46 protein-coding genes and 4 pseudogenes (2 of these 50 only partly in view) are annotated in these 57,671 nt (G+C 70.7%); 21 read left to right on the top strand and 29 right to left on the bottom strand.

Annotated features, from left to right (window positions below):
* The 6 genes and pseudogenes from OH735_RS12875 to OH735_RS12850 form a co-directional block, all read right to left on the bottom strand.
* Positions 1-781, bottom strand: a pseudogene (locus OH735_RS12875) (SpoIIE family protein phosphatase); its annotated part reaches 404 nt to the left of the window's first position; the annotation flags it as partial.
* Between the two features lie 94 nt (positions 782-875).
* Positions 876-1,226: pseudogene (locus OH735_RS12870) on the bottom strand (GAF domain-containing protein); the annotation flags it as partial.
* Positions 1,227-1,455: 229 nt separating this feature from the next.
* Positions 1,456-2,622 (bottom strand): acyl-CoA dehydrogenase family protein, encoded by a 1,167-nt coding sequence (locus OH735_RS12865; protein ID WP_406381604.1) that lies wholly within the window; start codon positions 2,620-2,622, stop codon positions 1,456-1,458.
* A 28-nt stretch (positions 2,623-2,650) separates the two neighbouring features.
* Positions 2,651-3,592, bottom strand: a complete 942-nt coding sequence (locus OH735_RS12860) for a hydroxymethylglutaryl-CoA lyase (RefSeq protein WP_406381602.1) — start codon at positions 3,590-3,592, stop codon at positions 2,651-2,653.
* Positions 3,589-5,682, bottom strand: coding sequence for an acetyl/propionyl/methylcrotonyl-CoA carboxylase subunit alpha (locus tag OH735_RS12855; protein ID WP_406381600.1), 2,094 nt, complete (start codon positions 5,680-5,682; stop codon positions 3,589-3,591). Before OH735_RS12855 ends, OH735_RS12860 begins: the two co-directional genes overlap by 4 nt.
* A 7-nt stretch (positions 5,683-5,689) precedes the next feature.
* Positions 5,690-7,297, bottom strand: coding sequence for a carboxyl transferase domain-containing protein (locus OH735_RS12850; protein ID WP_406381598.1), 1,608 nt, complete (start codon positions 7,295-7,297; stop codon positions 5,690-5,692).
* A gap of 97 nt (positions 7,298-7,394) precedes the next feature.
* Between OH735_RS12850 and OH735_RS12845 the strand changes: the two genes are divergently transcribed.
* The 4 genes from OH735_RS12845 to OH735_RS12830 all read left to right on the top strand — a co-directional run bounded on the left by OH735_RS12845 (position 7,395) and on the right by OH735_RS12830 (position 12,175).
* On the top strand, positions 7,395-8,003 hold the full coding sequence (locus OH735_RS12845) for a TetR/AcrR family transcriptional regulator (RefSeq protein ID WP_406381596.1): 609 nt from the start codon (positions 7,395-7,397) through the stop codon (positions 8,001-8,003).
* 193 nt (positions 8,004-8,196) lie between these two features.
* A complete protein-coding gene (locus tag OH735_RS12840) occupies positions 8,197-9,666 on the top strand; it encodes a glycosyltransferase (protein WP_406381594.1) in 1,470 nt (489 codons plus the stop codon).
* A gap of 77 nt (positions 9,667-9,743) precedes the next feature.
* The gene (locus OH735_RS12835) at positions 9,744-11,303 is read left to right on the top strand and encodes a DUF6056 family protein (protein WP_406381593.1); all 1,560 of its coding nucleotides are present in this window, start codon (positions 9,744-9,746) and stop codon (positions 11,301-11,303) included.
* Between the two features lie 92 nt (positions 11,304-11,395).
* On the top strand, positions 11,396-12,175 hold the full coding sequence (locus tag OH735_RS12830; RefSeq protein ID WP_189274199.1) for a phosphatase: 780 nt from the start codon (positions 11,396-11,398) through the stop codon (positions 12,173-12,175).
* A gap of 42 nt (positions 12,176-12,217) precedes the next feature.
* Here OH735_RS12830 and OH735_RS12825 read toward each other — a convergent pair whose 3' ends face one another.
* The 5 genes from OH735_RS12825 to OH735_RS12805 all read right to left on the bottom strand — a co-directional run bounded on the left by OH735_RS12825 (position 12,218) and on the right by OH735_RS12805 (position 16,522).
* Entirely contained in the window at positions 12,218-13,132 is a 915-nt protein-coding gene (locus OH735_RS12825) for an acyl-CoA thioesterase (RefSeq protein ID WP_406381592.1), read from the bottom strand.
* Positions 13,133-13,151: 19 nt separating this feature from the next.
* Positions 13,152-14,309: an acyl-CoA dehydrogenase family protein gene (locus tag OH735_RS12820; RefSeq protein WP_406381591.1), complete on the bottom strand. Its 1,158-nt coding sequence runs from the start codon at positions 14,307-14,309 to the stop codon at positions 13,152-13,154.
* Positions 14,310-14,605: 296 nt separating this feature from the next.
* Entirely contained in the window at positions 14,606-15,442 is an 837-nt protein-coding gene (locus OH735_RS12815; protein ID WP_406381589.1) for an alpha/beta fold hydrolase, read from the bottom strand.
* Positions 15,443-15,525: 83 nt separating this feature from the next.
* The gene (locus tag OH735_RS12810; RefSeq protein ID WP_406381587.1) at positions 15,526-16,062 is read right to left on the bottom strand and encodes a YncE family protein; all 537 of its coding nucleotides are present in this window, start codon (positions 16,060-16,062) and stop codon (positions 15,526-15,528) included.
* Positions 16,063-16,105: 43 nt separating this feature from the next.
* A complete protein-coding gene (locus OH735_RS12805; protein ID WP_406381585.1) occupies positions 16,106-16,522 on the bottom strand; it encodes a peptidase inhibitor family I36 protein in 417 nt (138 codons plus the stop codon).
* 201 nt (positions 16,523-16,723) lie between these two features.
* Here OH735_RS12805 and OH735_RS12800 point away from each other — a divergent pair, with 201 nt between their 5' ends.
* A complete protein-coding gene (locus OH735_RS12800; RefSeq protein WP_406381583.1) occupies positions 16,724-16,873 on the top strand; it encodes a hypothetical protein in 150 nt (49 codons plus the stop codon).
* 17 nt (positions 16,874-16,890) lie between these two features.
* On the opposite strand, the gene OH735_RS12795 is transcribed toward OH735_RS12800, so the two are convergent.
* Positions 16,891-18,378, bottom strand: coding sequence for a PucR family transcriptional regulator ligand-binding domain-containing protein (locus OH735_RS12795; RefSeq protein WP_406381582.1), 1,488 nt, complete (start codon positions 18,376-18,378; stop codon positions 16,891-16,893).
* 186 nt (positions 18,379-18,564) lie between these two features.
* On the opposite strand from OH735_RS12795, the gene speB reads away from it, so the two are divergent.
* From speB to OH735_RS12780, 3 genes are all read left to right on the top strand, one after another.
* Positions 18,565-19,533, top strand: a complete 969-nt coding sequence (gene speB / locus OH735_RS12790) for an agmatinase (RefSeq protein WP_406381580.1) — start codon at positions 18,565-18,567, stop codon at positions 19,531-19,533.
* A 377-nt stretch (positions 19,534-19,910) separates the two neighbouring features.
* Entirely contained in the window at positions 19,911-20,864 is a 954-nt protein-coding gene (locus OH735_RS12785) for a serine hydrolase (RefSeq protein ID WP_406381579.1), read from the top strand.
* A gap of 299 nt (positions 20,865-21,163) precedes the next feature.
* On the top strand, positions 21,164-24,937 hold the full coding sequence (locus OH735_RS12780) for an ABC transporter ATP-binding protein (RefSeq protein ID WP_406381577.1): 3,774 nt from the start codon (positions 21,164-21,166) through the stop codon (positions 24,935-24,937).
* 23 nt (positions 24,938-24,960) lie between these two features.
* On the opposite strand, the gene OH735_RS12775 is transcribed toward OH735_RS12780, so the two are convergent.
* The gene (locus OH735_RS12775; RefSeq protein ID WP_406381575.1) at positions 24,961-25,467 is read right to left on the bottom strand and encodes a hypothetical protein; all 507 of its coding nucleotides are present in this window, start codon (positions 25,465-25,467) and stop codon (positions 24,961-24,963) included.
* 311 nt (positions 25,468-25,778) lie between these two features.
* On the opposite strand from OH735_RS12775, the gene OH735_RS12770 reads away from it, so the two are divergent.
* Positions 25,779-26,150 (top strand): hypothetical protein, encoded by a 372-nt coding sequence (locus OH735_RS12770; RefSeq protein WP_406381573.1) that lies wholly within the window; start codon positions 25,779-25,781, stop codon positions 26,148-26,150.
* 100 nt (positions 26,151-26,250) lie between these two features.
* A complete protein-coding gene (locus OH735_RS12765) occupies positions 26,251-27,720 on the top strand; it encodes a S28 family serine protease (RefSeq protein ID WP_406381571.1) in 1,470 nt (489 codons plus the stop codon).
* Between the two features lie 72 nt (positions 27,721-27,792).
* On the opposite strand, the gene OH735_RS12760 is transcribed toward OH735_RS12765, so the two are convergent.
* Both OH735_RS12760 and OH735_RS12755 read right to left on the bottom strand, forming a co-directional pair.
* Positions 27,793-29,658 carry a glycoside hydrolase family 3 protein gene (locus tag OH735_RS12760; RefSeq protein WP_406381570.1) on the bottom strand — a complete coding sequence of 622 codons (1,866 nt, stop codon included), beginning with the start codon at positions 29,656-29,658 and terminating at the stop codon, positions 27,793-27,795.
* Between the two features lie 243 nt (positions 29,659-29,901).
* Positions 29,902-30,813: a LysR family transcriptional regulator gene (locus OH735_RS12755; protein ID WP_406381568.1), complete on the bottom strand. Its 912-nt coding sequence runs from the start codon at positions 30,811-30,813 to the stop codon at positions 29,902-29,904.
* 99 nt (positions 30,814-30,912) lie between these two features.
* Here OH735_RS12755 and OH735_RS12750 point away from each other — a divergent pair, with 99 nt between their 5' ends.
* Positions 30,913-31,869, top strand: a complete 957-nt coding sequence (locus OH735_RS12750; protein WP_406381566.1) for an EamA family transporter — start codon at positions 30,913-30,915, stop codon at positions 31,867-31,869.
* Between the two features lie 91 nt (positions 31,870-31,960).
* Here OH735_RS12750 and OH735_RS12745 read toward each other — a convergent pair whose 3' ends face one another.
* Positions 31,961-32,749 (bottom strand): sugar phosphate isomerase/epimerase family protein, encoded by a 789-nt coding sequence (locus tag OH735_RS12745; RefSeq protein WP_406381564.1) that lies wholly within the window; start codon positions 32,747-32,749, stop codon positions 31,961-31,963.
* Between the two features lie 160 nt (positions 32,750-32,909).
* Positions 32,910-33,989, bottom strand: a complete 1,080-nt coding sequence (locus OH735_RS12740) for a LacI family DNA-binding transcriptional regulator (RefSeq protein WP_406381562.1) — start codon at positions 33,987-33,989, stop codon at positions 32,910-32,912.
* 130 nt (positions 33,990-34,119) lie between these two features.
* Here OH735_RS12740 and OH735_RS12735 point away from each other — a divergent pair, with 130 nt between their 5' ends.
* The 3 genes from OH735_RS12735 (at position 34,120) to OH735_RS12725 (ending at position 37,322) form a co-directional block, all read left to right on the top strand.
* Positions 34,120-35,271, top strand: a complete 1,152-nt coding sequence (locus tag OH735_RS12735; RefSeq protein WP_406381560.1) for a Gfo/Idh/MocA family protein — start codon at positions 34,120-34,122, stop codon at positions 35,269-35,271.
* A 78-nt stretch (positions 35,272-35,349) separates the two neighbouring features.
* Positions 35,350-36,498: a dihydrodipicolinate synthase family protein gene (locus tag OH735_RS12730; protein WP_406381558.1), complete on the top strand. Its 1,149-nt coding sequence runs from the start codon at positions 35,350-35,352 to the stop codon at positions 36,496-36,498.
* Positions 36,495-37,322 carry a sugar phosphate isomerase/epimerase family protein gene (locus tag OH735_RS12725; protein WP_406381556.1) on the top strand — a complete coding sequence of 276 codons (828 nt, stop codon included), beginning with the start codon at positions 36,495-36,497 and terminating at the stop codon, positions 37,320-37,322. Before OH735_RS12730 ends, OH735_RS12725 begins: the two co-directional genes overlap by 4 nt.
* Before the next feature lie 363 nt (positions 37,323-37,685).
* On the opposite strand, the gene OH735_RS12720 is transcribed toward OH735_RS12725, so the two are convergent.
* A complete protein-coding gene (locus OH735_RS12720; protein WP_406381554.1) occupies positions 37,686-38,768 on the bottom strand; it encodes a PLP-dependent cysteine synthase family protein in 1,083 nt (360 codons plus the stop codon).
* A 591-nt stretch (positions 38,769-39,359) separates the two neighbouring features.
* On the opposite strand from OH735_RS12720, the gene OH735_RS12715 reads away from it, so the two are divergent.
* Entirely contained in the window at positions 39,360-40,031 is a 672-nt protein-coding gene (locus OH735_RS12715; protein WP_406381552.1) for an MBL fold metallo-hydrolase, read from the top strand.
* Between the two features lie 246 nt (positions 40,032-40,277).
* On the opposite strand, the gene OH735_RS12710 is transcribed toward OH735_RS12715, so the two are convergent.
* A complete protein-coding gene (locus tag OH735_RS12710; protein ID WP_406381550.1) occupies positions 40,278-41,141 on the bottom strand; it encodes an alpha/beta fold hydrolase in 864 nt (287 codons plus the stop codon).
* A gap of 162 nt (positions 41,142-41,303) precedes the next feature.
* Here OH735_RS12710 and OH735_RS12705 point away from each other — a divergent pair, with 162 nt between their 5' ends.
* On the top strand, positions 41,304-42,068 hold the full coding sequence (locus OH735_RS12705) for a helix-turn-helix domain-containing protein (protein ID WP_406386540.1): 765 nt from the start codon (positions 41,304-41,306) through the stop codon (positions 42,066-42,068).
* A gap of 611 nt (positions 42,069-42,679) precedes the next feature.
* Here OH735_RS12705 and OH735_RS12700 read toward each other — a convergent pair.
* The 5 genes and pseudogenes from OH735_RS12700 to OH735_RS12680 form a co-directional block, all read right to left on the bottom strand.
* Entirely contained in the window at positions 42,680-43,150 is a 471-nt protein-coding gene (locus OH735_RS12700) for a hypothetical protein (protein ID WP_406381549.1), read from the bottom strand.
* Positions 43,147-43,446 (bottom strand): hypothetical protein, encoded by a 300-nt coding sequence (locus OH735_RS12695; RefSeq protein WP_351784582.1) that lies wholly within the window; start codon positions 43,444-43,446, stop codon positions 43,147-43,149. Before OH735_RS12695 ends, OH735_RS12700 begins: the two co-directional genes overlap by 4 nt.
* Positions 43,447-43,536: 90 nt before the next feature.
* Positions 43,537-43,632 (bottom strand): annotated as a pseudogene (locus tag OH735_RS12690) (DUF397 domain-containing protein); the annotation flags it as partial.
* Positions 43,633-43,729: 97 nt separating this feature from the next.
* On the bottom strand, positions 43,730-45,805 hold the full coding sequence (locus OH735_RS12685; protein ID WP_406381547.1) for a PhoX family protein: 2,076 nt from the start codon (positions 45,803-45,805) through the stop codon (positions 43,730-43,732).
* 213 nt (positions 45,806-46,018) lie between these two features.
* A complete protein-coding gene (locus OH735_RS12680; RefSeq protein WP_406381545.1) occupies positions 46,019-46,525 on the bottom strand; it encodes a DUF6584 family protein in 507 nt (168 codons plus the stop codon).
* Positions 46,526-46,723: 198 nt separating this feature from the next.
* On the opposite strand from OH735_RS12680, the gene OH735_RS12675 reads away from it, so the two are divergent.
* The 5 genes and pseudogenes from OH735_RS12675 (at position 46,724) to OH735_RS12655 (ending at position 52,304) form a co-directional block, all read left to right on the top strand.
* Complete coding sequence (locus tag OH735_RS12675) at positions 46,724-47,236, top strand: DinB family protein (protein ID WP_406381543.1); 513 nt, start codon at positions 46,724-46,726, stop codon at positions 47,234-47,236.
* Positions 47,237-47,297: 61 nt separating this feature from the next.
* Entirely contained in the window at positions 47,298-47,498 is a 201-nt protein-coding gene (locus tag OH735_RS12670) for a hypothetical protein (RefSeq protein ID WP_406381541.1), read from the top strand.
* A gap of 60 nt (positions 47,499-47,558) precedes the next feature.
* Positions 47,559-48,446 (top strand): annotated as a pseudogene (locus OH735_RS12665) (RNA repair domain-containing protein); the annotation flags it as partial.
* Positions 48,447-48,584: 138 nt separating this feature from the next.
* A complete protein-coding gene (locus OH735_RS12660; protein ID WP_406381539.1) occupies positions 48,585-50,885 on the top strand; it encodes an ATP-dependent RecD-like DNA helicase in 2,301 nt (766 codons plus the stop codon).
* 129 nt (positions 50,886-51,014) lie between these two features.
* Positions 51,015-52,304 (top strand): citrate synthase, encoded by a 1,290-nt coding sequence (locus OH735_RS12655; RefSeq protein ID WP_283851652.1) that lies wholly within the window; start codon positions 51,015-51,017, stop codon positions 52,302-52,304.
* A 480-nt stretch (positions 52,305-52,784) separates the two neighbouring features.
* On the opposite strand, the gene OH735_RS12650 is transcribed toward OH735_RS12655, so the two are convergent.
* The 5 genes from OH735_RS12650 to OH735_RS12630 form a co-directional block, all read right to left on the bottom strand.
* Positions 52,785-55,193 (bottom strand): heavy metal translocating P-type ATPase, encoded by a 2,409-nt coding sequence (locus OH735_RS12650; protein ID WP_406381537.1) that lies wholly within the window; start codon positions 55,191-55,193, stop codon positions 52,785-52,787.
* Positions 55,194-55,324: 131 nt separating this feature from the next.
* On the bottom strand, positions 55,325-55,633 hold the full coding sequence (locus tag OH735_RS12645) for a heavy-metal-associated domain-containing protein (protein WP_266746274.1): 309 nt from the start codon (positions 55,631-55,633) through the stop codon (positions 55,325-55,327).
* A 281-nt stretch (positions 55,634-55,914) separates the two neighbouring features.
* A complete protein-coding gene (locus tag OH735_RS12640; RefSeq protein WP_406381536.1) occupies positions 55,915-56,112 on the bottom strand; it encodes a helix-turn-helix transcriptional regulator in 198 nt (65 codons plus the stop codon).
* 218 nt (positions 56,113-56,330) lie between these two features.
* Positions 56,331-56,753, bottom strand: coding sequence for a peptidoglycan-binding protein (locus OH735_RS12635; RefSeq protein ID WP_406381534.1), 423 nt, complete (start codon positions 56,751-56,753; stop codon positions 56,331-56,333).
* Between the two features lie 92 nt (positions 56,754-56,845).
* Positions 56,846-57,671: the 3' portion of a sugar phosphate isomerase/epimerase family protein gene (locus tag OH735_RS12630; RefSeq protein WP_406381533.1), read on the bottom strand. Its footprint extends 125 nt past the window's final position; only the last 826 of its 951 coding nucleotides appear in the window; its start codon lies off the right edge, out of view; it ends in the stop codon at positions 56,846-56,848.

Genomic DNA, 57,671 nt, shown 5'->3' with positions numbered 1-57,671 from the left:
CCCAGACGGACAGCTGCTCCCGAACGTGCTTGCGGGCCTCGCCGGCCGCCTGCGGGTTTTCGGGGAGTGGCCAGGAGGCCATCCGGCCGGCGGTCAGCGCGTGCACGCGGGCGACGAGGAGGGCGGCGTCGTCATCGGTGGTGGTGTGCTGCTCCGGGGGGAGCAGCCCGGCCGTGAGCGTGTCGCAGAGCCGGTCCAGATCCCCGCCGTCTTCGCTCTCGGCGGTGCTCAGGAGCCGCGTGAGTTCGGTCATGCCCTGGTCGATGTCGCGCTTCGCAGACTCGATCAGGCCGTCGGTGTACAGCACGAGAAGGCTCTCCCCGGGTACCACCAGCTCGACCGTCTCGAACGGCGGCTCCGCCGCGCCCAGGGGTGGGTCCGGGTCCAGTCCCGGGAAGTGCACGGTGCCGTCCGGGAAGACCACGGCCGGGGGCGGGTGCCCGGCGCGGGCGAAGGAGCAGAGCCCGGTGGTGGGGTCGTAGAGCGCGTACAGGCAGGTGGCGTACGAGTCCTCGCCGAGGCCGCCGACGATGTCGTTGAGGTGGCTCATGATCTCGTCGGGGGGCAGTTCGAGGTCGGCGAGGGTGTGGACAGCGGTGCGCAACCGCCCCATGGTGGCCGCCTCGGACAGGCCGTGCCCCATCCCGTCGCCGATGACGAGCGCGACCCGGCCGGCGGACAGCGGGATGATGTCGTACCAGTCGCCGCCGACTTCCGTGCCCCGCCCGGCGGGAAGGTAGCGGGCAGCGGCCGTGCAGGCGGGCAGCAGGGGCAGTTCGCGGCGGCGCCTGCCTCATCCGCTCCTCGACCCAGTCGACCACGGCCCGCAGGAAGTCCCACTGCTCCCCGGTCGGCTCACCCCGGTCACCCATCACTACGGTGAGCGCGCCGACCGTGCGGCCCTCGCCGGACACGGGGGCGGCCGCCAGGCCGGTACCGGGCCGGTGCTCAGTGGGCCCCGTGGGCACCCACACGCTCTTGCCCTGGCGCACAGCGCGGGCCGGGGCCGTCGGCCCTTCCTGGTCGATGATCTCCCAGGGTCGGGTGAGGGCCGCCGGCAACCCGGTCGACGACACCAGCCGCAACGCGGACATGGGGCCGCGCAGATGTATTGCTCCACCCAGGCCACCCAGCTCGGCCACCGCGTGCTGGAGCGCCAGCCGGAACACCTGGCTCTCCGTGACGCCCCGGTCCACGGTGGCGAGCAAAGTCAACCGTGCATTCATAGGGCAACTGTACGGTTCTCATGTCCGGCAGACCCTTTGTGCCGTGACAGCGGCGGGGGCGGTCCGGCCACAGCGGGGTACGGACGGCACGCCTCGGATGTGGTGCTGTGACCCTCCGGGACGCGCGGGCTCCCTGGCCCGGACCGTGCGCGATCCCGGCACGGTGCCGCCGTGCGTCGCATCGCTGCGCGTACGGCGGCATCCGGCGGTCCCGGTCCGGGGGAGTGGATCAGGCCGGCAGGCCCAGCTCCCTCGCGATCAGCATGCGTTGCACCTCGCTGGTGCCCTCGCCGATCTCCAGGATCTTGGAGTCGCGCCACATCCTGGCCACCGGGTACTCGTTCATGAAGCCGTAGCCGCCGTGGATCTGCGTCGCGTCGCGGGCGTTGTCGACCGCGACCGTCGACGAGTACAGCTTCGCGATCGCCGCCTCCTTCTTGAACGGTTCGCCCATCACCAGGCGCGACGCCGCGTCGCGCCAGCCGACGCGGGCCATGTGGGCGCGCGTCTCCATGTCCGCGATCTTGAACTGGATCGCCTGGTTGACGCCGATGGGCTTGCCGAAGGCGTGGCGCTCCTTGGCGTACTTCACCGACTCGTCGACGCAGCCCTGCGCCAGGCCCGTGGACAGGGCGGCGATGGCGATACGGCCCTCGTCCAGGATGCGCAGGAACTGGGCGTAGCCGCGGCCCTCCTCGCCCAGCAGGTTCGTCAGCGGGACGCGGACGTCACAGAAGGACAGCTCGCGGGTGTCCGAGGCGTTCCAGCCGACCTTGGAGTACGGGGCGGCGACCGTGAAGCCGGGGGTGCCGGACGGCACGATGATGCAGGAGATGAGCGGGGCGCCGTTCGCCTTGTGGCCGGTCACCGCCGTGACCGTGACCAGTTCGGTGATGTCCGTACCGGAGTTGGTGATGAAGCACTTGGAGCCGTTGATCACCCACTCGCCCGCCGCCTCGTCGCGCACCGCCGTGGTGCGGGTGCCGCCCGCGTCCGAACCGGCGTCCGGTTCGGTCAGGCCGAACGCGCCGAGCGCCTCGCCCGAGCAGAGCTTCGGCAGCCACTGCCGCTTCTGCTCCTGAGTGCCGAAGCGGAAGACCGGCATCGCGCCGAGGGAGACCCCGGCCTCCAGGGTGATCGCCACGGACGAGTCGACCCGCGCCAGCTCCTCCAGGGCGATCCCGAGGGCGAGGTAGTCGCCGCCCATGCCGCCGTACTCCTCCGGGAACGGCAGCCCGAACAGGCCCATCCGCCCCATCTCCCGCACGATCTCGTACGGGAACTCATGGCGCTCGTAGAAGTCGCCGATCTTCGGGGCGATCACATCGTGCGCGAACTCCTCGACGGTGCGACGCAGTTCCTCGTGCTCGGCGGTCAGCCGGTGGTCCAGGGACATGGCAGGTGTCACTCCTTGTGGGACGGTGTTATCGCACCGAGAGCGCGCGGACGGTAGGGGACGGGCTGGGTCGGCCCAGCTGTTCGGCGAGCCACACGCTGGTGGCGGTGAGCGCGTCGAGGTCGACCCCGGTTTCGATACCGAGGCCCTGGAGCATCCACACGAGGTCTTCGGTGGCGAGGTTTCCGGTCGCGCTCTTCGCGTACGGGCAGCCGCCGAGGCCGCCCGCGGACGCGTCCACGGTGGCCACACCGTGCTGGAGGGCGGCGAGGGTGTTGGACAGGGCCTGGCCGTACGTGTCGTGGAAGTGCACGCCGATGGTGTCGGTGCGCACGCCCTCCTCGTTCAGCTCGGAGAGCAGCACCTGCACATGGCCGGGCGTGGCGACGCCGATGGTGTCGCCGAGGGAGAGCTCGTCGCAGCCGAGGTCCATCAGCGCCTTAGCCACGCGGACGACCTGATGGACGGGGACGGGCCCCTCCCACGGGTCGCCGAAGCACATCGACAGATAGCCGCGGACGTGCACGTTGTCGGCCTTGGCGCGGGCCACGACCGGCTCGAACATGGCGAGCGACTCGTCGACGGTGCGGTTGAGATTGCGGGCGGCGAACGTCTCGGTCGCCGAGCCGAACACCGCGATCCGCCGGGCGCCGAGCGCCAGGGCCCGGTCCAGGCCGCGTTCGTTCGGTACGAGGACGGGCAGGGCCACGCCCCCGATGTCGGCGAGGCGGGGGAACAGGTCCTCCGCGTCGGCCAGTTGGGGCACCCACTTGGGGTGCACGAAGCTGGTCGCCTCGATGGTGGTGAGGCCCGCCGCGGCGAGGCGGTGGATGAACTCCGCCTTCACCTCGGTCGGTACGACGGCCTTCTCGTTCTGCAGCCCGTCGCGGGCGCCGACCTCGTGGATGCGCACCCGTGGGGGCAGGTCCTGGGCCGGTACGGTCATGGGCAGGGTGCCGGGTGTCGTCATGCCTGCTCCCCGGGGGCTTCGGCGGGGGCCACCACGGCCAGGATCTGGTCCATGGCGACCGTGGCACCGGCGGTGACGTCCAGCTCGGTCACGGTCCCGGCGTGCGGGGCGGAGATGACGTGTTCCATCTTCATCGCCTCGACGACGAGCAGGCTCTGACCGGCCACGACCTCGTCCCCGACCGCCACCTTCACGACGGTGACGGTGCCGGGCATGGGCGCGGCGAGCGTGTCCGCCCCGAAGTGGGCGGCGCCGGCCAGCGACGCCGCCACGGGGTCGTGATCCTGTACGTGCCAGGTGTCGCCGTCCCGGCCCAGCCAGGTTCCGTCCGGGGACGTGGCGTGGGTGAACGTGTGGGTGACACCGGCGAGTTCGATGACGACGCGGTGCGCGGACAGCTCGACCGTGTTCGCCGTCTCCTTGCCGCCGGGCAGCGGGGCCAGCGGGCCGCAGGGGCCCGTCGCGGGCTCCGGCGGCTGTGCGCCCTCCCCGACATGGCCGAACGTCAGCTCGGTGCCCGCCGGGCAGGAGCGCAGCGAGACCTGCACCGGGTCGTGGCCCGGCAGCCGGAAGTCGAGCACGGTGCGGGCGGGGGTGCCGCCCAGCCGCCAGCCGCTCGCCACCGAGAACGGGTCCACCCAGCCTGCGGCGTCCGCGGGTGAGGCGGCCGGTGCGGCGGACTGCCGCAGCAGCGCCGCGGCCGCGTACACCTCCTCCGGCACGCCCTCCGGCACCAGTGCGGCCACCTCGCGCTCCACCAGGCCGGTGTCCAGCTCGCCCGCCACCACCGCCGGGTGGGCGAGCAGCCGGCGCAGGAAGCCGGCGTTCGTCGGGACGCCGAGGATCACCGTGTCCGCGAGGGCCGCGCGCAGTCCGCGCAGCGCGGCGGTGCGGTCGGGGCCGTACGCGATGACCTTCGATAGCATCGGGTCGTACAGGCTGCCGACCTCGCCGCCCGTGGCGAGCCCGGAGTCCGTCCGTACGCCGTTGCCCTGCGGCTCGTGCAGTGCGAGGACCGTGCCGCCGGACGGCAGGAAGCCGCGGGACGGGTCCTCGGCGCAGATCCGGGCCTCGACCGCATGGCCGGTGAGGCGGATGTCCCGCTGCTCGTACGGGAGTTGCTCGCCCGCCGCGATCCTGAGCTGCCACTCCACCAGGTCCAGGCCGGTGATCAGCTCGGTGACCGGGTGTTCGACCTGGAGGCGGGTGTTCATCTCCATGAAGTAGTACGAGGCGGGGTCGTTGCCGGGGACGATGAACTCCACCGTGCCCGCGCCGACATATCCGCAGGAGCGGGCCGCCTGGACGGCCGCCTCGCCCATCGCCGCCCGGGTCTCCTCGTCGAGCAGGACGGACGGCGCCTCCTCGATGATCTTCTGGTGGCGGCGCTGCAGCGAGCATTCGCGTTCGCCGAGGTGGACCACGTTGCCGTGGGTGTCCGCCAGGATCTGGATTTCGATGTGCCGGGGCCGGTCGATCCACCGCTCCACCAGCAGCGTGTCGTCGCCGAACGAGGCGCGCGCCTCGCGCCGGGCGGCGGCGATCTCGTCCGCGAGCAGCGTCTCGTCGCGCACCAGCCGCATGCCCTTGCCGCCGCCGCCCGCCGAGGGCTTCAGCAGCACCGGCGTGCCGATCTCGCGGGCGGCGTCGCCCAGTTGGGTGTCGGTGAGCCCGCTCCCCGAGGAGCCGGGCACCACCGGGACCCCGGCCTCCGCGACCGTCTCCTTGGCCCGGATCTTGTCGCCCATCAGGGAGATGGCGTTGGCGGGCGGGCCGATGAAGGTCAGCCCCGCCTCCGCGCACGCCCGCGCGAAGCCCGCGTTCTCGGCGAGGAATCCGTACCCCGGGTGGACGGCCTGCGCGCCGGTGCGACGGGCCGCGTCCAGCAGCGCGGGCACGCTCAGATAGCTCATGGCGGCGGGCGCGGGCCCGATCCGTACCGCCGTGTCGGCCTCCCGTACGTGCCGGGCGTCCGCGTCCGCGTCGCTGAACACGGCGACCGAGCGGACGCCGAGCTCGCGCAGCGTACGGATGACACGTACCGCGATCTCGCCTCGGTTGGCGACGAGAACGGTGTCGAACATCGTCATCTGTTCCTCACATCCGGAAGACGCCGAAGCCGGGCTCACCCAGCGGGGCGTTGGCACACGCGGTCAGGGCGAGCCCCAGTACCTGCCGGGTCTCCAGCGGGTCGATCACGCCGTCGTCCCAGAGCCGGGCCGTGGCGTAGTACGCGTTGCCCTGGGTCTCGTACTGTTCGCGGATCGGGGCCTTGAACGCCTCCTCGTCCGCCGCGCTCCAGTCGTCGCCCAACTGGTCGCGCTTGACCGTCGCGAGGACGGACGCGGCCTGCTCGCCGCCCATGACGGAGATCTTCGCGTTGGGCCACATCCACAGGAAGCGGGGGGAGTAGGCGCGGCCGCACATGGAGTAGTTGCCCGCGCCGTACGAACCGCCGACGACCACCGTCAGCTTCGGCACGCGGGTGCAGGCGACCGCCGTCACCATCTTGGCGCCGTGCTTGGCGATGCCGCCGGCCTCGTAGTCCCGCCCCACCATGAAGCCCGAGATGTTCTGCAGGAAGACCAGCGGGATGCCGCGCTGGTCGCACAGCTCGATGAAATGGGCGCCCTTCTGGGCGGACTCGGAGAACAGGATGCCGTTGTTGGCGACGATCCCGACCGGGTGGCCGTGGATCCGGGCGAAGCCGGTGATCAGCGTCGTCCCGTACTCGGCCTTGAACTCGGCGAACCGTGAGCCGTCCACCACCCGGGCGATCACCTCCCGGACGTCGTACGGCGTGCGGGAATCGACCGGGACGGCCCCGTACAGCCCCGCGGGATCGACCTTCGGCTCGTCGACGGGGTGCACGGGCCACGGGAGCGCGCCACGCTCCGGCAGCGTGGCGACGATGTTCCGCACGATCCGCAGCGCGTGCGCGTCGTCCTCGGCGAGATGGTCGGTGACCCCCGACGTACGGGAGTGCACCTCGCCGCCGCCGAGCTCCTCGGCCGTCACGACCTCGCCGGTCGCGGCCTTCACCAGCGGCGGACCGCCCAGGAAGATCGTGCCCTGGTTCCGTACGATCACGGCCTCGTCGCTCATCGCGGGGACGTACGCCCCGCCCGCCGTGCACGACCCCAGCACGGCCGCGATCTGCGGGATGCCGGCCCCCGACATCCGGGCCTGGTTGTAGAAGATCCGCCCGAAGTGCTCCCGGTCCGGGAAGACCTCGTCCTGCATCGGCAGGAACGCGCCGCCCGAGTCGACGAGATACAGGCAGGGGAGCCGGTTCTCCAGCGCCACCTCCTGGGCGCGCAGGTGCTTCTTCACGGTCATCGGGTAGTACGTGCCGCCCTTGACGGTCGCGTCGTTGGCGACGATCACGCACTCCCGGCCGCTGACCCGGCCGATCCCGGCGATCACCCCGGCCGCCGGGGCGGCGCCCCCGTACAGCCCCTCGGCCGCCAGCGGGGCCAGCTCCAGGAACGGGGAACCCGGATCGAGCAGGGTGTCCACCCGGTCCCGGGGCAGCAGCTTGCCGCGCGCCACATGCCGGGCGCGCGCCTTCTCACCCCCGCCGAGCCTGGCCGTGGCGAGCCGCGTGCGCAGCTCGTCGGCGAGCGCGTGATGCGCCGCCTCGTTGGCCTGCCAGGCCTCGGAGGCGGGATCGGCCGCGCTCGCCAGAACCGGTGCCTGCTGCATCCTGTCGAGCCCCCTTGCCCGTACCGCAGTGGTTAGTGAGCGTTAACGTATGCCTTCAGGTTAACGACCGCTAACCCGACTGTCTAGAATCGAATCCATGACCATCAGGACGGACGCCCCCACCCGCCGCGAGCAGATCCTCAAGGAGGCCGCCCGCCTCTTTGCCGAGCGCGGCTTCCACGGTGTCGGCGTCGACGAGATAGGTGCCGCGGTCGGCATCAGCGGCCCCGGTCTCTACCGGCACTTCCCCGGCAAGGACGCGATGCTCGCCGAACTGCTCGTCGGCATCAGTGAGCGGCTGCTGGCGGGCGGGCGGCTGCGGGTGTCGCAGGACGCCGCCGGTGGCGACGGCTCGCCGCAGGCCCTGCTCGACGCGCTCATCGAGGGCCACATCGACTTCGCCCTCGACGACCGCCCCCTGATCACCCTCCACGACCGCGAGCTGGACCGCCTCCGGGACGCCGACCGCAAGCGGGTCCGCCAGCTCCAGCGGCAGTACGTCGAGGTGTGGGTGGAGGTCGTCCGCGAGGTGTATCCGGACCTGCCCGAGCACGAGGCCCGCGCCGCCGTCCACGCCGTCTTCGGGCTGCTGAACTCGACCCCGCACCTGGGCCGCCCCGGCGCGCAGCCCGACCGCGCCGGCACCGCGGCGCTGCTGCACCGGCTGGCGCGCGGGGCGTTCGAGGCGGCGGCGGTCCGCCCGTAAGGCCTGCGCGCCGGTGCCCGGCGGAGGGCACCCGATTCAACGCGGCCTTGAACATATGAATTGATGAGAGCGGGGCCAGGGAGTTCCTCGGATTCTCTTTCTTTTTCCCCGACGAGCTCCGTCGCTCGGGGTTTCGCGGTGCCCCCAGGCATATGGTTTGAGCTGTCTCACCCACGCCTGATGGGGAATTTAAATGAAAACATGTCAGGTTTCGATCGTTGTCCCGTGTTTCAATGAGGACGAGGTCATCGAGGCGTTTCACCGTGCGCTGATCTCCGCCCTCGAACCCACTCGGCGGACCTTCGAGATCTGTTATGTCGACGACGGCAGCAGTGACCGGACCAGGCTCCGGATCGGTTCACTCGCCACCGCGGACCGGCGGGTCCGCTACACCTCCTTCAGCCGCAATTTCGGCAAGGAGGCCGCCATGCTCGCGGGGCTGCGCATGTCCCGCGGCGACGCCGTCGTCCTCATGGACGCCGACCTCCAGCACCCGCCCGAGCTGGTGCCCCGCATGCTGGAACTGCGGCAGCGCGGCTACGACCAGGTCGTCGCGCGGCGCGACCGCGACGGCGAGGGCGCCCTGCGCACCGTTCTCAGCGCCGCCTACTACCGGGCCATGGGCCGGTGCATGGACGTCGAGGTCGTCGACGGCGAGGGCGACTTCAGGCTGCTGTCGCGCACCGCCGTGGACGCCGTGCTCGCGCTGCCCGAGAGCAACCGGTTCTCCAAGGGGATCTTCTCCTGGATCGGCTTCGACACCGTCAGCTTCACGTACCGCAACATCCAGCGCGCGGCGGGACGTTCGAAGTGGGGCGGCAGACGCCTGTTCAACTACGGGATCGACGGGCTGATCTCCTTCAACAGCCGCCCGCTGCGCCTGGCCATCCACGGCGGCCTCGCTCTCGCACTGGCGGCACTGGGATACGCCCTGTGGACCATCGCCGGCGTCGTGCTCCACGGCGTCGCCGTACCCGGCTACACCACCCTGCTGACCGCCATCGTGGCGCTCGGCGGAATCCAGCTCGCCACGCTCGGCGTCATCGGTGAATACGTGGGACGCATCTACTGCGAGGCGAAACGCCGCCCGCACTATGTGGTGCGCGAAACGAATGAATCTCCGCGTGTCCTCCCGGTCGATATTCCGGCGGAGGTGCGTTCGGGCCCGCCCGCCCCCGCGGGCAGGAGACCACGGGCGGGGCGTACCGGTTCGACCGCGCTCGGCGCGTCCAGGTTCCGCACCGTGCGTCAGTTCATCGATTTCGGGCTGATCGGAGTAATCAATACGGCGGTATATCTGGCCGTGTACGCCACGCTGAATACCTGGATTCCCTATCTGGCCGCGCACGTCATCGGATATGTGGTCAGCATCGTGGGATCGTTCCTGCTCAACTCGTACATCACCTGCCGTACGAAGCCGACCTGGCAGGCCCTCGTCCGGTATCCGCTGTCGAGCGTCGTCAATCTCGTACTCACGGGCGTTCTGCTCTACCTCGGCGTGAGCAGGCTGGGCATGGACAAGAACATCGCCGCCGTGGCCGCGGGAGTCCTCGCCACCCCCTTCTCGTTCCTCCTCGCCCGCTGGGCCATCGACTCCGGCACCGTCCTGGCCCGGCAGGGCGCCGCCCCGGCCGAGAGCCGTGCCGGACACACCGCACCGTGAAACCACACCGTGAAACCCATCGCCCGGACCTCTCGGCGGGCAAGACGCGAGCACCGTACGAAGGACACCCAGTGCACATGACCGCTGACACCTCGAAATCCGCATCCGCCGACACGCCGAATACCGCCGATACGCCGGAGGCCGCCGGCACACAGGCGCAGAGTGCGGACTCCCACCGGCCGGAAGCCCGCCCGACCCCCGCGCGGCGGTGGGCGTCGATCTGGACGACGGCCCTCACCCTGCTGCCGCTCGCCCTGCTCGGCGCGGCCTTCTGGATCGGCCGCCTGGTCCGTCCGGGCGGGGACGACTGGTGCTTCCTGCCGGTCGTACGGGACGAGGGCGCCTCCGGGATGATCGCGAAGTTCTTCCTCCACGACAACGGACGCATCGCCAACGCGGTGCTCGTCGTCGCGTACGGGGCCTTCGGAGTCGCGGGCCACCAGTGGTTCGCCCTGGTCAGCGGGGTGCTCATGCTGGGCATCCTCTGGGCGCTCATCGCCTCCGTGCTCAAGAGAGCCGGGCTGACCGCGCCGCGCGGGCTCGCGCTGCTGGTGGGCGCGATGACGGCGGTGATCTTCTTTCTCGCGACGCCCAACCCGTACAAGACGTTCTACTGGCCCGCCAACTCCGTCTCGCACACCGTCGCACCGGTACTGGCCTGCGCCGCCCTGATCCCCCTGCTGCGCGCACGGACCGGGCGGGGACGCGCCCTCGCGCTGGGCGTCGCGTACCTGGCCGGGATCTTCATCGGCACCCTGTCGGAGGAGACGGCGGTCGTCGCGTTCACCCTGCTCGCCGCCGTCCTGCTGATCAGCTGCTGGTCCCTTCCCGGTCCCGGCCGGACCCACACGCGTATCTGGTGCGTCGTCGCCTTCGCCGGGGTCGCGGTCGGAACGGCCATCCTGTACCTGTCGCCCGGCGCGCGCACCCGGCGTGAACGGTTCGGCGCCGACGGCGCCTCCATGTTCGGGCCGGAGGCACTGACCACGGCGCTGCGGGCGTTCGAGCACATCCTCGGGACGATCTTCACGACCTGGCAGTACGTGGGAGCGGTCGCCGTCGGCGTACTGCTGGGCCTGCTCGTGCGCGGCGGCGGGCCGCAGGGAAAGAACGCGCCGGTGGGGTCCCTGCGCCGCAGGCCCTTCATTCCGGTCGTCGTCGGGTTCCTCGCCTTCCTGGTCTCCGGCTACCTCTGCATCGTCGTCGCCTACCCCGTCTTCGGGGCGAGCGTGGTGAACGCGTCGCGCATCTGGGGCGACTTCCTCCTGCTGTACGTGCTGCTCCTGGTCGGCGTCGGCGCCCTGCTGGGACGGGCACTGCGCACCGTCCGGTGGGGGATCCGCGCGGTGACGGCGGTGGCCGCCGGTGCCGTCTGCGCCGTGGTCTGTGCCGGCCTCGCCGTCCCGCTGCTCCAGCTGGAGCGGAAGATGGACGTGCGCGCCCAGCGCTGGGACCGGCAGGACCGGTGGCTGAGGGAGCAGGCGGCGCGCGGCGCCCAGGTGCTTCCGTACACACCGGTGTCGGTCAGCGGGATGGGGGAGCCGTTCGGTGACCACGGCAAGAGGCTGTGGCCGGGACAGTGCGTCGCCACGTACTACCACCTCAAGAAGATCACCTACTCGACCAAGCTTCCCTGACCGGCCGGGCGGCGCGGCCCGCCCGCGCCGCCCGGCCGTCCGTCGTACAAGACACCCGGCACACTGCGCACACCTGACGGCACAATGGGTTCATGCCGATACCCAGCCGTGCCGCCCTCGTCGAACACCTTGTCCGTACGCGTATCGCCGGAGACGTCGCCACCCCCCGCGACAACAACCTCTCCCACTACCGCAAGCTCGCCAACGGCGACCGCCACTACTGGCTGGGTCTGGAGCTCGGGGACCGGTGGCGCGACGAGCAGGACGTGCTGGCCGTGATGGCCGAGCGGTGCGGGGTCAGCGACGACCCGGAGCACCGGTTCGGGCAGGACACCATCGACCCGGAGCTGACGGTCGACGCCCTGGAGCGGATGGCGGCGCGGCTGCGCAAGGCGGCGGCGGGCGCGCAGCGCGTGCTGTTCGCGACCGGGCACCCGGGCGGGCTCCTCGACGTGCACCGGCAGACCGCGCAGGCGCTGCGGGCCGCCGGGTGCGAGATCGTACGGATCCCCTCGGGGCTGGTGGCCGACGAGGGCATGGTGTTCCAGTTCGCGGACGTCGCGGTGCAGGAACGCGGCGCGACGCTCTGGCACACGCACTCGCCCGCCCCGATGGCCGCGATCCTGGACGGTCTGGAGCGGGAGGGCCGGCCGTTGCCGGACCTGGTCGTCGCCGACCACGGATGGGCGGGGTGCGCGGCGCAGCGCGGGCTGGACGCGGTGGGGTACGCGGACTGCAACGACCCGGCGCTGTTCCTCGGCGAGGCGGAGGGGACGCTCCAGGTGGCCGTACCGCTGGACGACCACGTGCTGGACCCGCGGTTCTACGACCCGCTGACGGACTATCTGCTGGACGCGGCGGGGCTGATCTGACGCCGACGGGGTGCGGAGGGGGCGGCGGGACGGGGCGACGGGTCAGGCCCGGGGAACGCGGACCACGCCCTCCTGGATCACGGTGATCGCCAGCCGTCCGTCCTGCGTGTATATCCGGGCCTGGCCGAGTCCCCGCCCGCCGGAAGCGGACGGCGACTCCTGGTCGTACAGCAGCCACTCGTCGGCCCGGAACGGCCGGTGGAACCACATCGCGTGGTCCAGGCTCGCCCCGACCACGTCGCCGACCGTCCAGCCGCCGCGCCCGTGGGCGAGGAGCACCGAGTCGAGCAGCGTCATGTCGGAGACGTACGTCGCCATGCAGACGTGCAGCAGCGGGTCGTCCGCGAGCTTGCCGTTGGTGCGGAACCACACCTGGGAGCGGGGCTCGCGCGGTTCGCCGACCGTGCCGAAGGGCGGCTCGTCGACGTACCGCAGGTCGACCGCCGCCCGTGCCTCGATCATCCGGTCCACGATGCCCGGGTCGCTGAAGCGGTCCGCGTACCGGGGCAGCATCTGCTCGGCGGTGGGCAGCGTCTCGGGGTCCGGGGCGGGCGGCATGGCCGCCTGGTGCTCCAGCCCCTCCTCGTGCGTCTGGAACGACGCCGAGAGGTGGAAGATCGGCTGGCCGTGCTGGACGGCGACGACCCGGCGGGTGGTGAAGGAGCGGCCGTCGCGGATGCGGTCGACGCTGTAGACGATCGGCGCGCCGGGGTCGCCCATCCGCAGGAAGTAGGAGTGCAGGGAGTGGGCGGATGGGGTCTCCCCTGCCCGAGCGGAGCCGAGAGCTCGGGGAAGGGCGGCGGGGACGGTACGGCCGGCGGCGACCAGGGCCTGGGCCGCGACCTGGCCGCCGAAGACGCGGGGCACGATCGCCGAACGGCTCGTACCCCGGAAGATGTCCTGCTCGATCTGCTCCAGGTCGAGCAGATCGAGCAGGGAATCAAGTGCTGAGCTCATGGGGAGAACGTAGCTGCTCTCACAGTCCCATGGACTTGGCGATGATCGACTTCATGACCTCGCTGGTGCCGCCGTAGATGCGGTTGACCCGGTTGTCCGCGTACAGGCGGGCGATCGGGTACTCGTTCATGTAGCCGTAGCCGCCGTGCAGCTGGAGGCAGCGGTCGATGACGCGGTGCGCCACCTCGGTGCAGAACAGCTTCGCGGAGGCGGCCTCGGCGGCGGTCAGCTCACCGGCGTCGTGGGCCTCGATGGCACGGTCGCAGACGGCCTCGGCGGCATCCACCTCGGCCTGGCAGGCGGCCAGTTCGAACTTGGTGTTCTGGAACGACGCGACGGCCTTGCCGAAAACGGTGCGGTCCTGCACATAGTTCTGGGCGAACCGGACGGCGGCCTTGGCCTGGGCGTACGCGCCGACGGCGATGCCGAGGCGCTCCTGCGGCAGGTTCTGGCCGAGGTAGGAGAAGCCCTTGTTCTCCTCGCCGAGGAGGTCCTCGACCGGCACCTTGACGTCGACGAACGCCAGCTCGGCGGTGTCGGAGGTGCGCAGCCCCAGCTTGTCGAGCTTGCGGCCGACCGAGTAGCCCTCGGCCTTGGTGTCGACGACGAGGAGGGAGATGCCGTGCCGCCGGTCGTCCGCCTTGGGCGCGTCCGTGCGGGCGCAGACGATGACCCGGTCGGCGTGGACGCCGCCGGTGATGAACGTCTTGGCGCCGTTGAGGACGTAGTGCGTGCCGTCCTCGGAGAGCTTGGCGGTGGTCTTCATGCCGGCCAGGTCGGAACCGGTGCCCGGCTCGGTCATGGCTATGGCGTACATCGTCCTGCCGCTGACGAAGTCCGGCAGCCAGCGCTTCTTCTGCTCCTCGGTGGCGTACGCCTTGATGTACGGAAGGCAGAGCAGGACGTGCACGCCGGAGCCGCCGAAGTTGACGGCCGCGCGGGCGCACTCCTCGGCGATGATCGCCTCGAACTTGAACGACTCGACCCCGGCGCCGCCGAACTCCTCGGGCACCTCGATGCCGAATACGCCCAGCTCGGCGAGCTTGTAGTAGAAGTCGCGGGGCACCTGGCCGGCCGCGAACCATTCGTCGTAGACGGGGGCGACCTCGGCCTCGATGAAGGCGCGGATGGTCTCCCGGAACGCCTCGTGGTCCTCGTTGAATACCGTACGGCGCACGGGGGTGCCTCCTTGGTCAGCTGCGATCGGCTTCGGGCGAGCATCGGGCGAGCTCCGGCCAGGCTGGCTAAGCGCTTGCTCAGTTCTGGTCAAAAGTTACCCGGCGGTCACCGGCGCTGTCCAGGGTGATGCTCAGCACGCCCGCGTGGACGGCTCGGCCGGATACGCGCAAGAGCCCTTCCCGGCCGCCGGCCGGGAAGGGCTCATCAGGCTTTCTGCTGGGGTTTCTTGATCCTTTTCCACCCCCGGCCCGGGCGTCTTCGGTGGACGCGGTGGCGGCCGACGCAGGCCGGGTGTCAGTCGGCCGCCGTGGCGGCTCGGAGGACGAGGTCGGTGACCGCTTCGGGGTGGGAGATCATCGCCACGTGGGACGAGTCGATCTCCACCGTGTGCGAACCCGCGCGCTTCGCCTCGAAGCGTTCCTGGTCGGGGTTGACGGTCTTGTCCTGCTTCGCGACGAGGAACCATGAGGGGATGTGCTTCCAGGCGGCCACCTTGGCCTTCTCCGAGAACGCGGTCGTCGCCACGGGCCGTTGGGTCGCCGCCAGGACTCTCGCGGTGCTCTCCGGCAGGTCGGCGGCGAAGACCTGATGGAGCCTGTCGGGCTTGAGGTACAGGTCGGTCCCGACGGCCTTGCCGCCGGCTCGGTAGGGAACGGACCTTGTGGCGGTGCCGAGTTCGCTGGGGAACCTGGCGCCCAGGGACATTCCGCTCTCGCCCACGTCGGGCATCAGCGCCGACACGTACACCAGCGACTTCACCCGGGGGTTGCCCGCGGCGGCCGAGCTGATCACGGCGCCGCCGTACGAATGCCCCGCCAGCACGATCGGCCCCTTGATGCTGTCCAGGACGGAAGCGATGTAGGTGGAGTCGTTGTACAGCCCGCGCAGCGGGTTGGCGGGAGCGATGACGGTGTAGCCGCGGTGTTCGAGGCGTTCGACGACCCCGTTCCAGCTGGAGGCGTCCGCGAACGCCCCGTGCACCAGCACGATGGTGGGTTTGGTCGTGGTCCTGCCGCCGGCCGTGGCGGCAGAGGCCGGCACGGCCGTGCACATGACCATGGCGCACCCGACTGCCATGACATGATCGCGGCGTATTCGGCGCCGTGAGCCGGTGCCCTGAAGCGCTGCCATGTCGTCCTCGCCTTCCGTGGGATCTGCCGTACCGAGTGTTCACGCGTCCGCACCGGCGGGCACGGCCACGTACTCCGACCGGGTCACAGAAGTGGGCCATGGGAGTGAACGCGGGAGCCAACGGGTGTGCAGAACCTGCGGCGTGAGCTGTGTGCATTTCCGATGACCGCCCAGTGCCGTGCGTAAATCACTGACTCGACCGGCTTTGAGTCGTAGAAGCCGTGCCACTGCGCGAACTTCCGTTTGTGCGGCGCACGCTCAGCGTGGGATGTCGAGTCGATGACGGTGAGGGCGTTCGCCACGTAAGCCCTGCCACCGTTACGACTTAACGCAACGCTCACCGGAGATTTACCGACCGGGATGGTCGCGGCCACCCGGTTGGTTCGGGTGTCGATCACCGAGACGGTGTTGGAACTGCCGTTGGTGACATAGAGGGACCTGCCATCGGGGCTGAGGCCGACACCCGTGGGGCTCGACGGCTGCCCCGCGCAGCCGGATCGTAGACGGTCGGCCGTCCGAGGGAGCCCCCGACAACCCGAAATCCGGCAACACGGGCTTGACGGAAGACGTGGAGGTACCCCCTGGACGGCCGACCGTGGGGTGCCTGCTGTGGGTCTCACCCCCACCGCCCGGCGCAGCGCATGCGGCTCACTGAGGGTGGGGCTACTGGGGCTTGAAGGAGCGGATCTGGTAGCTCCCCTGGAGGTTGCCGCCGCTTCCGGCAGGGGTGGATCCGACCCGGGCGTTGTAGTTGGTCTGCGTGTAGTACTGAACGCGGTGCCCGGTCGCGTTCCACACGGAGCGCACGTTCTGGCCCCGCTGGATGAAGGAGCAGTCGTCGGCGGTATTCGCCCGCTTCTTGTCCGACCACTGGCAGCGGGTTCCACCCCCGTTCCAGTCGCTGTAGATACAGAAGTATCCGGGGCTGCAGCTGTAGGAAGCCCGGGCACTCTCCACGGCGGCCGTCCCGGTATCGACGGCGTTACCGGCGTTCTCGGCGGCTCCGGCCGCGGCGGGCCCGGTGCCGAGCCCCAGGGCCAAGGCGATCGAGGTGACGGCGAGCGCGGTGATGCGGTTCATGACGGAAACCTCTCTTCCTGACGGTGATCAAGGCTCTGTTCCCTGATCAACAGCAGCGTGGCACGGCCGCGACCTGCGCAGACAGGCGGAAAAGGGGGCGCTCGAAGCGTCTCTCCCGGCCCGCGAGACTTCCGCGTACCCCGGCGCGTGATGCGAGCCGGTCGGCCGCCTCCGGTACTTCGACGCAGCTGTCGTTCGCACTTGAGCTGTACGACGGTCTTCTGGCGGCTGCTGTCGCAGGCGCTGCCCGAGTACGAGGAGCGTCGGGCCGAGCTCGACGAACTCGGCCGGCGCATGTGGATGGGAGAGATCGCCCAGGAGGATCCATCCAGGGCCCTACTGGGGCGCTGATCACCCCGCCACCCGCCTCACCCCCGCCGCAGCGCGAACCACAGTTCCGTCCGTACGTCCATGTCGTCCAGGTCCGCGTCCAGGAGCGCCGCACAGCGGGCGATGCGCTGGCGGACCGTGTTGCGGTGGACCTGGAGGGCGGTGGCCGTGCGGTCCCAGCTGCCGTGCAGGCTCAGCCAGCAGCGCAGGGTCTCGGCCAGCGGCTCGGTGAGCGGGGCGAGGAGGGCGCGGGCATGGGCCTCGGCCTGGTCCGGGGGGATCAGGGCGGACAGGCCGAGGCCGGCGTCGGAGTGGTGGTGGGTCAGCGGGGTGCGGGTGGCCGCGGCGCGGCCCAGGGCGCGGGACGCCTGACCGTCGGCGAGGTCGAGCGCGGTGATGGGCGCGGGGGCGGAGGCGCCGAGCGTCCAGCCGGGCTGCGGGGTGATCCGGTCGCCGACGGGGACCAGCACCCTGACGGCGTCGCGGCCCCGGCCCGCGTCGACCAGCGCCGAGCCCAGGGACGCGCCCAGCGCGCCGGCGGTCAGCGGGTCGACCGGCCCGGCGCCGCCGCTGCGGCGCGCGTGTACCACCGTCCACTCCTCGGCGCCGCCGAGCAGCGGGGCGACGTCCTGCGGGTCCGCGCCCAGCAGCAGCCGTACGAGGGCCGCCGACCGGCCCGCCGCGTCCGCGCCCTGGTGCGGGGCGGCCAGCAGGGAGAGCAGGACGACCGCCACCCCGGCGATCGTGTGGTCGCCCCCCTCGCGCCGGTCCGTCCCGAGCGCCAGGACGAGACCCTGGCCGCCGCCCAGCGCGTACGCGGACAGGTGCACGCCCCGCACCGTGTCGGTGGCGGACGTCGGCGCGGGGCGCGGCCCGGCGCCGACCACCCTGGTGAGCCGGGCCAGCGCCGCCCCGACGTCGGGGGCCGGGCGGCGGCCCGCCGCGTGCAGCTCCTCGCCGTCCGCGGAGAGCAGCACCGCCCGGCCTCCCAACTGGGCCGCCAGCTGGTGCAGCACCGCGGGCACCGGGTCCGGCCGGGCCGCCGCCGTGGCCAGGGCCTGTTGCGCCCGGGTCACCCGGCGCAGCTCACGGTGGCGGGCCTCGGCCATCAGCTGCCACACGGCCCGGGCGATCGTCGTGAACGGGGTCTCGGGCGGCACCTCCACCAGGGGCAGGCCGTGCCGGTCGCACGCCTCGATCAGCGCCCGCGGCACCGTGTCGAACACCGGCGTCACCCCGAAACCGAGCGCCGCCGCCCCCGCCTCCACCAGCCGCGCCACATAGGCGTCCGGGTCCTTGAGCGTCAGCCCGGCGCTCAGCAGCAGCTCACCGCCGAGCAGATACGGGTACGGGTCGGCCATCTCCGAGGTGTGCACCCACAGCACATCTGCCTCGGCCGGACCCGCGATCCGGTGCAGCCCGAGCTCCTCCCGGGCGAGCAGCTCGGTGAGCGGGATCGGCGGAGTGGGGGGAGCGGAAGGAGAGGGGGGAGTGGGCGGGGTGAGCTCGGCCAAGATGTCCGGCATGGACGATCCATCCATTGGTGATTTCGATTATGGATGAAACGTACACTTCAGTGCCGCCTGTGGGTCACCTACCGTCTTCACCACGTACGACGTGCGCGCATGTGACACAGAGCGAGCACCGCCTCAGCGCCACCCCGCATCGCAACAAGAAGCGTCACCCCGCATCGCAACAAGAAAGGCACCCCCGTGAGCAGCAACGAAACGCCGCGCGGTCCCGTCGACTCCTCCCGCGTCCCGCGGTACGCCGGACCCGCGACGTTCGCCCGGCTGCCCCGCCTCGACGAAGTCGGCACCGCCGATGTCGCCGTCGTCGGCGTGCCCTTCGACACGGGTGTCTCCTACCGGCCCGGCGCCCGCTTCGGCGGTAACGCGATCCGTGAGGCGTCGCGCCTGCTGCGCCCGTACAACCCGGCGCAGGACGCCTCGCCGTTCGCCCTCGCGCAGGTCGCCGACGCCGGGGACATCGCCGCGAACCCGTTCAACATCAACGAGGCCGTAGAGACCATCGAGGCCGCCGCCGACGACCTCCTGTCCACCGGCGCCCGCCTGATGACGCTCGGCGGCGACCACACCATCGCGCTGCCGCTGCTGCGCTCCGTCGCGAAGAAGCACGGCCCGGTCGCCCTGCTCCACTTCGACGCCCACCTCGACACCTGGGACACCTACTTCGGCGCCGAGTACACCCACGGCACCCCGTTCCGCCGCGCCGTCGAGGAGGGCATCCTCGACACCTCCGCGCTCTCCCACGTCGGCACCCGCGGCCCGCTCTACGGCAAGCAGGACCTGGACGACGACGCGAAGATGGGCTTCGGCATCGTCACCTCCGCCGACGTCATGCGCCGCGGCGTCGACGAGGTCGCCGACCAGCTCCGTCAGCGCATCGGCGACCGGCCGCTCTACATCTCCATCGACATCGACGTCCTCGACCCGGCACACGCGCCCGGCACCGGCACCCCCGAGGCCGGCGGACTGACCTCCCGCGAGCTGCTCGAGATCGTCCGCGGGCTGTCCTCCTGCAACCTGGTCTCCGCCGACCTGGTCGAGGTCGCCCCCGCGTACGACCACGCCGAGATCACCTCCGTCGCCGCCTCCCACACGGCGTACGAGCTGACGACGGTCATGTCCCGCCAGATCGCAGAGGCCCGTACGAAGTGAGCCACGACCACCACGACGAGCGGCCGCAGCCCACCCCCGAGCAGATCGCGGCCGCTCTGAACCCCCGGCCCTGCTGAGGATGTTCGAGCCGACGCATCTGTAGGGCGGCGTACGTCCGTCCCGTGCCCCGACCGCCGGGGCACGGGACGGACTCGTTTTCCGGGCAGGTTGACCAGCCGTCATGTTCACCCCTGTCACCGCGCCGGACCGCATGGGGCCGTCGGTACCCGGCGCGACCGGCGAGCAACTCCTCAGCCCGGCATGCGCAACTTTTCGTCCGTTCGGCAGTCGATACTGACGGGTGCGCCGGGGCGCGCCGTACGGATCGACCCAGGGGGAGAAGCCGCATGAAAGTTCAGTCTCGTATAGGCCGTCGCGTGCACGTGCCTAGTCGCGCGCAGGTCGCACTCTCCGTCGCGCTCGCCGCAGGCGTAATCGCTCCCGTGGTATTCGGAGCCGCGCCCGCCGCCGCCGCGACGCCGCCGGTGAGCTGCACGTCCGGCAAGGCGGGGCTGGCCGCCAAGCTGTCGAAGGACATCGCCGCCGCGCTCAAGGGACGGAAGTCCACGACGGCCGTGGCGCTCTACGACCGGACCACCAGGACGAACTGCTCCCTGCGGGCGACGGCGAAGTACGACTCCGCCAGCGTCGTGAAGGCAACCGTGCTGGCGACGTTGCTCTGGGACAAAAAGAGGCACAACCGCTATCTCACCCAGCGCGAGATAAACCTCACCACCGCCATGATCACGAAGTCCGACAACAACGCGACCACGAGCCTGTGGAAGCAGCTCGGGGTGACGAAGGTCAAGGCGTTCCTGAAGGCGGCCGGGATGTCGCACACCGTGCCCGGCTCGCGTGGCTACTGGGGTCTCACACAGATCACCGCCCAGGACGAGCTGCGGCTGCTGACGCTGCTGACCGCCAGGAACTCCGTGCTGAGCGACAACGCGCGGGCGTACGAACTGGGTTTGATGCGCAAGGTCGTCTCCTCCCAGCGCTGGGGCACGCCCGCCGGTGCGCCGTCCGGGGTGACCGTCCAGGTCAAGAACGGCTGGCTGCCGCGCGCCACCCACGGCTGGCGGGTGCACAGCATCGGCGCGTTCACGGGCAAGGGGCACGACTACGCGATCACCGTGCTCACCCAGGACAACAAGACGATGAACGACGGCATCAACACCATTCAGGCCGTCGCCCGCGCCGTGCACAAGGACCTCAACCCGACCGTCGCCACCCAGTCCACCGTCGCCCCGCCCGCCGCCCCGCAGGAAGCGGTGCCCGCGGTACCGGAGGCACCGGCGGTACGGATGCTCACCGCGACGCCGCGGTCGTAGCGGACGCGGCCGAGGCCGTGCTCGATCGCCGGACGCGGCATGACCGTTCGGCGATCGAGGTCGTCGCGGGCTGCGGCCACCGACCGGCCTCGGCCCCGGGCGTGGGTCAGCCGCCGACCGCCTGGGCCCCGGGCGTGGGTCAGCCGCCGGCCGCCTGGGAACCGGCGTCTGCCGCCGCCCCGGAACCCGCACGGGCCGTGAACGCCACCCGCAAGACCCGTCTTCGTAACGGCGGGATGAAATCCGCTGCCCACCGCGTTGGTGCCAACCGGTAGACCAGATCGAACGGGGAGGCATCGGTGACGGACGCAGAAGACGCTGTGGACGCAAGAGGCACAGCGGGCGCGGGACGGGCGCCGGGCTGGGCTCGGCGGCTGAGCGGCTATGCGTGGCGCTACCGGCGCAATGTGCTGCTGGCGCTCGGCTCGTCGCTCGCCGGCATGGCGGTGATGGCCCTCGTCCCGCTGATCACCAAGGTGATCATCGACGACGTCGTCGGCGACCACACACGGTCCCTCGCCGTCTGGACCGGGCTCCTCATGGCCGCCGCCGGGCTGGTGTACGCGGCCACGTACATCCGCCGCTACTACGGCGGCCGCCTCGCCCTCGACGTACAGCACGACCTCCGCACCGAGATGTACGGGACGATCACCCGCCTCGACGGCAAGCGGCAGGACGAGCTGTCCACCGGGCAGGTCGTCGGGCGCGCCACCAGCGACCTCCAACTGATCCAGGGGCTCCTGTTCATGCTCCCGATGACCATCGGGAACGTGCTGCTCTTCCTCATCTCCCTGGTGATCATGGCGTGGCTCTCGCTGCCGCTCACCCTCGTCGCGGTCGCCGTCGCCCCCGCCCTCTGGTACATCGCCCGCCGCTCCCGCTCCCGGCTCTTCCCCGCCACCTGGTACGCCCAGGGGCAGGCCGCCGCCGTCGCCGGAGTCGTCGACGGGGCCGTCTCCGGGGTCCGGGTCGTCAAGGGGTTCGGGCAGGAGGAGCAGGAGACCGGCAAGCTGCGCGAGGTCGGGCGCAGGCTCTTCGCCGGGCGGCTGCGGACGATCCGGCTGAACGCCCGCTACACCCCCGCCCTCCAGGCCGTCCCGGCGCTCGGCCAGGTCGCGATGCTGGCCCTCGGCGGCTGGCTCGCCACCCGCGGCGAGATCACCCTCGGCACGTTCGTCGCCTTCTCCGCCTACCTCGCCCAGCTCGTCGGCCCGGTCCGGATGCTCGCCATGGTCCTCACCGTCGGACAGCAGGCCCGGGCCGGCGTCGAACGCGTACTGGAGCTGATCGACACCGAGCCGACCATGCAGGACGGCACCAAGGAGCTCCCGGCCGACGCCCCCGCGAGCGTCGAGTTCGACGACGTACGGTTCGGCTACGACGAGCAGCGCCCCGTCCTCGACGGGTTCTCGCTGACCATCGAGCCGGGTGAGACCGTCGCCGTCGTCGGCGCTTCCGGCAGCGGCAAGTCCACGGTGTCGCTGCTGCTGCCCCGCTTCTACGACGTGACGCACGGCGCCGTCCTGGTCGGCGGCCACGACGTCCGCGAGCTGACCCAGCGGTCCCTGCGCGCCGCCATCGGCCTCGTACCGGAGGACAGCTTCCTGTTCTCCGACACCGTCCGCGCCAACATCGCCTACGGATTCCCGGACGCCACCCAGGAACAGATCGAGGAAGCCGCCCGCGCCGCCCAGGCCGACCGGTTCATCGCGGACCTGCCCGAGGGCTACGACACCAAGGTCGGCGAGCACGGACTCACCCTCTCCGGCGGCCAGCGCCAGCGCGTCGCGCTCGCCCGCGCCATCCTCACCGACCCCCGGCTGCTCCTCCTCGACGACGCCACCTCCGCCGTCGACGCCCGCGTCGAGCACGAGATCCACGAGGCGCTGCGCCAGGTGATGGCCGGGCGGACGACCCTCCTGATCGCCCACCGCCGCTCCACCCTCGGCCTCGCCGACCGGATCGCCGTCCTGGAACACGGCAGGCTCGCCGACATCGGTACGCACGAGGAGCTGGAGCGCCGCTCCGCGCTCTACCGGCGGCTGCTCACCGACCCCGACGAGCTGGGCGGCACCTCGCCCGGACACCAGCCGCCGACCACCACCGCCGACACCACCCCCGAGGACGACCGCGCGCTCCAGGAGGAACTGGACGCCGAATTCGACGCCGCGCGCGGCATCAGCCCCCGCCTGTGGGTCCGCGAGGAGAAGCCCGGCGACACCGGGGCGGCCGGCATGCCCGCCACCCCCGAGCTGCTCGCCCAGGTCGAGGCGCTGCCCCCGGCCACCGACACACCCGACATCGACGAGGCACGGGCCGTTGGCGCCGAGGAGTCCTACGGGCTGCGCAGGCTGCTGCGCGGCTTCGGGCTGCCGCTCCTGGTGAGCCTGGCGCTGGTGGCGGTGGACGCGGGCGCCGGTCTCCTGCTGCCCGTACTGATCCGGCACGGCATCGACAAGGGGGTCTCGCAGCTCGCCCTCGGCGCCGTCTGGGCGGCGTCCGCGCTGGCCCTGGTGGTCGTACTCGTGCAGTGGGCCGCCCAGATCGGCGAGACCCGGATGACGGGCCGCACCGGCGAGCGGGTGCTGTACTCACTGCGGCTGAAGATCTTCGCGCAGCTCCAGCGCCTCGGCCTGGACTACTACGAGCGCGAGCTGACCGGCCGCATCATGACCCGGATGACGACGGACGTGGACGCGCTGTCGACGTTCCTGCAGACCGGTCTGGTCACGGCCTTCGTCTCCGTCGTCACCTTCTTCGGCATCATGGTCGCGCTGCTCGTCCTGGACGTGCAGCTGGCCCTCGTCGTCTTCGCGACGCTGCCGGTGCTGGTCATCGGTACGTTCTTCTTCCGCCGCAAGAGCGTCCAGGCGTACGAACTGGCCCGCGAACGCATCAGCGTCGTCAACGCCGACCTCCAGGAGTCCGTCTCCGGGCTGCGGATCGTGCAGGCGTTCCGCCGCGAGCGCGACGGCGCGGACCGGTTCGCGCAGCGCAGTGACCACTACCGCGAGGCCAGGGTCCGCGGCCAGTGGCTGATCTCGGTCTACTTCCCGTTCGTGCAGCTGCTGTCCTCGGTGGCCGCGGCGGCCGTCCTGATCGTCGGCGCGGGCCGGGTCGACAACGGCACGCTCACCACCGGTGCGCTGGTCGCCTACCTCCTGTACATCGACCTGTTCTTCGCCCCGGTGCAGCAGCTCTCCCAGGTCTTCGACGGCTACCAGCAGGCCACCGTCTCCCTCGGCCGCATCCAGGAGCTCCTGCGGGAGCCGACCTCCACCGACGCCGTGGACGAACCGCTGGACGTGCTGTCGCTGCGCGGCGAGATCGCCTTCGAGGACGTGTCCTTCGCGTACGGGAGCGGCGACGACACCGAGGAGGCCCTCAGCGGTGTCGACCTGCGGATCCCGGCCGGCCAGACGGTCGCGTTCGTGGGTGAGACGGGTGCCGGGAAGTCCACCCTCGTCAAGCTCGTCGCCCGGTTCTACGATCCGACGGGCGGCCGGGTCACGGCGGACGGCACGGATCTGCGCCGTCTCGACCTCACCGCGTACCGGCACCGGCTCGGGGTCGTGCCGCAGGAGGCGTACCTCTTCGCCGGTACGGTCCGCGACGCCATCGCGTACGGGCGGCCCGAGGCCACCGACGCCGAGGTGGAGGCGGCGGCGCGGGCGGTCGGCGCCCACGACATGATCGCCACCCTGGACGGCGGCTACCTGCACGAGGTGGCCGAGCGGGGCCGCAACCTCTCGGCCGGCCAGCGCCAGCTGATCGCGCTCGCCCGCGCCGAACTCGTCGACCCGGACGTCCTGTTGCTCGACGAGGCGACCGCCTCCCTGGACCTGGCCAGCGAGGCCCTGGTCAACCAGGCGACCGACCGCCTCACCGGCCGTCGCACCACCCTGGTCGTCGCCCACCGCCTGACCACGGCCGCCCGCGCCGACCGGGTCGTGGTGATGGACCACGGCCGGGTCGTCGAGGACGGCACGCACGACGAACTCCTCGCCAGGGAAGGGCACTACGCCGTGCTGTGGCGCACCTTCATCGGGGAGGACGAGCCCGCCGGGGTGTGACGACGCCGGGCCCGCCCCCGGTGTCACTCGCCGATGCCGGAGATCTTGTAGGTGCGCAGGTCCGACCGCACGGTCAGGTACGAGTACCTGGGGTGCTTGCCCTTGCTCCAGGTGAGCCGCACCGTCGACCAGGTGTGACCCGCGCCGCTGTCGCCCGAGGTGACCCGGAAGGCGAGCGGGGTGTTCTGGGCGCGGAGCACGCCGTCCGCGTGGTTGCGCTGCTCCCAGGTGGCCAGTTGGGTGCGCAGCTGGGGGGTCAGATAGAACGACCGCAGGGCGGTGGCGAGCTTGCCGCCGCCCTGAGCCGTGACGGCATCGATATAGGCGGCGTAGAAGTGGGCAACCTGCTGGAAGGCAGGGGCGCCGGCGTCACTGCGGGCCGGCGCCGCGGCGGCCGGGGCCTGCGGGGCGGCCGTGGCGGCGGGGACCACGGAGACGGCGGCGGAGGCGGTGAGGAGAGCGGTGGCGAACAGCGTCCGGCCGATGACGCGCCGGCTACGGAGGGCCTGGGCGCCCGGGAGTTGGAGCATGACAATTCCTGCCTTTCATGTGGATCTGCCCTGTTGGACCCGTGCTGTGGCGATTCGGTTGTTCTGGTGGGCGGAGCGCGCCCGATGCAACCTCCGAATGGCCCCCTGCGTCGTACGCATGTACGCACATGTGTCGAACGCGGGCGTAGGTGTTCGATCTGACGATGGGACTGCTGGTGATCAGAGAGACCGGAAAGGCCGGCAGGTGCGGACGGACTGGACGGGACGGGCGGACTGGACGGGACGGGCGGGACGGACGGGGCAGACAGGGTGGACGGGACGGACGGGGTGGACGGGGCGGGCCACGCCGGATGCTTGCGTGGCTGTTCGTCCTGCCGCTGGTGGCCGCCGTCGGTCTGGGGCTGACCGGTACCGCGGCGAACAGCGCCGCCGCCGCGACGGTCTGCGCCGGGCGCCCCGCGAAAACGGTCACGTTCAAGACCGGTGAGCTGCGCGTCTTCAAGAGCCGCTCCTATGCCTGCGCCGTCGCGGTCGCCAAGAAGCCGGGCTCGCGCCGCGAGATGTCCGTGACGCTCCAGCCGCGCGGCGGCGGCCCCGTCGTCGACCGCGGCCGCTACACCCGGCGGGCCGGCCCGGTGACGGTCCACGCATTGAACCGGTGCGTGCGGGCCTCGGCCACCATCGCCGGAAAGTCCGGCTCCACGGGCTGGGTTCTCTGCTGACGGATCGGAGCCTGTCGATCCGCGGTGTGGACAGAGTCTGGCGGTGCAGGAGTTGCCCCGATAGGTTCACGGCGAATGTTGTGAATATTGGGGAGGATGTATGCGCAAGGCGCTCAGAGGATTCCTGTCGCTCGCGGTGCTCATCGGTACCGTGAGCGCGACGGGTGCCTCGGCCGGGGCGGCCACCGCCGCGGAACCGGCCGCGTTCCGGAGCACGGCCGGCCTCGACAGCGGCACGAGCACGGACATCAAGGACCGCATCCTGGCCATCCCGGGGATGAGCCTCATAGAAGAGAAGCCGTACGAGGGCTACCGCTACTTCGTCCTCAACTACACCCAGCCGATCGACCACCGGCACCCGTCCAAGGGCACCTTCCAGCAGCGCATCACGCTGCTGCACAAGGACACGTCCCGCCCGACGGTTTTCTACACCAGCGGTTACAGCGTCTCCACGAGCCCCGGCCGTTCCGAGCCGACCCGGATCGTCGACGGCAACCAGGTCTCTCTGGAGTATCGGTTCTTCACCCCGTCCCGCCCGGAGCCCGCCGACTGGTCCAAGCTCGACATCTGGCAGGCGGCCAGCGACCAGCACCGCGTCTTCACCGCGCTGAAGCAGATCTACTCCAAGAACTGGCTGACCACCGGCGGCTCCAAGGGCGGCATGACCGCCACGTACTTCGAGCGCTTCTACCCCGATGACATGGACGGCGTCGTCGCGTACGTCGCGCCCAACGACGTGGTCAACAAGGAGGACTCGGCGTACGACCGGTTCTTCGAGAACGTCGGCACCAAGGAGTGTCGCGACAGGCTGAACGGTGTGCAGCGCGAGGCACTGGTCCGCCGTGAGCCGCTGGAGAAGAAGTACCAGGAGTACGCCGCCGCGCGCGGCTACACCTTCGAGACCACCGGCTCGCTCGACCGGGCGTACGAGGCCGTCGTCATGGACTACGTCTGGGCGTACTGGCAGTACAGGCTGCTGTCCGGCTGCGACACCATCCCGGCCGACGCCGAGAACGCCTCCGACCAGGCGATCTGGGACTCGATCGACTCGATCTCGGGCTTCTCCTTCTACACCGACCAGGGCCTGAAGGGCTACACCCCGTACTACTACCAGGCGGGCACCCAGCTCGGTTCGCCGAACATCGAGCAGCCGTGGCTCGGCAACCTCAGCCGGTACGGGTACCAGCCGCCGCGCAACTTCGTGCCGCGCTCCATCCCGATGAAGTTCGAGCCGTCGGTGATGCGCGACGTCGACACCTGGGTGAAGCAGCACGCCAACCAGATGCTGTACGTGTACGGGGAGAACGACCCGTGGGGCGCGGAGCCCTTCCGGCTCGGTGCGGGCGCCCGGGACAGCTATGTCATGACCGTGGCGGGCGGCAACCACGGTTCCAACGTCGCCGGGCTGGACGCCGACGACAAGGCGAAGGCCACCGCGGCCATCCTGCGCTGGGCGGGCGTCGCCCCGGCCGCCGTGCTGGACGACCCGGCGAAGGCGAAGCCGCTCGCGAAGTTCGACGCACGGCTCGACAAGCGGGACGTGATGAACGAGCGCGGGCCGCGGCCGTAACCGGTCCTTGCGCGAAGCCGTACCAAGGAAGGGGCTGTGCGGATGCACAGCCCCTTCCCGGTCACCGGGTTTCTAGTACGTCAGCCCGTACCCGACCGGGTACAGCACCCGCGCCGGGTCGTCCGCGCGCTGCACCGGCACCGGCAGGGTGCCCTCCGGTTCGGCGCGGCCCGCGATCACCCGGGCGGCGGCCCGCAGTTCGACGTCGGTCCAGGAGTACGTGGCCAGGTTCGCCGCGAACCCGGTCCCGGCCAGCTGGGCGATGTCGTACGGATTGCGGATCGCGACCGTGATGACCGGGACGCCGGTCGCCGCCAGCGCGCTGACCAGGGTGCGCTGGGAGCTGGTCGCCGAGACGTTGTACGTGGCCACGATCACCGCGTCCTTGCCCCGTGCGGCCGCCACCGCCTCGTCGATCTTCGCCTTGGTGGGGGCGGTGCCGGTGGACAACGCCGTTGCCGTGTGGCCCAGTTCACCGAAGGCGGTGGCCAGGGTGGTGGTCGGCGGTCCGGTGGTGCCGGACGGTGAGGCCGGATCGGCGCCGACCACGAGGAGGTTCTTGTGGGAACGGCGGGAGAGCGGCAGCACCGCGCCGTCGTTGGCGAGCAGCGTGGTGGTGCGCTCGGCGATCCGGTCGGCGGCGGCGAGATGGGCCGGCGTCCCGACGGTACGGTCCACCCCCGCGTGGCTGACGAAGGGGTCGTCGAACAGCCCGAGCTTCGTCTTCAGCCGCAGGATGCGCAGGATCGATTCGTCGATCCGGGCCTCGCTGATCTCGCCGCTCTTCACGGCCTCCAGGACGGCGTTCCAGGAGACGTCGAGGCGCGGCGGGTTGAGCAGCTGGTCGACGCCGGCCTGGAGGGCGAGGACCGGCACGCGCTCGTCGCCGTACTTCGTCCGCACGCCCTCCATGCCGAGCGAGTCGGTCACCACGACACCGTCGTAACCGAGTTCCTCGCGCAGGATGCCGGTGAGGATCGGGCGGGACAGCGTCGCCGGGTCCTCGGCCGGGTCCAGCGCCGGGACGACGATGTGCGCGGTCATGATCGAGTCGATGCCCGCGGCGATCGCGGCCCGGAACGGCGGCTCGTCCAGCTCCGCCCACTGCTCCCGGGTGTGGCCGATGACCGGCAGACCGGTGTGGCTGTCGGTGCTGGTGTCGCCGTGGCCCGGGAAGTGCTTGGCCGTCGAGGCGATCCCGCTGCTCTGATACCCCTTCACCTGCGCCGCGACCATCCCGGCCACGGACTGCGGGTCGGAGCCGAAGGAGCGTACGCCGATCACCGGGTTGGCCGGGTTGACGTTGACGTCGGCGTCCGGGGCGTAGTTCTGGTTGATGCCGATCGCGGCCAGTTCGGCGCCCGCGATCTGCCCGGCCCGGCGGGCGTCGGAGCGCGAGCCGCCCGCGCCCAGCGCCATCGCGCCCGGCATCAGGGTGGCGGGCTCGCCGACACGGCAGACGATGCCGTGCTCCTGGTCGGTGGAGATGAGGAGCGGCAGGGGAGTGGGGCCTGCGAGACCGGCGCGCTGGATGCCGTTGGACAGGTCGGCGATCTGGTGCGGGTCGCGGGTGTTGTGCGCCCAGGCGAAGTAGATGATCCCGCCGACGTGGTACTTGGCGATCATCTCGGCGGCCGTACGGACCCCGATCTCGGCGAGGTTGGACTTGATATCGGCCTGGTCGGGCTCGGTGGCGGAGTGCCCGTATACCCGCATCACGAAGAGCTGCCCGACCTTCTCCTCCAGGCTCATCCGGGAGATGAGCTCCTTGAGGCGCTTGGTGGCGGCGGCTGAATTCTGCTGCCCGCTGCTCTGCCCGCTGCTCGCGGACCGCTGGGCGGCGACGGCGCCGGGGGCGACGACGCCGCCCGTGACGGCGACCGCGGCGGTCGCGGCGGAGGCGGTGAGGAGGGTGCGTCTGGAGGTGCGGTGGTGCACGTGAGCTCCTTCGGCCGTACTCGGGGACGAGAGATGGTGAAAGAAACGGTGGTGAAAGTAACTTCCAAGGAGCACGGATATCCAGAAAATAACTTCCGGTCAAGGGCTCGGACCGTTTTGAGCCCGTCCCGTACTCGCGGCCACGTCGCCGAGGGTGCGGTGCCGGGGGCGCGGCGCACGGGGTGCGGCGCCGGGGCGTGGTGGCAGGGCGTGGTGGCAGGGGGCCGCGGCGCCGGGGTTCCGTTACGTCCTCAGCCCCACCGCGGTCCCGTGGGCCTGGAGCGCCGACACCGCCGCCGTGATCGAGGGCCGCCGGGCCGCCTCCGTACGCCACAACGCGTACAGCCGACGCACCGGCACGGGATCGAGCGGCACCGCGACCACGCCCGGCGGCAGCGGCCCCCGCCCCAGGCGCGGGATCAACGCGACCCCGAGGCCGGCGGCGAGCAGGGCCAGTTGCGTGTGGTTCTCCTCCGCCTGGTGCCGGATGTCCGGCTCGTAACCCGCCGCGCGCAGCGTCCGTACGAGCCAGTCGTGGCAGACCGTCCCGGGCGGCTGGCAGATCCACCGCTCCTTCGCCAGCTCCTCGCGCCGCACCGCCTCCCGCCCGGCGAGCCGATGGCCCGCCGGCACCAGCAGATCGCACGGGTCGTCACCGATCACCGCCTGCGCCACGCCCTGAGGGGCGGGCAGCGGGGCGATGTCCCAGTCGTGCGCGACCGCCAGATCGATCACGCCCTTGGCCACCAGGTCGACCGAGAGATGCGGATCGACCTCGGTCAGCCGGACCTCCAGCGCGGGATGGTCCCGGTCCAGCCCGGACAGCACGCCGGGCAGCAGCCCGCGCGCCGCGGACGCGAACGCACCGATCGACAGCCGCCCCGTCGGCAGCCCCCTGCGCTCCTCCAGCGTCGTCTCCGCGCGCTCCACGATCGCCAGCAACTGCTGGGCGGTGGTGGCGAGATGGAGCGCCTCCTCGGTCAGTGCGACGCCGCGCCCGCGCCGTTCGAGAAGGGTCGTACGGGTCTCCCGCTCCAGCTTCGTGATCTGCTGCGAGACCGCCGACGGGGTGTAGCCGAGCGCGGCGGCGGCGCCCGCCACGGAGCCATGGACGGAGACGGCGTGCAGCGCGCGCAGCCGGGACAGATCGAGCACCGGAACCTCCGACCGTTGGTGATTGGTTAGCAACGCTCAATTCCATCATGAAGAAATTCGCGCTGGTGCTACATGGTCGGCGCGGGTGATCCTCGGTGCATGCGTCCCCTCCACATCGCCCTGGCCGCCCTGGTGGCCGCCGTCTGGGGTGTCAATTTCGTCGTCATCGAGGTCGGCCTCGGGCACTTCCCGCCGCTGCTCTTCTCCGCTCTGCGCTTCCTGGTTGCCGCGCTGCCCGCGGTCTTCTTCGTCGGTCGGCCCAAGGTTGCCTGGAAGTGGATCGTCGGCGTCGGACTCGTCCTCGGAGTGGCGAAGTTCGGGCTGCTCTTCATCGGCATGGACCGCGGCATGCCCGCCGGTCTCTCCTCCCTCGTGCTCCAGGTCCAGGCGGTCTTCACGGCTCTCTTCGCGGCGCTCGCCCTCGGTGAACGTCCCGGCGGAATACGGGTGTTGGGGATGGGGGTGGCTCTCTCGGGCATCGGAGTGGCGGCGGTCGACGAGGGCGCGGGCGGGCCCGTGCTCGCCTTCGTCCTGGTGATCGCGGCGGCGGCCTGCTGGGGTGTCTCCAACGTGCTGACCCGCAAGGCCGCCCCGTCCGACTCCCTCAACTTCATGGTGTGGGTATCGACCGTGCCCGTGCTCCCGCTGCTCGGCCTCTCCCTCCTCTTCGAGGGCTGGGACCGCGACGCCGACGCCCTGGCCGCGCTCGACTGGAGCGGCGCCGGAATCATCGTCTACGTCGCGTGGATCACCACCGTCTTCGGCTTCGGGGCCTGGGGCTTCCTGCTGCGCCACCACCCGGCCTCGTCGGTGGCCCCGTTCACCCTGCTCGTCCCGGTGTTCGGGATGTCCTCGGCCGCGCTGTTCCTCGGCGAGTCGGTGAGCCCGCTGCGGTGGTGCGCGGCGGCTCTCCTGGTCGGCGGGGTGGCCCTCACGTCGCTGGCGGGGACGCGCCGGCCCCGGCCCGCGGCTCTGGATGCCCCGGACGCCCCGGACGCCCCAGACGCCCCGGACGCCCCGGACTCTCCGGAGGTGCCGTCGGCGCGGGCGCACTGAACGGTCCCGGCCGCCCTGCGGCTTGCGCGCACCCGCCTCACTGCTTGGGCGCGCCCTACTGCTTGGGCCCGTCCTGCTGCTTGGGTCCGCGCTACTGCTTGGGCGCGCCCGCCCCCAGCAGATGCTCCCGCCCGGCGGCCAGCAGCCCCGGCAGCTCCGCGGCCCCCGGGTACCAGCGCTTCTCGTACTCCCAGCAGACCCAGCTGTCCGCGTCCAGGGTGTTCAGGCACTCCCGCAGCGGCAGCACCCCCGCGCCCAGCGCCAGCGGAGTGGTGTCCTCGGCGGATGCGATGTCCTTCACCTGTACGTACCCCAGGTACGGGGCCAGCACCGCATGGCTCGCGGCCGGCTCCTCGCCCGCCAGCCAGGTGTGCATGACGTCCCACAGCGCACAGATGCTGCCGTGCCCCACCGCCCCCACCACCCGGGCCACGTCGGCCCCCGCCCGGTGCGAGTCGTGGGTCTCCAGCAGGATGCGTACGCCCAGGTCCGCGGCGTGCGGAGCGGCGGCGCCCAGCCGGCGGGCGGCGGTCGCGTCGGCCACGGCGGGGTCCTGGCCGCCGCCGCCCGGGAAGACCCGCACGTTCCGGGCCCCCAGGTCGTGGGCCAGCTCCACCAGCCCGGCGAGCTCGTCCAGCGCCGGCCGGTCCTCCCCCTCGCCCGCGGCCCGGACGTACCCGGCGACGGTCAGGATCTCGACGCCGCCCTTCCTGAACTCCTCGACGACGGCGGCCCGTTCGAGCGCCGAGATGCCCGGGTGCACCGGCTCCTCGGGGTGGGCGCGCAGCTCCACCCCCTGATAGCCGTGCTCCGCGGCGAGCCGGACGACGTCGGCCATCGGCATCCCCGGCACTCCGAGGGTCGAGAAAGCGAGCTTCACGAGCGTGGTTCCTTCCGTCGTTACGTGCCACGGCACCGTACGCACCGGACAGCGGCCCGCACATCATGGGCCCGGAACGCGACGGATCGGCAACCCCGGGGCCGGGGACGGCGGAAGGCACAAGCGCGAGATCCAGCCCGAAGGGTGCCTCGCGCGCGGGTCACGCCCGCGGCGGCGCCGTCGACCCCCGCACCATCAGCTCCGCCGCGATCGTCGCGATGCCCCCCGGCGGCGGGGCCTCCTTGCCCATCGCCAGCCGCCCCGCCCGTGCCCCCGCCTCGAAGAGCGGCAGGCGTACGGTCGTCAGCGCCGGGACCGCGTCCACGGCGAACGGCAGATCGTCGAAGCCCGCCACCGAGACGTCCTCGGGGATGCGCAGACCGCGGTCCCGGATCGCCGCGCTCGCGCCCAGGGCCACGGTGTCGTTGGCGGCGACGATCGCCGTCACCTCCGGTTCGCGGCGCAGGAGTTCGAGGGTGGCGTCGTAGCCGGAGCGGCGGTCGTAGGGGCCGTGGACGGTGAGGCGTTCCTGCTCCTCGGCGCCCGCCCCGTCGCCGAGTCCCGCCGCCCGCATCGCGTCGCGGTGGCCTTCGAGCCGGTGGCGGGTCGTCGTCCGCTCCAGCGGGCCCGCGACGTAGCCGATCCGCCGGTGGCCGAGCGACAGCAGATGCTCGGTGAGCCGACGCCCGCCGCCCCGGTCGTCGAAGGCGAGTGCGGCCACGACCGCCTCGCTGCCCGGCAGCGGGGGCCGCCCGCACAGCACCACCCGGGTGCCCGCGTCCGCGAGCCTCGCCAGCTTGGCGGAGATCGCCGCCTGATGCGCCGGGTCCTCCACCGCGCCGCCGGTGAGGACGACGGCGGCGGCCCGCTGGCGCTGGAGCAGGGTGAGATAGGTCAGTTCGCGCTCGGGGGAGCCGCCGGTGTTGCAGATGACGGCGAGCTTCTCGCCGCCGGCCCGCCCGGAGCCGTCACCCGGACCGCCGATCTCCGTCTGCGCCGCGCCCGCCATGATCCCGAAGAACGGGTCGGCGATGTCGTTGACCAGGATGCCGACCAGGTCGGACGTGGCGGCCGCGAGCGAGCTGGCCGGTCCGTTGAGCACGTAGTCGAGGTCGTCCACCGCGCGCAGGACCCGCTCCCGGGTGGACGCGGCCACCGGGTAGTTGCCGTTCAGCACGCGGGAGACGGTGGCCGGGGACACCCGGGCGCGAGCCGCCACGTCCGCCAGGGTGACTGTCATCGCTTTCCTCCGAGGGTGATGAGGAGTGAGAGGAGTTTGTCGGCGCGCCCCCTCTTGTCCGGGCCGCTGTCGGCAGGCTAGCGTCATACGGCATAGAAAGCGCTTGCTAAAGCTGTATGGAGGGAATTTCGTGACACGCAGGACAGTGCGCATCGCCATGAACGGCGTCACGGGTCGCATGGGGTACCGGCAGCACCTGGTGCGCTCGATCCTCGCGATCCGGGAGCAGGGCGGCCTCGATCTCGGCGACGGCGACGTGCTGTGGCCCGAGCCGGTCCTCGTCGGCCGCCGCGTCCACGCCCTGGAGGAGCTCGCCGCGCGGCACGGCCTGACCGAGTGGTCGACCGACCTCGACGCGGTCCTCGCGGACGAGACCATCGACGTCTACTTCGACGCCCAGGTCACCTCGGCCCGCGTCGAGGCGATCAAGAGGGCGATCGCCGCGGGCAAGCACATCTACACCGAGAAGCCCACCGCCACGGACGTCGAGGGCGCCCTGGAGCTGGCCCGGCTGGCCCGCGACGCCGGGATCAAGCACGGCGTCGTTCAGGACAAGATCTTCCTGCCGGGTCTGCTGAAGCTGAAGCGCCTCATCGACGGCGGCTTCTTCGGCGAGATCCTCTCCGTGCGCGGCGAGTTCGGCTACTGGGTCTTCGAGGGGGACTGGCAGGAGGCCCAGCGCCCGTCCTGGAACTACCGCGCCGAGGACGGCGGCGGCATCGTCGTCGACATGTTCCCGCACTGGGAGTACGTGCTCCACGAGCTGTTCGGCCGGATCGCCACGGTTCAGGCGCACGTCCAGACGCACATCCCGCAGCGCTGGGACGAGCAGGGCAAGCCGTACGCCGCCACCGCCGACGACGCCGCGTACGGCATCTTCCAGCTGGAGAGTGGCGCCGTCGCCCAGATCAACTCCTCCTGGACGGTCCGCGTCAACCGCGACGAGCTCGTCGAATTCCAGGTCGACGGCACCCACGGCTCCGCCGTCGCGGGCCTGCGCACCTGCCGCGTCCAGCACCGCTCGGCCACCCCCAAGCCGGTCTGGAACCCCGACCTCCCGGTCACCGATCCGTTCCGCGACCAGTGGCAGGAAGTCCCGGACAACGCCGTCTTCGACAACGGTTTCAAGGCCCAGTGGGAGCTCTTCCTGCGCCACATCGTGCTCGACGAGCCGTACACCTGGGACCTGATGGCGGGTGCCCGCGGTGTCCAGCTCGCCGAGCTGGGCCTGAAGTCCTCCGCCGAGGGCCGCCGCTTCGACGTACCGGAGCTGACGCTGTGACGATCCACCCCGCGTACGGCGCATCGGAGCTGATCCCGTGACGATCCACCCCGCGTATGGCGCATCGGAGCTGATCTTGTGACCATCCACCTCCCGCAGGGCCCGTACGAGCCCCGCACCACCCCGCTCGACCTCGCCGCCCCCGGCGGGGCACCGCTCGCCTCCCGTACGGTCTTCTCCGCCGCCCACGTGGTCGCCGACCCGTACGCCGACATCAGCCCCGACGACCCCGCGGCCGTCGACTGGGACGCCACCCTCGCCTTCCGCCGCCACCTCTGGTCGCACGGACTCGGTGTCGCCGAGGCCATGGACACCGCCCAGCGCGGTATGGGCCTCGACTGGGCCGGCGCGGCCGAACTGATCCGCCGCTCCGCCGCCGAGGCGAAGGCGGTCGGCGGCCGGATCGCGTGCGGCGTCGGCACCGACCAACTGCCCGCCGGGCCCGCCACGCTCGCGGAGGTACGGTCCGCGTACGAGGAGCAGCTCGCCCTCGTCGAGGAGAGCGGCGCCCAGGCCATCCTGATGGCCTCCCGCGCCCTCGCCGCCGCCGCGAACGGCCCCGAGGACTACCTGGAGACGTACGCACACCTGCTGCGCCAGGCCACCGAACCGGTCGTCCTGCACTGGCTCGGTCCGATGTTCGATCCCGCGCTGGAGGGCTACTGGGGCTCCCCGGACCTCGACGCCGCCACCGACACGTTCCTCAAGGTCATCGCCGAGCACCCGGACAAGGTCGACGGGATCAAGATCTCGCTCCTGGACGCCGAGCGCGAGATCGACGTACGCCGCCGGCTGCCCGGCGGGGTCCGCTGCTACACCGGCGACGACTTCAACTACCCCGAGCTGATCGCGGGCGACGACCGGGGCTTCAGCCACGCCCTGCTCGGCATCTTCGACCCGCTCGGCCCGCTGGCCGCGCACGCGGTACGGGTCCTGGACACCGGGGACGTCCAGGGCTTCCGGGACCTCCTCGACCCTACGGTCGAGCTGTCCCGCCACCTCTTCCGGGCACCCACCCGCTTCTACAAGACGGGCGTGGTGTTCCTCGCCTGGCTGGCCGGCCACCAGGACCACTTCACGATGGTCGGCGGCCTCCAGTCCGCCCGCTCGCTGCCGCACCTGGCGAAGGCGTACGAACTCGCGGACCGGCTGGGCCTGTTCCCCGACCCGGAACTGGCCGAATCCCGGATGCGTGCCCTGCTCACGGTCAACGGAGGCACCCGATGAGCGACGGCCGTCTCTCCATCAACCAGGAGACCATCAAGCAGTGGTCGCTGCCCGAGCTGGCCGAGGGCTGCGTCAAGGCGGGCGTCGACAAGGTCGGCCTGTGGCGGGCCCCCGTCCAGGAGTACGGCATCGAGCGCACCGCTCAACTCCTGTCCGACTCCGGCCTGTCCGTTACCAGCCTCTGCCGGGGCGGCTTCTTCACCGCGCTCGACCCGGCGGAACGGGCCCGCGCCCTGGACGACAACCGCGCCGCGATCGACGAGGCGGCGGCCCTGTCCACCGACACCCTGGTCCTCGTCTCCGGCGGCCTGCCGGCGGGCAGCAAGGACCTGCACGGCGCCCGCGAACGCATCGCGGACGCCCTGGGGCAACTCGCGCCGTACGCGGCGGAGCGCGGCGTACGTCTCGCGATCGAACCGCTGCACCCGATGTTCGCCTCGGACCGCTGCGTCGTCTCCACGCTCTCCCAGGCTCTGGACATCGCCGAACGCTTCCCCGCCGACCAGGTCGGGGTGGTCGTCGACACGTACCACATCTGGTGGGACGACCAGGCACCCGCCCAGATCGCCCGCGCGGGCGCGGCCGGCCGCATCCACTCCTTCCAACTCGCCGACTGGATCACCCCACTTCCGGCCGGAGTCCTGCTCGGCCGGGGCCAACTCGGCGACGGCGCGGTGGACTTCCGCGCGTTCCGCTCCCAGGTCGAGGCCACCGGCTTCGACGGCCCCGTCGAGGTGGAGATCTTCAACGAGACCCTCTGGGCCCGCGACGGCGCCGAAGCCCTCGCGGAGGTCGCGGCCCGCTACGCCGAACACGCCTGCTGAGAAGGCGTTTTTCCGCCACGGTAAAGAGATCGTCAAGGCGTGCAACCGTTCGGCACCCTGCCGGGTCATATCTGGCGTCGGGCGCTTCCGGGGAGGGATCCGGGGGGAATCGGGAAGCCCTGACGGAGGGGGACAGCGAGGGGGGTCCGGTCGTTTTGACCGGGCCCCGTTTCGTATTTCCGGCGCGGACGCTGACCCGTCGCAGGACGACTCGGGGCCTCCCGGCCCGGATCCTGCCGGCCGACGGGATCAGCGCAAGAAGGCCGCCCACGCCCTGGTCCATGAACTGCTCGACAAGAACGCCTCCGTCACCTACGGCATGGTCCGCGCCTACATCGCCACCCTGCGCGCCGCCCCGCCTGACTATCCGGCCGGCCATTTCCCGGTGCGGGCGAACCGCTCGATCTCGGCCTCGTACGGTGTGGGGTCGAGGCCTCGCGCGCGCACCCACGCCGCGTTGAGGTGGGTGTTCCGGTACGGATCAGCGGTGTCGCCGATGATGGTGACGATGCTGCCCTGCGTCCCCGCCTCGCGTATCCGTGCCACGAGGTGGCACGTCCCCCAGAAGTTGGTGCCGGTCGCCGGTCCGGCTTCGATCCCGGCAGTAGTGCGAAGCCACCGCAGGGCTGCAATGGACGCCGCGTCCGGTACCGGGATCATCAGATCGATCAACGCCGGCAGGAAGCCGGGTTCGACGCGTGGGCGACCGATGCCAGGTATCCGCGAGGGCATTCCCGTGGTGTAGTCGCCACACCCGCTCGCCCACGCGGGGAAATAGGCGGAGTTCTCCGGGTCCACCACGGCCAGCCGAGTCGGATGACCGTGTCGCCGCAGGTGACGCCCGACCGCTGCCGAGGTCGCCCCCGTTCCGGCACCGGTGACGATCCACTTCGGGATGGGGTGTGGCTCCCTGCTCAGTTGAACGAAGATCTCGTCGGCGATCGTCGGCTCACCCCATCCGGCCACCGCTCGCTCCGCGTCAGTGAAGTGGTCCAGGAAGTGGCCACCGAGCTGTTCGGCCAATGCCCTCGCCTCCCCCTGCACCGCGGCCGGCGGCTGCTCACCCACCTGCCACCGGCCGCCCTCTCCTTCAATCCTGGCCAGGACGTCCACAGAGGTCTTCGCCGGTACGACGGCGGTGAACACCAGGCCCAGCAGTCTCGCGAAGTGGGCTCCGGCGACGGCGACTGCCCCGCTCGTAGCCGCGATTACCGGCGTATCCGCCCTGATGGCGCCGCTGGCTATCGCCTCACAGAACATGGCCCGCACCAGGCGATACTTCATACTGCCGGTGGGATGCGCGGACTCGTCCTTGACGTAGATCTCGACGTCCCGGATCGCGGGTAGCGGAAGCGGGCGCAGGGGCGTAGGTGTCAGACGCCGACCGTCCGACTGTACCCGTCGGATCGCGTCGGCAGCCCACGACTTGGGATGTTGCATGGCCATGACCGGACCCTACTGGAGGCTCGGCACCAGTCAGGTCGCCATGCCCAGCGGTCATCATGGCGACACAAACCTGCCGCTGTGCCGGCTACCGCGCTTCGGCTCTGCCGTATCGCTTGGGCGGCTGGATTGGATGAGACGGCGACCCGCTGGAGCACCTTCACTTGATCCTGGGCGCGGGAAGGTACGAGGCGCTGAGCCCTCAAGGAACTTCCGGCATCGACGTGTTCGGGCTCAATCGAGGCTCACTGCTCAAGGGGCGTCTTGACGCGTACCGGACTGTAGGTTCTCAAACTCCGTGTCGGAATCTCCGAGCTGATGTCGGATCGGAATCGGATGCGACATGGAGCTGAGACTCGCAGGTTGTCCCGTCGCATTGAAGCTGTCGGATTCTCACTGGTTCTCATTCGAGCTGTCGGAATTCTCATCGCGTCACACGCTGAGCGGCAGCGTTTGCTTCGTTCTTGAGTCTTTCTGATCGCGTTCTCGCTGTCCTGTCACGGTCGGTTTCGGCAGACATGTGGGGTCGGGGGTGGCGGTGAGCTGTCAGCGAACTACCGCATGGCCGCGAGGGCGACCGCGCAGGCTGGGGGCATGGATGTGATCGAGGTACTGCCGAGGCTGCGCATGTTCCGCTTCCCGGTGGGGGCGGCCTATCTGTGGCGGGACGGCGACGAGCTGACCCTGATCGACACCGGGACGGCGGACTGCGCGGCGAAGATCGAGGAAGCACTCGACGGCGAGCTGCGGCGGATCGTGCTGACGCACTGGCACGAGGACCATTCGGGCTCGGCCGCCGAACTGGCCGCCCGGCACGGAGCGGACGTGCTGGCGCATCGGCTGGAGGCGCCGGTGATCCGGGGGGAGGCGGCCGGGCCGCCGCCGGTGCTGGAGGAGTTCGAGGTGCCGATCTGGGCGACGCTTCCGCCCCTGCCGCCGGCTCCGCCGTGCCGGGTGGACCGGGAAGTGGAGGACGGCGATGTGCTGCAGTTCGGCGGCGGGGCGGTGGTGGTCGCGGTGCCTGGGCACACGAATGGGTCGATCGCACTCCACCTGCCCGGGCCGGGCGTGCTGTTCACCGGTGACGCGGTCGCCAACGTTGGCCGGACCATGCTGGGTGTCTTCAACACCGACCGCACCCGGGCCATCGAGTCGCTGCACCGGCTGGCCAAGCTGGAGGTCGACACGGCGGTCTTCGGGCACGGCGATCCCATCGCCCACGGCGCGGCGGCTGCCCTACAAGGAGCGGCCGCCGCAACGATGTGACGAAGGTCGACCCTTCGCTCCTGTCAGTCCACCGTCCCCAGCAGCCGCCTATCTGCGACCTCTGAGTCGGTTGTCCTGCCGTCAGCCCGCTTCTGTCAAAGACATGTCGCTTGAGAACGCCGAGGGTCAGGGTTCTCAAACTACTTGGCAACCCAGCAGTGCAGCAGCACCCTGCCCGCCAGACGCACCGCGACAGGACACAGGTCGCGGCCATCATCCGCAGACCTGCCGTGTTGGGCCAAATCGTCAAGTGGCCTTGGGCGCTGGAGCGGTGTGGATCTCGGCGAAGGACAGGAGAAGTGCGGCGGTCCGCGGCGGATCCTCCAGAATGGGTGTGTGTCCGGCACCGGGCAGCAACTCGACTTTCGCGCCCGGAACGACGCGGTAGTCGGCCGCGGACGAGGGTCGCCATCTGCGGTCTTGGTCGCCGAAAATCACCTGCAGCGGCTTACCGAGGGCCATCAGCCGATCCGGGAGCGCATGCTGGTTCAGATAGGCGGTGGACGCCTGCATTGCTGCGGTGACCGCGCGGTAGGTCATGCCGCGCAGTTCGTCGACGAGTTCTTGTGGGATCTGGTAGCCCGCGCGGAATCCGGTGCTCGCGAACTGGCGGATCTGCTCGTCGGTCGGTGGCCACTGCGCGGGGTCGATCGCGGTGGGCCCCGGTGCGATGAAGGCATCCATGCTGGGGCCGGAGTTGATGAGCGCGAGCGCGGTCACCAGGTCGGGTCGTTGCTCGGCGAGAGCGGTGGCGGCATAGCCACCGCTGGAGTGGCCGGCGACAATGGCGTGCTCGACTCCGAGCCGGTCCAGTGCCGTGCCGATCCTGCGTCCCTGCTCGGGGATCGCGTAATCGCCGTCGACCGGTTCGGCCGAGCGGCCGTGCCCCGGCAGGTCGATCCGGATGACGCGATGGAGCGTGGTCAGCAGCGGAACCAGCGCGTCCCACGAACGGCTCGAGGCGGCGGATCCATGGATGAGCAGGAGCACGGGGGCGTCGCGAGGGCCGTCCTGGCAAACGTAGATGTCGCCGTGCTCCAGGTAGAGGATCGAATCCTCGGTGGCGCCGGCGTCGCCGTTGTTATGAGGGTGCCTGTCGGGAGGAGTCATGAGTCCACTGTCGCCGCCGGTGCGCACCGGCGGCTTGGATAAATGTTTCCTCCTTGGCCCGCGTAGCATTTGGTGATGGGGTCCACCACGAGTGAACGTGACGATTCCGCTGTGTGGGACGTCGCACGTCCGCAGCGGCCCAGCCGGGTGGCTGGTGTCGATATGGCCGGGTTCCGGGTCCCCGGCCCGCCCGTCGGTGGCCTGCGGGTGGTTCCGCATTCGGCCGTGATACTGGTTCTGGAGTTCGGGGCGAGCCCGTCCACCGTGGAGGATGACGCTGGGCGGCGACATCGGGGAAGTCTCGTCGCCGGGCCCGGGTTCGGCTCCGGAGGCGGGGTTCGGGCGTGGGGCGAACATGTCGAGTGCGTGCAGGTGCGCCTGTCCCCACTGGTCGCAGGCACGGTTCTGGGCGCCTGTCCGGCCGATCTGGCCGGTTCCCTGGTGTCCCTCGACGACCTGTGGGGCAAGGAGGCGTCACGGATTCGCGAGCAACTGGGCGAAATCCCCTCATGGGAGGACCGCTTCGCGTTCACGGACACGTTGCTCGCCCGCCGACTTGAGTCGCGGTCGCCGATGGACCCGGCAGTGGCATGGGCCTGGAACCGGATCGTCGTCGGCAAGGGCCTCGTCCGGATCGACCACCTGGCGGCCGAACTCGGATGGAGCCGCAAGCGTCTGTGGTCCCGGTTCCACTCGCACATCGGCATTCCACCGAAAAGTGCCGCGCAGCTGGTCCGCTTCGACCATGCCGTGCACCGTCTGGTCGCGGGTGAAAGTGCAGCCCAAGTCGCGGCGGACGGCGGCTACTGCGACCAGTCCCATCTGCATCGGGACGTCATGGCGTTCACCGGCATAACCCCGGCGACCGTGCTGGGCGAGCCATTCCTGACGGTGGACGACCGCGCATGGCCGACCGCGGAACACTGACCCAAGACCCACGTTTCCACGGATCTCGGCTCGGCCGCCGTTACCGACGTCGGCTCACGGGGGTCGCTGAGAATCCGACATGTGGTCGAGACTCCAGTGTCCGAGACATCGTGAGACTGTGGGAGAAGCCCAGGTCAGCGGAACACCATCCGACACGCGCCGCGAGACCCTACGCGGACTGCGGGCCTCTTTCTCACCCAGTGGCGGAATGCCACGCACAGGGGCAGGACGAGAAGGCGCGGGACGTGGTCCGCATCGCCTGGAGCCGCCCGTTGGCGGGTGTACTGGCCGCGATGGTTCCACCAGGCTGCCCTCCCGGTCGCCGAGAGCCTTTTCGACGGCGAGGACGATGTAGGCTCAGTTCGTCAGCATCACCACCCGCCGCAACAAGATTGCGCACGACGCGGACCTGGTGGACGGAGACCTCAAGCAGTGACGGCCCATCACCGGGCCCGACTTCACGGATGCGATCAACTGGATCGACCGCATCGCCCTGGCTGTGGCCCACGTGCTCGACGCCTGAGCCCGGCGCGGACCGGACGCGGCGCGGAGGTCCGCGCCACCGCCCCGTCAGGGACCGGAGGCGGGCGGTCCCTGACCGGACCCGCGAGTCAGACAGCTACGGCCGAGATATCGGCTTCGGGCAGTGTGGCGGCGTACGCCTCGATATCGTCGGTATCGGACGTGAGCACGCTGCCTCCTCCGTGGACAGCCGCGATGAGGACGGCCAGGGCATCCACCGGGTCGGGTCGTTTCTTGGGGGGCAGTGCGGCCGCGCCGATCATGTCGCCGATCGTTTTCCAGCCTTCGATGGCCATTCCCCCCGCACAGGGGAGGCAGCGGGGCGCCAGGTCGGCGGGGTAGCGGGCCCCGGCTGCTGGATATACGACGACGTCGGCGAGAAGGCGCTTCCAGGCGTAGGCGGTTTTCGGGCTCGTTCGCCAGGCCTGCGAGAGGGCCGGGCCAGGGACGATCGGCTGGTGTCCACCGGCCGCGATGAGGCCCTTGTGCAGGATGTGCGCCCGACGGTCCTGGCTCACCAGTGCCATCAGCATCCCCGTGTCGTACACGACGACATTCACGCGGCGGCCTCATCGTGCGAGGTGCGGCCGAGAATAGCGTCGACCTTCGCCCTTTCCTCGCTGGTCAGCTCGATCTCGTCGCCTGCCCAGGTGCCGGTGCCCGCCTGCTCCTCGGCCTCCGCGCGGGCCTCCTCGAACGACTTGAAGATCTTCCTGACGCGGTCCTGCTGGTCCATCTGCGCTTGTGCGGCGATCGTGAGGAACGTGGAGACGTCGAGCCCGGCGTCTGCGGCATGCTCTCTGATCCGGTCCCGAACCTCGGCCGGCATGCTGATCGAAAAGCGCTCGGTTGCCATGCCATTACGGTAACACCGAGTGTTACCGGATGTCGTAGGTCCGGTGGGGGATGTCGTACCCGGCCGGTGCCGTCGGAGTACGTCGGCGGAGAAGACGAGCGCCGGGCCGCGGAGCGCTTTACTGTCGCGGACAGGGACGGTGGCGTAGCCACGGGCGACGTCGAGGCACTCGCGCGCCGACCTCATCCGCGAGCGCATCGACGGCCGTACGGGGCGGCAGGACCGAGGCTGCAGCGACCGGGGGCGCCGTTCGCGCGAACGGCGCCCCCGGTGGCGTACGGCCTCAGGCGCCGACGTCGCGGCCGTCAGCGCGCCACACCGCGACCACGGCCGGGCGGACGATCTTGCCGGGCCCGTCGGGCCAGGTGCTGGCCGGCTTCTCCACGGACGCGCCGTCGATCTCGCCCGGGTGCTGCACGGCCACGACCACGCGCCGGTCCTGGAGGATCGGCCCGCAGGTCTCGGCTCCGTTGGGCACCGTCAGGAACTGCTTGAGCTCACCCCGCCGGTCACCGCGCGTGGCGACACCGAAGAGGCCGTCGTGGGAGCCGAGTTGGGCTCCGTCGGTGGCGATCCACAGGTTGCCGTGCGGGTCGAAGGCCACGTTGTCCGGGCAGGAAATGGGGCTGACCTTCTCCTTGGGGAACCCGGCGAAGTAGGTGGACGGGTCGGCGGGGTCACCGGCGACGAGGAAGACCGACCAGGCGAACGTGGTGCTCTCGGGCTGGTTCCGGCCCTCGGTCAGTTCCAGGATGTGCCCGTGCTTGTTGGCGTTGCGGGGGTTGGCCTCGTCGGCGGGAGCGTAGCCGCTCTTGCCGCGGTTGGTGTTGTTGGTGAGGACGACGTAGACCTTGCCGGTGTGCGGGGAGGGCTCGATGTCTTCGGGGCGGTCCATCTTGGTGGCGCCGACCTTGTCGCCCGCCAGCCGGGTGAACACGAACACCTCTTCGGCGGTCATACCCTCGACGTGCGAGACGGCGCCGTCGGCGGTGGCGGTGGCCAGCGGAATCCAGGTGCCGGAGCCGTCGAACTCGCCGTCGGCGGGCAGCTTGCCGCTGCCGTCGATCTCGGAGGCGGGCGAGTCGCCGGTGAGCTTGGCGACGTAGAGGGTGCCCTCTTCGAGCAGCGACAGGTTGTGCTCACGCGCCGCGCGGCTGTTCCCCTGCCGCATGCGCTTGCTGCCGACGAACTTGTAGAAGTAGTCGAACCGCTCGTCGTCGCCGGAGTAGACGACGGGCCGCCCGTCATCGGTGAGCCGGACCGTCGCGGCCTCGTGCTTGAAGCGGCCGAGGGCGGTGTGCTTGCGGGGCGTGGAGGTGGGGTCGTACGGGTCGAACTCGACGACGTAGCCGAAGCGGTGGACCTCGTTGGGCTCCTGGGCGATGTCGAACCGCTTGTCGAACCGTTCCCACTTCCGCTCGGTGGCACCGGTCCCGATGCCGTACCGCTTGTCGGTGGCCCGGCCGCCGTTCGCGAAGTACTGGTTGAAGTTCTCCTCGCCGTGGAGGGTGGTGCCCCACGGGGTGGTGCCGCCGGAGCAGTTGTTGAGGGTGCCGAGGACCTTGCGGCCGCTCGGGTCGACAGAGGTCTTCAGGAGGTCGGACCCGGCGGCCGGTCCGGTGAGATGGAACTCGCTGGTGGCGGTCACACGGCGGTTGAGGGGGTGGCGGGGGACGGCGGTGAGGCGCCCGGTGCTCCGGTCGTTCTGGACTACGACAGCAGCCAGACCGTGAGCGGCCCAGGCGACCTCGGCCTGCTGCCGGGTGGGGTTCTCGGGGTCGTACCCCCGGAACATGATCACCTCGTCGGTGTACTCGTGGTTGGCGACGAGGAGCTGGAGGTCTTGCTCGCCCTGAATCGGCAGGAGGGCGAGGAAGTCGTTGTTGTACCCGAACTGGCCGGCCTGGGCAGCGGCGGTCTGGTTCTCGGGGTCGAAGTCGGGGGCGCCGCGGAGGATGGGGTCGCCCCAACGGATGACGACGTTCTGGTCGTAACCGTCGGGGATGGTGACGACGTCGGCGGTGTTGGGGGCAACGGCGGTGAAGCCGAGGCCACGGGCGGCGTCGCCACGACCCCCGGCGGCGCCCTGCCCCTGCGGGGCGGCAGCCTGGGCCTCGGGGGCCGCGGCCGTGACGGCGGCCATGCCGGTGGCGGCGGCCACGGTGACGACGGCGGCGCCGCGCAGGGCGGCACGGCGGCTGAGGGCACCCGCGATGACGTCGCCGACGTACTCGCCCGAGCTGGTGTTGGGCACCTCGTGGAAACATGCGTCGCCGCAGCGGTAGCGGCAGGTCAGGGCGGACCGTCCGCCAGGATGCGAACCGGACGGTGTTCCGATCAGCGGCAGGAGCTTGGGCACTTTGCTCTCCCTATACGAACCCTTGATGTGAGCGTTACGCTAGGAGGTTCGGTGTGCGGGAGCCCTGCCGATGAATGAACGATCGGTGAACGGGGTCGAACCGTACGGGATTGGATGACGGCCGACGGGGCGGTGTCGCGCGGGGTCCGGGGGTGCCTTGCTGTCGCGGACAGAGGGGTGGCGTAGCCACGGGCGAAGTCGAGGCACTCGCCGTCAGCGGAAGAGGTCGAGGAACCCGTTCACCCAGATCGCAGCGAACACGATCGCCAGGAGCGCGCAGCCCACGGCCGCCAAGGATTGACGGAACGAACCCGCCTCCGGCGCGTCACCCCGTACCTCAGCGAGCGTGTCCCAGGTGACCGGCTGGCCGAGGGCCTTGGAGGCGGCGGTCCGCACGGCCGCCAACTGCTGCTCGACAAAGGGGGAGTCGGCCGCCGATTCCTGGCCTTGCCAGGCCAGGGCGCGCATGCGCCGTACGGGGTCGCTGTACCTCTTCTCAAACGCGGCGACCTCTTCCGGGAGCCTGTCCTCTTCGAGGTACGTCCACCGGCCGGCCTCGGCCGGGTCGCCGTACCGCCGGTAGATGTCGGCCAGGCATCGGCGCAGGCCGGGGTGGTGCGGGTAGGACGAGACCAGTCCGCGCAGCCGTTGGCGCGCCAGGGGTACGCGTCCTGCGGCGAGGTCGGCGTCCACGCGCTCCAGTGTCTCCTTCAGTGCCATGCGCACATCATTGGACCTGCCCGGCGGCGTGCGTGAATGAATTATTTCAAGGTGCCCGGGAGACCGGCCGGTTGTAGCTTCTGCGGGTGGTCGGGAGTGCGCTCGAAGCGGCCCTGGGTGGTCCGACGACGCGGGCCGCAGGGCGGCAGCCCCGGTGATCACCGTTGTTGTCAGATCCTCGTGGCAGGCTTTTGCTCCATGAACACCACCGAACGCACCATGCCGCCCCTGGACGCCGACGAGCGGATGTCGCTGACGAGTTGGCTGGACTTCTACCGCACCACCCTTGCCCAGAAGTGCGAGGGGCTCGACGACGAGCGGTTGCGTGAGGCATCCGTGGAGCCCTCGCCGATCAGCCTGCTCGGTCTCGTCCAGCACATGGCGGAGGTCGAGCGGAATTGGTTCCGCCGGGTCCTGGTCCAGGAGGACGCGCCGCCGATCTTCACCCCTGACGCCGACCCGTCGGCCACCGACGGCGGGTTCGATCTCGCCGAGGGGGCCGGCTACGACACGGCGCTGTCGATATGGCAGTCCGAGGTGGAGCGGGCCAGGGCGAACTGCGCCGCCCGGTCGCTCGACGACACCAGCCCGTTCATGGGCGGGCAGGTCACCCTGCGTTGGATCTACACGCACATGATCGGTGAGTACGCCCGCCACTGCGGGCACGCCGACCTCATCCGCGAGCGCATCGACGGCCGGACGGGGGTCTGAGGGCCGCGCGTGCGGAGGGGGCCGGGCCGGGACTGTCGGTGCGAGCCGGGAGCGTCGGTCCATGTCCGACATGGCCGTCCTCGAAGGGGTGCTTGAGCGGATCACGTACCAGGGGCTCGACGAGGCCACCCGGCGCCGGATCGCCACGGGCTGCACCGTCGCCTTCTTCCGCCGGTACCTCATGGGCGACACGTCGGCGGAGGCACTCCTGACCGGCCGGGAGAAGCTGCCCGACGTGCCGGATGTGGTGAAGGTGGAGTAGGTGAAGCCGCACTGAAGCGGCGGTCCGGCCGGTCGCGGCGTGAGTGGGCGAGGAGGCGTGATGCGAACCAGCGACGAGATCTATCACCGGGTCCGCTGGGATCCGCGGTTCGATCCGGCCCGGTTCGTGCTGGGGATCAGCCAGCGCGGGGATGCCTGCAAACGCATCCCGCTGTCTTCATTCGTGCCCGGGGGCGACATCCCGTGGCACCGGGTGGTGTTCATCGAGGCGGACGGCGAGGTGGTCTGGGACCGGGCCACGGGCGTGGACCGCATCGACGCGTCGGGCGCCGGCCGGGTGCGGGACCCGCAAGCGGATTTGAGCTTCGATACGAGCTCCGGCAGGGGCGATCCCGTTGACGTCCTCGACGTGCCCCCGACGGCCCGCACAGCGGTGGCCTGGATCCCGCCTGCGGAGCTGTGGCCGCCGATCCAGGACATCCGCCGGGATTACGATCCGCAGATCCACCGGTGGCCGCCGCACGTCAATGTGCTCTTCGGCTTCGTGCCGGAGTCCGACTTCGAGCGGGCCGCCCCGCTGCTCGCCGCAGCGACGGCCGAGACGCCGGTCTTCACCGCCCGGCTGGACGGGGTGCGCACCTTCCGGCACCGGGCGTACTTCACCGTGTGGCTCGACCCGACGGCAGCCGGCCAGGCGCCGTGGGCCCACCTGCACCGCCTGCTGCAGCAGCGGTTCCCGCGCTGCAGCGGGCCCGCCAAGAACTTCACCCCACATCTGTCCCTGGGCCGGACCCGGGATCCGCGGCGAGTCACCGCCGACTGTGCCACCCGGCTCGACACCATGACGGCGACAGTCTGGGAACTCGTCCTGCTCTCACGCAGGGGCGACGGGCCGATGCGGCCACGGGCCACGGTCGCCCTGCGAACGGGCGAGGTCCGCCGACTGCCCGCGCCCGGCCCCGGAGCGCCGGGCCCGGAGGACACGGCATGGCTCTCCGGGATCACCGACAGATGAGGCCATGGCCGGCTGGGCCGAAGCGCCGCTGCTCAGGCGCCGTCACCACTGGAAACGGGCGGCCTCCGAGGCCGGGAACGCGTTGTCATTGGGAACCGATACCGTCGGAACATGTCCAACATGGCCGTCCTCGAAGGTGTGCTTGAGCGCATCACGTACGCCAACGAGGAGAACGGGTACACCGTCGCACGCGTCGACACCGGGCGGGGCGGTGGTGATCTGCTCACGGTGGTCGGCTCGCTGCTGGGGGCGCAGGTCGGTGAGTCGCTGCGGATGGAGGGGCGCTGGAGTTCGCATTCCCAGTACGGCAAGCAGTTCACGGTGGAGAACTACACGACCGTGCTGCCCGCCACCATCCAGGGCATCCGCCGCTATCTCGGCTCCGGGCTGATCAAGGGCATCGGCCCGGTCATGGCGGACCGGATCACCACCCACTTCGGGGTCGACACCCTCGACATCATCGAGCAGCAGCCGAAGCGGCTGGTCGAGGTGCCGGGGCTCGGGCCGAAGCGGACGAAGATGATCGCCGCCGCCTGGGAGGAACAGAAGGCGATCAAGGAGGTGATGGTCTTCCTCCAGGGGGTCGGGGTCTCCACCTCCATCGCCGTCCGTATCTACAAGAAGTACGAGGACGCCTCGATCTCCGTCGTGAAGAACCAGCCCTACCGGCTGGCCGCCGACGTCTGGGGCATCGGCTTCCTCACCGCCGACAAGATCGCCCAGGCGGTCGGCATCCCGCACGACAGCCCGGAGCGGGTCAAGGCCGGGCTGCAGTACGCACTGTCGCAATCCACCGACCAGGGGCACTGCTTCCTCCCCGAGGAGCGGCTGATCGCCGACGGCGTGAAGCTCCTCCAGGTCGATACGGGGCTGGTCATCGAGTGCCTCGCCGAACTGGCCGAGGATCCGGAGGGTGTTGTACGGGAGAAGGTGCCGTCGCCCGAGGGCGGTGAGCCGGTCACCGCCGTGTATCTCGTGCCGTTCCACCGCGCCGAGGTCGCGCTCGCCGCGCAGGTGCAGCGGCTGCTGCGGACGCCCGAGGACCGGATGCCGGCCTTCCAGGACGTCGACTGGGCCAAGGCGCTGACCTGGCTCGCGGGCCGTACGGGGGCGACGCTGGCCCCCGAGCAGGAGGCCGCCGTCCGGCTCGCGCTCAGCCGTAAGGTCGCCGTGCTGACCGGTGGGCCCGGCTGCGGGAAGTCGTTCACCGTCCGCTCCGTGGTCGAACTCGCCCGCGCCAAACGCGCCAAGGTCGTGCTGGCCGCGCCCACCGGGCGGGCGGCCAAGCGGCTCTCCGAGCTGACCGGGGCCGAGGCGTCCACCGTGCACCGGCTGCTCGAACTCAAGCCGGGCGGGGACGCGGCCTACGACCGGGACCGGCCGCTGGACGCCGATCTGGTCGTCGTCGACGAGGCGTCGATGCTCGATCTGCTGCTCGCCAACAAGCTGTTCAAGGCCGTGGCCCCCGGTGCCCATCTGCTGCTCGTCGGGGACGTCGACCAGCTGCCGTCGGTCGGCGCGGGGGAGGTGCTGCGCGATCTGCTGGCCGAGGGCGGCCCCGTTCCGGCGGTCCGGCTGACGACGATCTTCCGGCAGGCCCAGAAGTCCGGCGTCGTCACCAACGCCCACCGCATCAACACCGGGACGCCGCCGCTCACCCAGGGCCTGGACGACTTCTTCCTCTTCGTCGAGGACGAGACGGAGCAGGCGGGCGTTCTCGCGGTGGACGTCGCCGCCCGTCGTATCCCGGCCAAGTTCGGCCTCGATCCCCGGCGTGATGTCCAGGTCCTCGCCCCCATGCACCGCGGCCCGGCCGGCGCGGGCGCGCTCAACGGGCTGCTCCAGCAGGCCATCACCCCGGGCCGCCCCGACCTCCCGGAGAAGCGGGTGGGCGGCCGGGTCTTCCGGGTCGGCGACAAGGTAACCCAGATCCGTAACAACTACGACAAGGGGGAGAACGGTGTCTTCAACGGCACGGTCGGCGTCGTCACCGCCCTCGACCTGGACGAACAGCGGCTGACCGTCCTCACGGACGAGGACGAGGAGATCGGTTACGACTTCGACGAGCTGGACGAGCTGGCCCACGCGTACGCCATGACGATCCACCGCTCCCAGGGCAGCGAGTACCCCGCCGTCGTCATCCCCGTCACCAGGAGCGCCTGGATGATGCTTCAGCGGAACCTCCTGTACACCGCCGTTACCAGGGCCAAGAAGCTTGTCGTACTGGTCGGGTCGCGGCAGGCGATCGGCCAGGCCGTCCGCACGGTTTCCGCAGGCAGACGCTGTACGGCGCTGGATTATCGGCTGTCCGGGGGTGCGGGCGGAGGATCCGCCGAAAAAATGATCGATCAAAACGGTGGGAAACATCACGGAGCCCTTCCGGAACCGGAACCGAGGGGGCAGGATGAGTAAGCTCGCGGCACTCAGTGCCGCGAGTAGGTCCAATGGACGACCCCGAGTGCACTCTCCTGAGCCAAATGGGGGAGGGTGGAGACAGTCAGGGAACCTCGAAGAAGAGGCACTACGTCGGTGAGGGATGACGTGAGCGACAACTCTGTAGTACTGCGGTACGGCGACGGCGAGTACACCTACCCGGTGATCGACAGCACCGTCGGCGACAAGGGCTTCGACATCGGGAAGCTCCGGGCCAATACGGGTCTGGTAACGCTGGACAGCGGATATGGCAACACCGCCGCCTACAAATCCGCCATCACCTACCTCGACGGTGAGCAGGGCATTCTGCGCTACCGCGGCTACCCCATCGAGCAGCTCGCCGAGCGCTCGACGTTCCTCGAGGTCGCGTACACGCTCATCAACGGCGAGCTTCCCAAGGTCGACGAGCTGTCGGCCTTCAAGAACGAGATCACTCAGCACACGCTGCTGCACGAGGACGTCAAGCGGTTCTTCGACGGCTTCCCGCGCGACGCCCACCCGATGGCCATGCTGTCCTCGGTCGTCAGCGCGCTGTCCACGTTCTACCAGGACAGCCACAACCCGTTCGACGAGGAGCAGCGCCACCTCTCGACGATCCGGCTGCTGGCCAAGCTGCCGACGATCGCGGCGTACGCGTACAAGAAGTCGATCGGCCACCCGTTCGTCTACCCGCGCAACGACCTCGGGTACGTCGAGAACTTCCTGCGCATGACCTTCTCGGTCCCCGCCCAGGAGTACGACCTGGACCCGGTCGTCGTCTCCGCGCTCGACAAGCTGCTCATCCTGCACGCGGACCACGAGCAGAACTGTTCGACCTCCACCGTGCGTCTGGTCGGCTCCTCGCAGGCGAACATGTTCGCCTCGATCTCCGCCGGTATCTCGGCGCTGTGGGGCCCGCTGCACGGTGGCGCCAACCAGTCGGTGCTGGAGATGCTCGAAGGCATCCAGGCCAACGGCGGCGATGTCGACTCCTTCATCCGCAAGGTGAAGAACAAGGAGGACGGCGTCCGGCTGATGGGCTTCGGCCACCGCGTCTACAAGTCCTTCGACCCGCGCGCCAAGATCATCAAGGCCGCGGCGCACGACGTGCTGTCCGCGCTCGGCAAGTCCGACGAGCTGCTCGACATCGCGCTGAAGCTGGAGGAGCACGCGCTCTCCGACGAGTACTTCGTCTCCCGCAACCTCTACCCCAACGTGGACTTCTACACGGGGCTGATCTACCGGGCCATGGGCTTCCCGACCGAGATGTTCACCGTGCTCTTCGCGATCGGCCGGCTCCCCGGCTGGATCGCCCAGTGGCACGAGATGATCAAGGAGCCGGGTTCCCGCATCGGCCGCCCGCGCCAGATCTACACCGGCGAGGTCCTGCGCGACTTCGTCCCGGTCGAGAGCCGCTGAGCCTCGTACCGACCCCGCACCACCCCGGCCGCCCGGCCGGTTGTCTTCGCCCCGTGTACCGCGCTTTCGCACAGAGCGCGGTGTCCGGGGCGATTTGCATGAAACGAAAGACCCCAGGGGCACGGGCAGCGAGAAGCGCCCCGCCATCGATCCCCCCACGGGTCGACAGCGAGGCGCTTCCCATATCCCGGAGCGGATTCCCCCCACGGGATCCGGCCGGGCGTCTGTGGGAGCCGAAGCTCCTGGGCGCGCTACGCCCTCTTCACTTGTACTTCCGGTGCGGTCTGCCGGGGTACGTACGCACGGGAGGGCCGCTCAAAGCTCCCCGGTGCACGTGCCCCGGCCAACGCTTGCCCGAAGCATCCCCCAAGACACTTCGACGGACGTCCCCCAAGACATCCTTGGCATCGCACTCTTAGACTCGCGAACCCACCGAATGGTTACCCTGAAACCGGTGTGATCTAAATCTCTTTGTGGAAGTTACGTGAAGGTGCGCAACCGCAGGCTGTTCGTCACGACGAAGACCGATGAGAACGCCATCGCCGCTCCGGCAATCATAGGGTTGAGCAGGCCGAATGCCGCAAGGGGCAGGGCAGCAACGTTATAGCCGAATGCCCAGAAGAGGTTGCCCTTGATGGTGGTCAGGGTGCGCCGGGAGAGCCTGATCGCATCAACCGCCACCTTGAGATCTCCACGAACGAGGGTGAGATCGCCGGCCTCGATCGCGGCATCCGTACCAGTTCCCATCGCCAGGCCCAGATCGGCGGTGGCCAGGGCGGCCGCGTCGTTGACCCCGTCACCGACCATGGCGACGGAGCGCCCCCGGGCCCGGAGCCGCTCGATGACGTGGACCTTCTCCTCGGGCAGGACCTCGGCGTGGACCTCGTCGATCCCGACGGCGTGGGCCACGGCCTCCGCCACGGCTCGGTTGTCGCCGGTCAGCAGGACGGGATGGAGGCCGAGCGCGCGCAGTTCGGCGACGGCGTCCGCGCTGGACTCCTTGACCGCGTCGGCGACGGCGAGAACCGCCCGCGCCTCGCCGTCCCAGGCGACCGCGATCGCCGTACGGCCCAGGGCCGCCGCGTCCGCCACGGCTTCGGACAGGGCCTCGGGGACGGCGATGCCCGCGTCGGCGAGCAACTGCTCACGGCCGACGAGGACGGCGTGGCCCTCGACGACCCCCTGGACGCCGAGGCCCGCGACGTTGGTGAAGTCCTCGGGGGTGGGGAGGGGGTGGCCGGTGCGTTCGGCGGCTCCGGTGGCGACGGCCCGTGCGATGGGGTGTTCGGAGGCGTGTTCCAGGGCGCCTGCGAGCCGCAGTACGTCGTTCTCGTCGGTGCCGTCGGCCGTGTGTACGTCCAGGAGGGTCATCCGGCCGGTGGTGACCGTGCCGGTCTTGTCGAGGACGATCGTGTCGACGCGGCGGGTGGTCTCCAGGACCTCGGGGCCCTTGATCAGGATGCCGAGCTGGGCGCCGCGTCCCGTGCCGACCATCAGGGCGGTCGGGGTGGCGAGGCCCAGGGCGCACGGGCAGGCGATGATCAGCACGGCGACGGCGGCGGTGAACGCGGCCGTCACGTCGTCCGTGACCAACAGCCATCCGACCAGCGTGGCCAGCGCCAACACCAGCACCACGGGGACGAACACCGCGGAGATCCGGTCCGCGAGGCGCTGCACCTCGGCCTTGCCGTTCTGCGCGTCCTCGACGAGCTTCGCCATCCGGGCCAGCTGGGTGTCGGCGCCGACCCGGGTCGCCTCGACGACGAGCCGGCCGCCCGCGTTGAGCGTGGCCCCGGTGACCCAGTCACCGACGCCCACATCGACGGGGACGGACTCACCGGTGAGCATGGAGGCGTCCACGGCCGACGCGCCTGCCACGACCGTGCCGTCCGTGGCGATCTTCTCGCCGGGGCGGACGACGAAGCGGTCGCCGACGGTGAGCCGGCCGACGGGGACGCGTACCTCCGTACCGGCCCTGAGGACGGTGACGTCCTTCGCGCCCAGGTGCATCAGCGCCCGCAGGGCGGAACCGGCCTTCCGCTTGGACTTCGCCTCCAGGTAGCGGCCCAGCAGGATGAAGGTGATGACACCGGCGGCGACCTCCAGATAGATGGTGGAGGAGGCCCCGTCGCGGGACACGGTGAAGTCGAAGCCGTGCCGCATTCCGGTCATGCCCGCGTCGCCGAAGAAAAGCGCCCACAGGGACCAGCCGAAGGCGGCGAGGGTGCCGACCGAGACCAGGGTGTCCATGGTGGCCGCGCCGTGCCGGAGGTTGGCCCAGGTGGCGCGGTGGATGGGCAGCCCGCCCCAGACCACGACGGGCGCGGCGAGGGTGAGGGAGAGCCACTGCCAGTTGTCGAACTGCAGCGCCGGGACCATCGCGAGCACGACGACGGGTGCGGCGAGGACGGCCGAGACGATCAGGCGCTGACGCAGCGAGGCGAGCGCGACGGCGGCGCGTCGCTCGGCGGGGTCGCCGGCTTCGGTCTCGGGTTCGGTGCTGCCGTCGTCGGTCCGGGGTTCGGCGGGTTCTCTCCCGGTGCCCGCTCCGGTTTCGGCGCTGCTCTCGGGGGCGTCTTCGACGGTGGCCACGGGCGCGGCGGGCGCGGTCCGCGCCCCGGCGGGCGGTGCGGGATCGGGGCGGCGTACGGGCTGCGCCGTGTAACCGGTCTTCTCGACCGTGGCGATCAGATCCGCCAGGCCGGTCCCCGGACCGAAGGAGACGCGGGCCTTCTCGGTCGCGTAGTTGACGCTGGCGGTGACGCCGTCCATCCGGTTGAGCTTCTTCTCGACGCGGGCCGCGCAGGAGGCGCAGGTCATCCCGCCGATCGTGAGTTCCGCCCGTGAACTTTCCGCCGCCGGGCTCTCGGCCTCTGTCGCGCTGTGCATGTCCGTACTCCTGAAACGCCTGCCGGGCCGTACCCCACCAGTATCTGCTGGTCGGTCCGGCCCGGCGGCAAAAGGGGGTGGTGCGGGGTACTTCGATGTTTCCGGGTTTGGTGGGTGGGTCCCGATGGTGTTCAGGCCCGGCCGACGAGCTCGTAACCGGCCTCGTCCACCGCGGCGCGCACCGCGTCCTCGGCCAGCGGGGTCCGGGAGACGACCGTCACCTGGCCGGTGGAGGCGACGGCCTTCACCGAGGTGACACCCTCGATGCCGGAGATCTCCTCGGAGACGGCACCTTCGCAGTGGCCGCAGGTCATGCCGGACACCTGGTAGACGGTGGTCACCGCGCCCGCCCCGTCACCGCTGTCCGTGCTGCCGTGGCAGGAGCCGCTCGGCGAGCAGCAGGAGCCGGTGGCCTGGGGGAGCTGGGTCTCGGCGGTCATGGTGTTCTCCTCTTCGATGAGCGCAGAAGGGTGTGACGGCAGGGGCCCGGAAGACCCGGTGTCCCTCGACACTCTTCAGACTATACCCCCAGGGGGTACGAGCGCCCCGGTGGTTCGGGTGGGTGTCGGTGCGGTCGGACGGTGCCGGTGCGCGCGGGTGGCGCCACAGGTGCAGTCCGGCGCCGGTGCACTCACCGGTCTGGTCATGCGCAGCCGGGCAAGAAGAAGCCCCGCACGGCGGGCGGATTCCTGGGTGCGCTCGCCGTACGGGGACACGGGTGTCAGCCCCGGCGTCCTCGATTGCCGGGTCTTGAGGCGACCCAGGCGCGGATGGTGTCCGCGTACCAGTAGGGCTTGCCGTTCTCCACATGGTCGGGTGTCGGGAGGTGCCCGTGTTTTCGGTACGAGCGGACGGTGTCCGGCCGCACCCGGATGTGCGCCGCAATGTCCTTGTAGGACCAGAGCCTTCTGTCCGTCATCAAGTGTCACCTCTCTGCGCCGCGACGGCGGCCGGGAAGGCCGTCGGAGGAGCCGCGGCGCGGACGCTGACGATCACTCAGCCTGCGTCCGGTGCAACGAGAGGGAGCGAGTCCCGGGGAGGGGCTGTCGTACGCCTGTGACAGAAGAGCCGCGTAACGCGGACATGTGTGACGAACGGGTTACGGGGGACAGGGGCGAGAGGTGGTGTGCGCCGTGATCACGTCGGCGGATAGGGGAGAGGGGTCTCGCGGCTCGGCCCCGCGTGCCAGAGTGCCGACCAGGTCGCCGCGGTGACCAGGCCGTTCGGCCTGAGCGGCGGGTTGTCCGCCTGGAAGCGCTGCACGGCGAGAAGGGTCTGCGGTCCGAACGTTCCGTCGACCGCGGACCACGGCAGATAGTGGCGGTTGGCCAGCATGCACTGCACCTGGGAGACCCGCTCGCCCTGCTCGCCGTAGAGGGTCGGACCGTTGCCGTCGTAGAAGGCGCAGACCGGGCTGGAGCCGGGCGGTGGTGGCGGGTTGTCCCCGTCGGCCGAGGCGGTCGAGCCGCCCAGGCCGGCGGCGAGGGCGGCGGCCAGGGCGACCGCGGCCAGGGCCGGGGCCCCGGCCGTCCTGCGGGGCGGCAGCATCTTCCGGATCATGGTGAGTTGCTCCTCGTGCGGCGTGGTGGGGTGCGCGGCCGGGGCCGCGCACCGGCTTCTCGTCGAGGACAACACCGCGTACCGCCGCTACGTCACTGCCCGGCGCGCCTCGGCGTGTCCGGAGCCCGGTGCGGGCCGCCGCAGCCGCGCAGGAAGTCCCGGGTGCGACGGGCGATGGGGAGGGGTTTGTCGGGCGGGCACGGGTACATGTCCTGCTCGACGATGGCGAAGAGATCGACGTCCAGCTCGCGGGCGGCGGCGAGCACGGGTTCCAGCGCGGGCACCCCGCCCGGCGGTTCGCACATCACGCCGCGCGCCACGGCGGGCCCGAACGGCACCTCGTCCGCCACGACTTGGGCCAGGATCTCCGGGTCTACCTGCTTGAGGTGCAGATAGCCGATCCGTTCCCCGTACGTCTCGATCAGCTTGACGCTGTCGCCGCCGCAGTAGGCGTAGTGGCCGGTGTCGAGGCAGAGCGAGACCAGGTCGGGATCGGTGGCGTCGAGGAAGCGGGCGACGTTCTCCTCGCTGTCGACATGGGTGTCGGCGTGCGGATGGACGACGATGCGCAGCCCGAACCGGTCCTGCACCTCGCGGCCCAGCCGTTCCGTCAGGGCGGTGAGGTCGCGCCACTGCTCCGCGGTCAGCTCCCGGTCCTCCAGGAGCTCGCCGGTCCTGTCGTCGCGCCAGAACGACGGGATGACCACCAGATGCCCGGCGCCCATCGCCCGGGTGAGTGCCGCGATATCGGCGACATGCGCCCAGGTCCGGTCCCAGACGCCGGGGCCGTGGTGCAATCCGGTGAAGACGGTCCCGGCCGAGACCGTGAGTCCGCGGCGGCGGGTCTCGTCGGTGAGACGGGCCGGGTCGGTCGGGAGGTAACCGTACGGACCGAGCTCGATCCACTCGTAACCCGCC

It is taken from the genome of Streptomyces sp. NBC_01618, from assembly GCF_045209435.1.
Classification (GTDB): domain Bacteria; phylum Actinomycetota; class Actinomycetes; order Streptomycetales; family Streptomycetaceae; genus Streptomyces.
This window is presented reverse-complemented; position numbering and strand designations above follow the sequence as displayed.

Excerpts from the sequence above, each read along its gene's own strand:
- OH735_RS12805 (WP_406381585.1), bottom strand. The coding sequence starts at position 16,522 with ATGAACCGCATCACCGCGCTCGCCGTCACCTCGATCGCCTTGGCCCTG.
- OH735_RS12765 (WP_406381571.1), top strand. The coding sequence starts at position 26,251 with ATGCGCAAGGCGCTCAGAGGATTCCTGTCGCTCGCGGTGCTCATCGGT.
- OH735_RS12795 (WP_406381582.1), bottom strand. The coding sequence starts at position 18,378 with ATGCCGGACATCTTGGCCGAGCTCACCCCGCCCACTCCCCCCTCTCCT.
- OH735_RS12720 (WP_406381554.1), bottom strand. The coding sequence starts at position 38,768 with ATGGCCATGCAACATCCCAAGTCGTGGGCTGCCGACGCGATCCGACGG.
- OH735_RS12835 (WP_406381593.1), top strand. The coding sequence starts at position 9,744 with ATGACCGCTGACACCTCGAAATCCGCATCCGCCGACACGCCGAATACC.
- OH735_RS12640 (WP_406381536.1), bottom strand. The coding sequence starts at position 56,112 with ATGACGGACAGAAGGCTCTGGTCCTACAAGGACATTGCGGCGCACATC.
- OH735_RS12815 (WP_406381589.1), bottom strand. The coding sequence starts at position 15,442 with ATGGCAGCGCTTCAGGGCACCGGCTCACGGCGCCGAATACGCCGCGAT.
- OH735_RS12695 (WP_351784582.1), bottom strand. The coding sequence starts at position 43,446 with ATGGCAACCGAGCGCTTTTCGATCAGCATGCCGGCCGAGGTTCGGGAC.
- OH735_RS12845 (WP_406381596.1), top strand. The coding sequence starts at position 7,395 with ATGACCATCAGGACGGACGCCCCCACCCGCCGCGAGCAGATCCTCAAG.
- OH735_RS12705 (WP_406386540.1), top strand. The coding sequence starts at position 41,304 with ATGGCCGGGTTCCGGGTCCCCGGCCCGCCCGTCGGTGGCCTGCGGGTG.
- OH735_RS12850 (WP_406381598.1), bottom strand. The coding sequence starts at position 7,297 with ATGCAGCAGGCACCGGTTCTGGCGAGCGCGGCCGATCCCGCCTCCGAG.
- OH735_RS12825 (WP_406381592.1), bottom strand. The coding sequence starts at position 13,132 with ATGAGCTCAGCACTTGATTCCCTGCTCGATCTGCTCGACCTGGAGCAG.
- OH735_RS12775 (WP_406381575.1), bottom strand. The coding sequence starts at position 25,467 with ATGCTCCAACTCCCGGGCGCCCAGGCCCTCCGTAGCCGGCGCGTCATC.
- OH735_RS12715 (WP_406381552.1), top strand. The coding sequence starts at position 39,360 with ATGGATGTGATCGAGGTACTGCCGAGGCTGCGCATGTTCCGCTTCCCG.
- OH735_RS12865 (WP_406381604.1), bottom strand. The coding sequence starts at position 2,622 with ATGTCCCTGGACCACCGGCTGACCGCCGAGCACGAGGAACTGCGTCGC.
- OH735_RS12770 (WP_406381573.1), top strand. The coding sequence starts at position 25,779 with ATGCTTGCGTGGCTGTTCGTCCTGCCGCTGGTGGCCGCCGTCGGTCTG.
- OH735_RS12740 (WP_406381562.1), bottom strand. The coding sequence starts at position 33,989 with ATGACAGTCACCCTGGCGGACGTGGCGGCTCGCGCCCGGGTGTCCCCG.
- OH735_RS12680 (WP_406381545.1), bottom strand. The coding sequence starts at position 46,525 with ATGGCACTGAAGGAGACACTGGAGCGCGTGGACGCCGACCTCGCCGCA.
- OH735_RS12650 (WP_406381537.1), bottom strand. The coding sequence starts at position 55,193 with ATGCACAGCGCGACAGAGGCCGAGAGCCCGGCGGCGGAAAGTTCACGG.
- OH735_RS12855 (WP_406381600.1), bottom strand. The coding sequence starts at position 5,682 with ATGACGATGTTCGACACCGTTCTCGTCGCCAACCGAGGCGAGATCGCG.
- OH735_RS12840 (WP_406381594.1), top strand. The coding sequence starts at position 8,197 with ATGAAAACATGTCAGGTTTCGATCGTTGTCCCGTGTTTCAATGAGGAC.
- OH735_RS12860 (WP_406381602.1), bottom strand. The coding sequence starts at position 3,592 with ATGACGACACCCGGCACCCTGCCCATGACCGTACCGGCCCAGGACCTG.
- OH735_RS12725 (WP_406381556.1), top strand. The coding sequence starts at position 36,495 with ATGAGCGACGGCCGTCTCTCCATCAACCAGGAGACCATCAAGCAGTGG.
- OH735_RS12635 (WP_406381534.1), bottom strand. The coding sequence starts at position 56,753 with ATGATCCGGAAGATGCTGCCGCCCCGCAGGACGGCCGGGGCCCCGGCC.
- OH735_RS12645 (WP_266746274.1), bottom strand. The coding sequence starts at position 55,633 with ATGACCGCCGAGACCCAGCTCCCCCAGGCCACCGGCTCCTGCTGCTCG.
- OH735_RS12670 (WP_406381541.1), top strand. The coding sequence starts at position 47,298 with ATGTCCGACATGGCCGTCCTCGAAGGGGTGCTTGAGCGGATCACGTAC.
- OH735_RS12750 (WP_406381566.1), top strand. The coding sequence starts at position 30,913 with ATGCGTCCCCTCCACATCGCCCTGGCCGCCCTGGTGGCCGCCGTCTGG.
- OH735_RS12675 (WP_406381543.1), top strand. The coding sequence starts at position 46,724 with ATGAACACCACCGAACGCACCATGCCGCCCCTGGACGCCGACGAGCGG.
- OH735_RS12830 (WP_189274199.1), top strand. The coding sequence starts at position 11,396 with ATGCCGATACCCAGCCGTGCCGCCCTCGTCGAACACCTTGTCCGTACG.
- OH735_RS12660 (WP_406381539.1), top strand. The coding sequence starts at position 48,585 with ATGTCCAACATGGCCGTCCTCGAAGGTGTGCTTGAGCGCATCACGTAC.
- OH735_RS12710 (WP_406381550.1), bottom strand. The coding sequence starts at position 41,141 with ATGACTCCTCCCGACAGGCACCCTCATAACAACGGCGACGCCGGCGCC.